The 57,671-nt window shown below is 67.5% G+C and carries 46 protein-coding genes (2 of these 46 running past the window's edge); 27 read left to right on the top strand and 19 right to left on the bottom strand.

Annotation, left to right across the window (positions count from 1 at the left end):
- Together cyoB and cyoA are read right to left on the bottom strand one after the other, a co-directional pair.
- Window positions 1-434 carry the start of a cytochrome o ubiquinol oxidase subunit I gene (cyoB, locus tag HNP52_RS15390; RefSeq protein WP_184168520.1) on the bottom strand. Its footprint begins 1,567 nt before the window's first position, so the window shows 434 of its 2,001 coding nt (coding positions 1-434); its start codon is at window positions 432-434; the stop codon falls past the left edge of the window.
- 15 nt (window positions 435-449) lie between these two features.
- Entirely contained in the window at window positions 450-1,439 is a 990-nt protein-coding gene (gene cyoA / locus HNP52_RS15385) for a ubiquinol oxidase subunit II (protein ID WP_409372651.1), read from the bottom strand.
- A 208-nt stretch (window positions 1,440-1,647) separates the two neighbouring features.
- On the opposite strand from cyoA, the gene HNP52_RS15380 reads away from it, so the two are divergent.
- The 3 genes from HNP52_RS15380 to HNP52_RS15370 all read left to right on the top strand — a co-directional run bounded on the left by HNP52_RS15380 (window position 1,648) and on the right by HNP52_RS15370 (window position 6,548).
- Window positions 1,648-2,973 (top strand): MFS transporter, encoded by a 1,326-nt coding sequence (locus tag HNP52_RS15380; protein ID WP_221416506.1) that lies wholly within the window; start codon window positions 1,648-1,650, stop codon window positions 2,971-2,973.
- A 384-nt stretch (window positions 2,974-3,357) separates the two neighbouring features.
- The gene (locus tag HNP52_RS15375; protein WP_260396176.1) at window positions 3,358-5,910 is read left to right on the top strand and encodes a TonB-dependent siderophore receptor; all 2,553 of its coding nucleotides are present in this window, start codon (window positions 3,358-3,360) and stop codon (window positions 5,908-5,910) included.
- Window positions 5,911-6,005: 95 nt separating this feature from the next.
- Window positions 6,006-6,548 carry a GNAT family N-acetyltransferase gene (locus HNP52_RS15370; RefSeq protein ID WP_184168517.1) on the top strand — a complete coding sequence of 181 codons (543 nt, stop codon included), beginning with the start codon at window positions 6,006-6,008 and terminating at the stop codon, window positions 6,546-6,548.
- A gap of 64 nt (window positions 6,549-6,612) precedes the next feature.
- On the opposite strand, the gene nusG is transcribed toward HNP52_RS15370, so the two are convergent.
- The 3 genes from nusG to HNP52_RS15355 all read right to left on the bottom strand — a co-directional run bounded on the left by nusG (window position 6,613) and on the right by HNP52_RS15355 (window position 8,135).
- Window positions 6,613-7,152 carry a transcription termination/antitermination protein NusG gene (nusG, locus tag HNP52_RS15365; RefSeq protein ID WP_184168516.1) on the bottom strand — a complete coding sequence of 180 codons (540 nt, stop codon included), beginning with the start codon at window positions 7,150-7,152 and terminating at the stop codon, window positions 6,613-6,615.
- Between the two features lie 35 nt (window positions 7,153-7,187).
- Complete coding sequence (gene secE, locus HNP52_RS15360) at window positions 7,188-7,385, bottom strand: preprotein translocase subunit SecE (RefSeq protein WP_184168515.1); 198 nt, start codon at window positions 7,383-7,385, stop codon at window positions 7,188-7,190.
- A 168-nt stretch (window positions 7,386-7,553) separates the two neighbouring features.
- Window positions 7,554-8,135 (bottom strand): YqaA family protein, encoded by a 582-nt coding sequence (locus HNP52_RS15355; protein ID WP_184168514.1) that lies wholly within the window; start codon window positions 8,133-8,135, stop codon window positions 7,554-7,556.
- A 668-nt stretch (window positions 8,136-8,803) separates the two neighbouring features.
- Between HNP52_RS15355 and HNP52_RS15350 the strand changes: the two genes are divergently transcribed.
- The 8 genes from HNP52_RS15350 to HNP52_RS15315 all read left to right on the top strand — a co-directional run bounded on the left by HNP52_RS15350 (window position 8,804) and on the right by HNP52_RS15315 (window position 16,230).
- Window positions 8,804-9,463 carry a hydrolase gene (locus HNP52_RS15350; protein ID WP_184168513.1) on the top strand — a complete coding sequence of 220 codons (660 nt, stop codon included), beginning with the start codon at window positions 8,804-8,806 and terminating at the stop codon, window positions 9,461-9,463.
- A gap of 83 nt (window positions 9,464-9,546) precedes the next feature.
- Window positions 9,547-10,383 carry an alpha/beta fold hydrolase gene (locus HNP52_RS15345; RefSeq protein ID WP_184168512.1) on the top strand — a complete coding sequence of 279 codons (837 nt, stop codon included), beginning with the start codon at window positions 9,547-9,549 and terminating at the stop codon, window positions 10,381-10,383.
- Between the two features lie 28 nt (window positions 10,384-10,411).
- Complete coding sequence (locus HNP52_RS15340) at window positions 10,412-10,660, top strand: DUF1427 family protein (protein ID WP_184168511.1); 249 nt, start codon at window positions 10,412-10,414, stop codon at window positions 10,658-10,660.
- Entirely contained in the window at window positions 10,657-12,585 is a 1,929-nt protein-coding gene (locus HNP52_RS15335) for an amidohydrolase (protein ID WP_184168510.1), read from the top strand. The genes HNP52_RS15340 and HNP52_RS15335 overlap by 4 nt, the downstream gene beginning before the upstream one ends.
- A gap of 110 nt (window positions 12,586-12,695) precedes the next feature.
- Complete coding sequence (locus tag HNP52_RS15330; RefSeq protein ID WP_184168509.1) at window positions 12,696-13,598, top strand: glyoxalase; 903 nt, start codon at window positions 12,696-12,698, stop codon at window positions 13,596-13,598.
- 3 nt (window positions 13,599-13,601) lie between these two features.
- On the top strand, window positions 13,602-14,024 hold the full coding sequence (locus HNP52_RS15325) for a DoxX family protein (RefSeq protein WP_184168508.1): 423 nt from the start codon (window positions 13,602-13,604) through the stop codon (window positions 14,022-14,024).
- A gap of 22 nt (window positions 14,025-14,046) precedes the next feature.
- Complete coding sequence (locus HNP52_RS15320; RefSeq protein ID WP_184169194.1) at window positions 14,047-15,390, top strand: alginate export family protein; 1,344 nt, start codon at window positions 14,047-14,049, stop codon at window positions 15,388-15,390.
- 141 nt (window positions 15,391-15,531) lie between these two features.
- Entirely contained in the window at window positions 15,532-16,230 is a 699-nt protein-coding gene (locus HNP52_RS15315; RefSeq protein ID WP_184168507.1) for a YoaK family protein, read from the top strand.
- 99 nt (window positions 16,231-16,329) lie between these two features.
- Here the strand turns inward: HNP52_RS15315 and HNP52_RS15310 are convergent, their stop codons facing one another.
- Window positions 16,330-17,259, bottom strand: a complete 930-nt coding sequence (locus tag HNP52_RS15310; RefSeq protein ID WP_184168506.1) for a LysR family transcriptional regulator — start codon at window positions 17,257-17,259, stop codon at window positions 16,330-16,332.
- Between the two features lie 114 nt (window positions 17,260-17,373).
- Between HNP52_RS15310 and HNP52_RS15305 the strand changes: the two genes are divergently transcribed.
- The gene (locus HNP52_RS15305; protein ID WP_184168505.1) at window positions 17,374-18,072 is read left to right on the top strand and encodes a pirin family protein; all 699 of its coding nucleotides are present in this window, start codon (window positions 17,374-17,376) and stop codon (window positions 18,070-18,072) included.
- Window positions 18,073-18,130: 58 nt separating this feature from the next.
- Here the strand turns inward: HNP52_RS15305 and HNP52_RS15300 are convergent, their stop codons facing one another.
- From HNP52_RS15300 to HNP52_RS15290, 3 genes are all read right to left on the bottom strand, one after another.
- On the bottom strand, window positions 18,131-19,762 hold the full coding sequence (locus tag HNP52_RS15300; protein WP_184168504.1) for a Na+/H+ antiporter: 1,632 nt from the start codon (window positions 19,760-19,762) through the stop codon (window positions 18,131-18,133).
- A gap of 81 nt (window positions 19,763-19,843) precedes the next feature.
- Entirely contained in the window at window positions 19,844-20,524 is a 681-nt protein-coding gene (locus tag HNP52_RS15295) for a response regulator transcription factor (RefSeq protein ID WP_184168503.1), read from the bottom strand.
- Window positions 20,521-22,023 (bottom strand): ATP-binding protein, encoded by a 1,503-nt coding sequence (locus HNP52_RS15290; RefSeq protein WP_184168502.1) that lies wholly within the window; start codon window positions 22,021-22,023, stop codon window positions 20,521-20,523. The genes HNP52_RS15295 and HNP52_RS15290 overlap by 4 nt, the downstream gene beginning before the upstream one ends.
- A gap of 253 nt (window positions 22,024-22,276) precedes the next feature.
- Between HNP52_RS15290 and pal the strand changes: the two genes are divergently transcribed.
- The 6 genes from pal (at window position 22,277) to HNP52_RS15260 (ending at window position 29,862) form a co-directional block, all read left to right on the top strand.
- Window positions 22,277-22,792 carry a peptidoglycan-associated lipoprotein Pal gene (gene pal, locus HNP52_RS15285; protein WP_184168501.1) on the top strand — a complete coding sequence of 172 codons (516 nt, stop codon included), beginning with the start codon at window positions 22,277-22,279 and terminating at the stop codon, window positions 22,790-22,792.
- A 49-nt stretch (window positions 22,793-22,841) separates the two neighbouring features.
- A complete protein-coding gene (locus tag HNP52_RS15280; protein ID WP_260396175.1) occupies window positions 22,842-24,116 on the top strand; it encodes a glycosyltransferase family 1 protein in 1,275 nt (424 codons plus the stop codon).
- A gap of 275 nt (window positions 24,117-24,391) precedes the next feature.
- Entirely contained in the window at window positions 24,392-26,857 is a 2,466-nt protein-coding gene (locus tag HNP52_RS15275) for a TonB-dependent siderophore receptor (protein WP_184168500.1), read from the top strand.
- Between the two features lie 13 nt (window positions 26,858-26,870).
- Window positions 26,871-27,365, top strand: a complete 495-nt coding sequence (locus HNP52_RS15270) for a nuclear transport factor 2 family protein (RefSeq protein ID WP_184168499.1) — start codon at window positions 26,871-26,873, stop codon at window positions 27,363-27,365.
- Between the two features lie 26 nt (window positions 27,366-27,391).
- Window positions 27,392-28,687, top strand: coding sequence for a dipeptidase (locus HNP52_RS15265; protein WP_184168498.1), 1,296 nt, complete (start codon window positions 27,392-27,394; stop codon window positions 28,685-28,687).
- Window positions 28,684-29,862, top strand: coding sequence for an FAD-binding oxidoreductase (locus tag HNP52_RS15260; RefSeq protein WP_311768484.1), 1,179 nt, complete (start codon window positions 28,684-28,686; stop codon window positions 29,860-29,862). The genes HNP52_RS15265 and HNP52_RS15260 overlap by 4 nt, the downstream gene beginning before the upstream one ends.
- Here the strand turns inward: HNP52_RS15260 and HNP52_RS15255 are convergent.
- The 4 genes from HNP52_RS15255 to HNP52_RS15240 are packed head-to-tail and all read right to left on the bottom strand — an operon-like array spanning window position 29,859 to window position 35,546.
- Window positions 29,859-30,512: a TetR/AcrR family transcriptional regulator gene (locus HNP52_RS15255; RefSeq protein ID WP_184168497.1), complete on the bottom strand. Its 654-nt coding sequence runs from the start codon at window positions 30,510-30,512 to the stop codon at window positions 29,859-29,861. The genes HNP52_RS15260 and HNP52_RS15255 overlap by 4 nt on opposite strands.
- Window positions 30,513-30,540: 28 nt before the next feature.
- Window positions 30,541-31,758 (bottom strand): MFS transporter, encoded by a 1,218-nt coding sequence (locus HNP52_RS15250; protein WP_184168496.1) that lies wholly within the window; start codon window positions 31,756-31,758, stop codon window positions 30,541-30,543.
- A gap of 1 nt (window position 31,759) precedes the next feature.
- Window positions 31,760-33,133: a GH1 family beta-glucosidase gene (locus tag HNP52_RS15245; RefSeq protein WP_184168495.1), complete on the bottom strand. Its 1,374-nt coding sequence runs from the start codon at window positions 33,131-33,133 to the stop codon at window positions 31,760-31,762.
- Window positions 33,120-35,546 carry a TonB-dependent receptor gene (locus tag HNP52_RS15240; protein WP_184168494.1) on the bottom strand — a complete coding sequence of 809 codons (2,427 nt, stop codon included), beginning with the start codon at window positions 35,544-35,546 and terminating at the stop codon, window positions 33,120-33,122. The genes HNP52_RS15245 and HNP52_RS15240 overlap by 14 nt, the downstream gene beginning before the upstream one ends.
- 330 nt (window positions 35,547-35,876) lie before the next feature.
- Between HNP52_RS15240 and HNP52_RS15235 the strand changes: the two genes are divergently transcribed.
- The 5 genes from HNP52_RS15235 to HNP52_RS15215 all read left to right on the top strand — a co-directional run bounded on the left by HNP52_RS15235 (window position 35,877) and on the right by HNP52_RS15215 (window position 40,398).
- Window positions 35,877-36,218 carry a cytochrome c5 family protein gene (locus HNP52_RS15235; RefSeq protein ID WP_221416452.1) on the top strand — a complete coding sequence of 114 codons (342 nt, stop codon included), beginning with the start codon at window positions 35,877-35,879 and terminating at the stop codon, window positions 36,216-36,218.
- 3 nt (window positions 36,219-36,221) lie between these two features.
- The gene (locus HNP52_RS15230) at window positions 36,222-37,637 is read left to right on the top strand and encodes a D-arabinono-1,4-lactone oxidase (protein ID WP_184168492.1); all 1,416 of its coding nucleotides are present in this window, start codon (window positions 36,222-36,224) and stop codon (window positions 37,635-37,637) included.
- Complete coding sequence (locus tag HNP52_RS15225) at window positions 37,630-38,916, top strand: alanine racemase (RefSeq protein ID WP_184168491.1); 1,287 nt, start codon at window positions 37,630-37,632, stop codon at window positions 38,914-38,916. Before HNP52_RS15230 ends, HNP52_RS15225 begins: the two co-directional genes overlap by 8 nt.
- Before the next feature lie 106 nt (window positions 38,917-39,022).
- Entirely contained in the window at window positions 39,023-39,940 is a 918-nt protein-coding gene (locus HNP52_RS15220; RefSeq protein WP_184168490.1) for an alpha/beta fold hydrolase, read from the top strand.
- Complete coding sequence (locus HNP52_RS15215; RefSeq protein WP_221416450.1) at window positions 39,937-40,398, top strand: cupin domain-containing protein; 462 nt, start codon at window positions 39,937-39,939, stop codon at window positions 40,396-40,398. The genes HNP52_RS15220 and HNP52_RS15215 overlap by 4 nt, the downstream gene beginning before the upstream one ends.
- A 126-nt stretch (window positions 40,399-40,524) precedes the next feature.
- Here the strand turns inward: HNP52_RS15215 and HNP52_RS15210 are convergent, their stop codons facing one another.
- The 4 genes from HNP52_RS15210 to HNP52_RS15195 all read right to left on the bottom strand — a co-directional run bounded on the left by HNP52_RS15210 (window position 40,525) and on the right by HNP52_RS15195 (window position 47,557).
- A complete protein-coding gene (locus HNP52_RS15210) occupies window positions 40,525-41,166 on the bottom strand; it encodes a response regulator transcription factor (RefSeq protein ID WP_184168489.1) in 642 nt (213 codons plus the stop codon).
- Window positions 41,163-44,192, bottom strand: coding sequence for a triple tyrosine motif-containing protein (locus HNP52_RS15205; protein ID WP_184168488.1), 3,030 nt, complete (start codon window positions 44,190-44,192; stop codon window positions 41,163-41,165). Before HNP52_RS15205 ends, HNP52_RS15210 begins: the two co-directional genes overlap by 4 nt.
- 79 nt (window positions 44,193-44,271) lie before the next feature.
- Window positions 44,272-47,262, bottom strand: a complete 2,991-nt coding sequence (locus tag HNP52_RS15200; RefSeq protein WP_184168487.1) for a glycosyl hydrolase family 28-related protein — start codon at window positions 47,260-47,262, stop codon at window positions 44,272-44,274.
- Window positions 47,263-47,326: 64 nt separating this feature from the next.
- Window positions 47,327-47,557, bottom strand: a complete 231-nt coding sequence (locus HNP52_RS15195; protein WP_184169189.1) for a helix-turn-helix transcriptional regulator — start codon at window positions 47,555-47,557, stop codon at window positions 47,327-47,329.
- A 318-nt stretch (window positions 47,558-47,875) separates the two neighbouring features.
- Here HNP52_RS15195 and HNP52_RS15190 point away from each other — a divergent pair, with 318 nt between their 5' ends.
- A complete protein-coding gene (locus tag HNP52_RS15190; RefSeq protein ID WP_184168486.1) occupies window positions 47,876-49,216 on the top strand; it encodes a GntP family permease in 1,341 nt (446 codons plus the stop codon).
- Between the two features lie 43 nt (window positions 49,217-49,259).
- Window positions 49,260-49,937, top strand: coding sequence for a FadR/GntR family transcriptional regulator (locus HNP52_RS15185; RefSeq protein WP_184168485.1), 678 nt, complete (start codon window positions 49,260-49,262; stop codon window positions 49,935-49,937).
- Window positions 49,938-50,066: 129 nt separating this feature from the next.
- Here HNP52_RS15185 and HNP52_RS15180 read toward each other — a convergent pair whose 3' ends face one another.
- Window positions 50,067-50,594: a gluconokinase gene (locus HNP52_RS15180; protein ID WP_260396174.1), complete on the bottom strand. Its 528-nt coding sequence runs from the start codon at window positions 50,592-50,594 to the stop codon at window positions 50,067-50,069.
- A 158-nt stretch (window positions 50,595-50,752) separates the two neighbouring features.
- Between HNP52_RS15180 and HNP52_RS15175 the strand changes: the two genes are divergently transcribed.
- Together HNP52_RS15175 and HNP52_RS15170 are read left to right on the top strand one after the other, a co-directional pair.
- Complete coding sequence (locus HNP52_RS15175; protein WP_184168484.1) at window positions 50,753-53,818, top strand: glycosyl hydrolase family 28-related protein; 3,066 nt, start codon at window positions 50,753-50,755, stop codon at window positions 53,816-53,818.
- 110 nt (window positions 53,819-53,928) lie between these two features.
- A complete protein-coding gene (locus HNP52_RS15170; protein WP_409372637.1) occupies window positions 53,929-56,904 on the top strand; it encodes a TonB-dependent receptor plug domain-containing protein in 2,976 nt (991 codons plus the stop codon).
- A 310-nt stretch (window positions 56,905-57,214) separates the two neighbouring features.
- Here HNP52_RS15170 and HNP52_RS15165 read toward each other — a convergent pair whose 3' ends face one another.
- A protein-coding gene (locus tag HNP52_RS15165; protein WP_184168482.1) for a DUF4336 domain-containing protein crosses the window boundary here: on the bottom strand, window positions 57,215-57,671 show its 3' portion. It continues 272 nt past the right edge of the window; the window shows 457 of its 729 coding nt (coding positions 273-729); its start codon lies off the right edge, out of view — the gene reads right to left on this strand; its stop codon occupies window positions 57,215-57,217.

Below are 57,671 nucleotides of genomic sequence, written 5' to 3'. Positions count from 1 at the left end.
ACGTCGCGCGCGCCGATCTGCAGCGGCATCACGAAGTTGACGATGCCCACCACCAGCGGGATCGCCACGAAGAAGATCATGATCGTCCCGTGCGCGGTGAAGATCTGGTCATAATGTTCGGGCGGCAGGTAGCCGGGGTTGCTCCCGAAGGCGATCGCCTGCTGGGCGCGCATCATCAGCGCATCGGAGAAGCCGCGCAGCAGCATCACGATGGCCAGGATGATGTACATGATGCCGATCTTCTTGTGATCGACGCTGGTGAACCACTCGTTCCAGAGATAGCCCCAGAGCTTGTACCTGGTCACCACGCCAAGCAGGCCGAGGCCCAGCAGCGCGACGACGATGAAGGTGCCGAGCAGGATCGGCTCGTGCAGGAAGGGCAGGGACTCAAGGGACAGGCGTCCGAACACCGTCTTTAGCAAATGGTCTGTCATGGCGGTTCCGTTGGCTCAGGCCTGGGCGACGCGCGCGGCGCCGGGCATGCGGAAGGGGGCGAGGGCGGACATGCCTGGATGCTTCGGCGCATCCGGGTGCGTGCCCGTCGGCGGGGTATGGGCGGCGGGTGCCTTGGCCGGGCCATGGTCCGGATCGTGCGGCTTGCCGGCGGCGCGCATCCTGTCGCTGCGCATCACATCGACCATGCAGGGCGTGCCGGGGGCGACGCACTGGTTGACGATCTTGTCGAACAGGCCCGGCATCGGTGCCGAGAAGCGCATCACCGGCACCTTGGCGCTTGGCTTGGCGAGGGTGAGGTAGGTTGCGGTGTCGAGCGCCTTGCCGCTGGCCCTGGCCTCGGCGACCCACTTCTCGAACCCGGCCTTGTCGACGCCGCGCAGCTTGAAGCGCATGTCCGAATAGCCCGCGCCGGTATAGTTGCCCGAATAGCCCCAGCTGTCGCCGGCCTTGTTGAGCACCGCGTGCAGCTCCGACTTCATCGTCGGCATCGCGTAGATCATGCCCGCCAGGGTGGGCGCGAAGAAGGTGTTGAACTGGTCGGTCGAGGTGATCGAGAAATGCACCGGCTGGTCCACCGGCAGCGCCAGCTCGTTGACCGTGGCGATCCCCAGCTCGGGATAGATGAACAGCCACTTCCAATCCATGCCGATCGCCTGGACCTCCAGCGGCCTGGTGCCGGCCGGCACCGGCTTGCCCGGCGCGATCCGTTCCAGCGGGCGGAAGGGATCGAGCAGGTGCGTGCTCGTCCAGGTCACCGCGCTCAGCGCGATGATGATGAGCAGCGGGCAGGTCCAGATCACCAGCTCGAGCGTGGTCGAGTGGTCGAAGTTCGGATCATAGGTCTTGTTCGGGTTGCTGCGGCGGTATTTCCAGGCGAACCAGATCGTCAGCGCCAGCACCGGCACGATGATCAGCAGCATGACGCCTGTCGAGAACAGGATCAGGTTGCGCTGCTGCACGGCGATGTCGCCGGTCGGGTTCATCACGACCATGTCCCCGCAACTGCCGAGCAGCAGGGGCAAGGTGAGTAGGGGCAGGCTGGCGAGAGCCCGGCGAGCTGGTCTGGATCCTGGTATCCGCATGCATCCCGGCTAACCGGACGTTGCGGGTCTGCCTTTGATCGGAGTCAAAGGGCTGCGAATGCCGCTCGGCTAGGGTGTCCCCGCACTCAGGAAGGACGAAATGGGGATGATGGCCACGCCGAGCATGACGAATTCGGGCACGCTCGAACGCGATGCCCGCCTTATCGATGCGCGCGACCATGCCGTGCGCCCCGCCGATATCGCGGTGGGCGTGATCATCGGCCGCGCTTCGGAGTTCTTCGATTTCTTCGTCTATGCGATCGCCTCGGTGCTCGTCTTCCCGGCGGTGATCTTCTCGTTCGCCGATGCGCTGACCGGCACGCTCTATTCCTTCGCGGTCTTCGCGCTCGCCTTCGTCGCACGGCCGTTCGGCGCGCTGCTCTTCATCTGGCTCGATCGGACGCATGGGCGCGGGGTGAAGCTGACCATCGCGATGTTTCTGCTCGGCGGATCGACCGCGGCGATGGCCTTCCTGCCCGGCTATGCCCAGGCGGGCGGCGTGGCGGTTGCGCTGCTCGCGCTGTTCCGCCTCGGCCAGGGTTTTGCCCAGGGCGGCACCTGGGACGGGCTGCCGGCCCTGCTTTCGCTCAACGCGCCGAAGGAGAAGCGCGGCTTCTACGCGATGATCCCGCAGCTCGGGGCGCCGATTGGCCTGTTCGTGGCCGCCGCCGTGTTCGCCTTCCTGCTCACCGCGCTGAGCCCGGCCGACTTCCTCGACTGGGGCTGGCGCTATCCCTTCTTCGTCGCCTTCGTGATCAACGTCGTCGCGCTCTTCGCCCGGCTGCGCCTGATCTCCACGCCGGAGTTCGAGCGGCTCTACGAGAGCCAGGAGCTGCAGCCGACCCCGGTGGGCGAGCTGTTCCGCGAGGAGGGGTGCACCGTGATCCTCGGTGCCTTCGCGCCGCTTGCCAGCTTCGCGCTGTTCCACCTCGTCACCGTTTTCCCGCTTTCCTGGGTGGTGCTGAAGGGCGAGCCTCCGGTGCACTTCCTGGTGATCGAGCTGGTCGGTGCCGTCTTCGGCATGCTCGCCATGGTGCTCTCGGGCTATGTCGCCGATCGGATCGGCCGCCGCACGCTGCTCGGCGTCTCGGCCGCCTTCATCGCCGCCTATAGTGGCTTCGCCCCGCAGCTGCTCGGCACCGGGTCGGCCGGCGAATGGACCTACATGATCCTCGGCTTCGTCCTGCTCGGCCTGTCGTTCGGCCAGTCCTCGGGGGCGGTGAACAGCAGCTTCTCCGCCAAGCGCCGCTATACCGGTGCCGGCACCACCGCCACCGCCTCCTGGTTTATCGGCGCCGGCTTCGCCCCGCTGGCGGCGCTGCTGCTCGCCAGCAATTTCGGGCTGCTCTCTGTCGGCGCCTACCTCCTGTCAGGTGCTGCCTGCACGCTGGCGGCGCTGGGGCTCAATCGCGAATGGGGCCGCAGGGAAGCCTGATCGCCCGCCTGTCCCGGGAGACCGAAAAGGCCGGGGCGGCATCGCTCCGGCCTTTTCGCGCGGGGCGGGAATCGCCCTGTGCTCCGCTTCGTGTCTGCCACGATATGGAGCGGGCAGGGATGTCTTCCCGCGGGTCGCCGCGGCGACTCCGCCGCGAACCTTCCGCTACGGAATTTCAAGAAAAACCGTCTGGAAGTCATTGTTACAGGCTTGTTTCATGACTGATTGACAATATTGCTGTTTCACGTAGCTTTTGTTTCAGGACGGGGTGCCTCGAAAGGCGATTCAACATCGCAATCGAGGGGGCATCCAATGGGCGTTACCTGTTCATCAGTTCGTCGGCGTATCCTGTTTGCGTCTTCCGCCATTGTAACATCGCTGCTGTTGACTGATGTCGCGGCGGCCCAGGAGTCGACAACTACGTCCGAGCCGACCGGCGAGATCGTCGTCATCGGCACGCGACGTACCGATCGCACGCTCACAACCTCTGCGTCTCCGGTAGACGTGATCAGTGCCGCCGAGCTTACCGCGCAGCCCGCTGCGAACATGATCGATGCGGTGAAGAACGTCGTGCCGTCCTTCTATGCCGGCCAGAACTCGATTTCGGACGCGTCCACCTTCGTGCGCTCGCCGTCGCTGCGCGGCCTGCCGGGCGATCAGGTGCTCGTGATGCTCAATGGCAAGCGCTACAATCGCTCGGCGCTGGTCCAGGTCTATGCCGGCAGCGATACCGGCCTCGGGCGAGGCTCGCAGGGGCCGGACATCTCCGCCATCCCGTCGCTGGCGATCAGCAACCTCCAGGTGCTGCGCGAGGGTGCGACGGCGCAATATGGTTCGGACGCGATTGCCGGCGTGCTCAACTATGGCCTGAAGGAGGGAAGCGGCTTCGAGGTCGTGGCGCGGGCCGGCCAATATTATGCAGGCGATGGAGAGAGTTACCAGATCGCCGGCAATATCGGCCTTGCCGGCGCAATCGGTTTCATCAACCTGACCGGCGAATATGACGACGACGCGCAGACCAGCCGCGGCGTCACCCGGCCATCCGCTGCAAACTTTGCGATGAACTTCCCTGCACTGGCGTCGCAATTGCCCAACTATCCGCTGCCCGCGCAGATCTGGGGCACCTCGCCGTCCCACGGGTACAAGCTCTTGCTCAATTCGGCGCTGAACGTAACCGATGAGAGCAAGCTCTACTTCTTCGCCAACTTTGCAAAGATCCACGCAAACCAGAGTTTCAACTACCGCCCCTCGGTCACCAGCACCGCCGTCGATTCCGCCGGCGTGGTCCGTACCCAGGGTGCCAACGCGCTGTTCAATAACACTTTCTACCTGACGCCGTGCCCCACCGGCAACGCGACCTGCCCGGCGGGCAGCTTCGTGGTAGACAGCAATGTCTTCCGGTTCAGCCAGCTCTACCCGGCCGGCTTCACCCCGCGCTTCGTCGGCGAGACCGAGGAGATCTACGGCACGCTGGGCTACAAGGGCGAGACCGAGAGCGGCTTCCGCTACGACCTGTCCGGCTCCTGGGCCCGCAACACGCTGACCCTGTCGATGTACAGCTCGCTCAACGCCTCCTACGGCCCCAGGACCCAGACCAGCTTCGCCTTCGGCAAGCTGATCCAGGAAGAGGCCAATCTCAACGCGGACTTCAGCTATCCGGTGGATATCGGCCTGGCGAGCCCGCTGACCTTCTCCGCCGGCGGCGAATTCCGCAAGGAGACCTATGAGCAGACCGCCGGCGACGTGCAGTCCTATGGTGCCGGCCCCTATGCGGTGGCGCAGCGGCTCTACACCCAGACCGCACCCGGCGTTTATACCTTCACCGGCACCAGCAACGCCCAGGGCGTCGGCGCAAGCGGCTATGCCGGCACGAGCCCGGCGGCGGCCGGACGGTTCAGCCAGAAAAGCTATGGCGCCTATATCGATCTCGAGACCGACATCACTGACGCACTGAGCGTCGGCGCTGCCGGTCGCTACGAGCATTACGACACGTTCGGCGATGCCTGGGTGTGGAAGATCAACGGCATCTACAAGTTCGCCGATGCCTTCTCGGTCCGCGGCAGCATCGGCACCGGCTTCCACGCGCCGTCGCCGGGCCAGTCGAACGACGCGATCATCACCACCTCGTTCGTCGCGGGTACCGCGGTGCAGGTCGGTACCTATCCGGTGAATACCGCGATCGCCCAATATTATGGCGCGACGACGCTCGATCCGGAGAAGTCGACCAATTACGGCCTGGGCTTCATCCTGACACCGGACAAGGACCTGTCGTTCACCGTCGATGCCTATCAGATCGACGTGAAGAACCGGATCGGCATCACCCAGAACTACACCGTCACCGCCGCCGACGTGACGGCGCAGCCCTCGCTGATCGCGGTGGGCGTGGGCGGCCAGGTCAACTTCTTCACCAACGGCTTCGATACCCGTACCCGCGGCATCGACGTGGTCGGCACCTGGAAGACCGTGCTCAGCGAGGCGGAGCTCAATTTCTCGCTCGCCTATAATTACAACAAGAGCGAGATCACCAAGTACAATCCCAAGGTGATCGGGCCGAACCAGATCATCGACGCCGAGCATCTCGCGCCCAACCACCGCGTGGTGTTCGTCGCCAGCTGGTCGCTCGACGGGCTGAGCTTCAACGTTCGCGAGAATTATTACGGCAGCTGGAAGAGTGCCCAGGACTATGGCCCCGGCCAGACCTTCGGCGACAAGTTCGTCACCGATCTCGACGTCAGCTACACCTTCGCCGAGCACTACACGATCACCATCGGCGCGCAGAACTTCACCGACGAGCGCCCGGACCGGCTGACTGCGGCATCGGTGCCGATCTACCCGATCACCGGCGGCACGTCCGACGGCCAGGTCTATCCGCGCAATGGCGGCCCCTTCGGCTTCAACGGCGGCTTCTACTATGCCCGGCTGCGCATCAAATACTGACGCATGATACCCTCTGACTTCCCCGGGGGCATCCGCCTCCGGGGTCCTTTTCGTAGTGCTTGAACCCGGTACGCGCAGGCCGCTATCGCCGTCTCATGGCTGAATTGACGCATCGCATCGCCCGCATCGATGACCTGCCCGCATTGCATGCGCTGATGGGCCGCGCGATCGAGGCGCTGCAGCAGGATTTCCTCACTCCCGAGCAGGTCCGTGCCAGTCACAAGGTGATGGGCCTCGACAGCCAGCTCGTTCGCGACGGCACCTATTTCCTGGTCGAGCGTGACGGACAGATTGCCGGCTGTGGCGGCTGGAGCTGGCGGGCGACGCTGTTCGGCGGCGATGACAGCGTGATCGAGCGCGAGCCGGCCCCGCTCGACCCGGCGACGGACGCCGCGCGGATTCGCGCGATGTACACCGATCCCGGCTTCGTGCGGCAGGGGGTAGGGCGGATGATCCTCGCGCTGTGCGAGCGGGCCGCCGCCGATCACGGCTTCCGCCGCGCCGAGATGATGGCGACGCTCTCCGGCGTGCCGCTCTACCGCGCCTGCGGTTATGAACCGATCGAGCAGGTCTCGGCCGGCCCGATCGAAGGCGTGATGGTGCCGCTGGTGCGGATGGGCAAGGTGCTGGCCGCCTAGCCCCGAACGGAAAAGGCCGGAGCGTTTCCGCCCCGGCCCTTCGGATCGGCTTGTCGTGCGCGTCTTACTTGATGCGCTCGACGTCCTCGAAGCCCAGCTCCAGCGGCGTCGCGCGACCGAAGATCGAGATCGAGACCTTCACGCGGCTCTTGTCGTAGTCGAGCTCCTCGACCACGCCCGAGAAGGTCGCGAAGTTGCCGCTGATGACCTTGACGGTGTCGCCGATGTCGTAGTCGACCTTGACCTTCGCCTTGGGCGCGGCGGTGGCCGCCTCGTCCTTGGTGTTGAGGATGCGCGCGGCCTCGGCCTCGCTGATCGGCTGGGGCTTGCCCGACGAGCCGAGGAAGCCGGTCACCTTCGGCGTGTTCTTCACGAGGTGATAGACGTCGTCGTTCATCTCGAGCTTGGCGAGGACATAGCCCGGGAAGAACTTCCGTTCGGACTGGATCTTCTTGCCGCGGCGGACCTCGGTGACGGTCTCGGTCGGAACCTCGACGGCCTCGACCAGCTGCTCGAGGCCCATGCGGGTCGCGTCGGCCAGGATCTGGTCGCGAACCTTGCCCTCGAAGCCCGAATAGGCGTGGATGATGTACCAGCGCGCCATGCGTTCGTTTTCCCTTTGGTGTTCTGCGGTGCGGCTTACTGCGCGAGGCGCAGCAGCGAATTGACGATGAAATCGAAGATCGAGTCGACGCCCAGGAAGAACACGCCGAGCAGCGTGGTCATGATCATCACCATCACGCCGGTCATGATCGTTTCGCGGCTCGACGGCCACACGATCTTGCGCGCCTCGGTCTGCACCTGCTTCACGAATTCGGTCGGACTGGTCTTCGCCACTGGGGCATCCTCGCTTCAAAGTTCGCCGGCTGCGGGGCACGGGTCCGCTGCCCGGTCCTCTCTGGAGGAACCGGTGCTACCCACCACGCTGTCGGATTGGGGGCTGTATCTAGCGAGTCGCGAGCGCAGGTGCAAGCTGGCGCGGTTGCGAAAAGAGACCAGCCCCGATCAGAGCACCGCGACCGCGACGAAACCCAGCACGATCAGGCCGAGAAAGGCCCAGGCGAACAGGTCCAGCCGCTTCTCGATGAACTGCTGCACCGGGGCGCCGTAGCGCTTGAGCAGCAAGGCGACGAGGAAGAAGCGGGCGCCACGGGTGATGCAGCAGAGCAGCACGAACAGCGGGAAGTTGAAGCTGGCCGCGCCGCTCGCGATCGTCACCAGCTTGAACGGGATCGGGGTCAGGCCCTTGAGCAGGATGATCCAGGTGCCATATTCGCTCTGATAGGCGTGGATCGCCTCGGCGAGCTTGGCCTCCAGATGATAGGTGTGGACGATCCATTCGCCCACCGTCTGCATCAGGCCATAGCCGATATAATAGCCGAGCATGCCGCCGAGCACCGAGGCGATGGTGCAGACCAGCGCGATGCGGAACGCCTGCTCGCGGCGGGCGATCACCATCGGGATCAGCATCGCGTCGGGCGGGATCGGGAAGAAGCTGCTCTCCGCGAAGGAAACCAGGCCGAGGAGCCAGATCGCATGGCGGTGGTGCGCCATGCGCAGCACCCAGTCATACAGGGGTCGGAACATCGGTGCCGGGCAACTTTCCAAGCGGGGAAGGGAGGGCCTGTCCTTTATGGGCGGCGCCCGCGCTTGTCCATGGCGACGAGGGGCCGTTCGGGCCCTCTGCCCGGGCGACCGGCTTGTTCTGCGGGCGATATGTCGCGAGCCATGGCAGGCTGCGCCAAGCAAAGAACCCGCGCAGTTCCCCGCGCGGGCTCTCGGCCTCCCCCAAAAAGAGGCCGCAGCAATGTCCGGTAAGAAGCGGGTCGGCCCTTCAAACCGTGGCTTCGCTGGTTCTCGGTATTGCGCCAGGGCAATTGTCGGCCTTCCCCTAGGGCAGGTGCGGCGATTCCGTGTTGAACCACGGTGTCACGCACTTGAACCGGTGTTGCGCGGAAAGCGCGGTCAGGGTCGTTCGAGTTGGTCGCGCTCGGCCTTGCCGAACACGCGGCCGCGGCAGGGCACCGGCAAAGCCCGGGGCGAGTCAGCGCAAGCAGGTCCCCGAACCTGCGGAATTAGGCATTTCTCACTCGCATGGGGGCGGCGGCTCACTCCCCCGGGTGTGGGCAGCTTTTCGATTTAGTGGAACAATTGGAACGATCTTATCCGGCTGCATCGCAGTTCTTCGGCCGCCTACACCCTGTGCATCCGGAAACGATCCGGGCCGCCGACACCTACCAAAGAGGGAAACCACCATGACCGTCACCGCCACCCCGACCCCCGGCAAGACCCTGCTGAACCCGACCGATCACGCGCTCGTGCTGATCGACTTCCAGTCGCAGATGGCCTTCGCCACCAAGTCGATCGCCCCGGAGCTGCTGCGCAACAACGCCGCGCTGGTCGCCAATGCCGCCGCCGGCTTCAACGTCCCCACCATCCTCACCACCGTCGCCGAGAAGAGCTTCTCGGGCCCGATGTTCAGCGAAGTGACTGATCCGTTCCCGGGCCAGAAGCTGCTCGACCGCACGTCGATGAACACCTGGGAAGACGCCGCCGTGATCGACGAGGTCAACCGCATCGGCAAGCAGCGCCTGGTGTTCGCGGGTCTCTGGACCTCGGTCTGCATCGTCGGGCCGGTGCTCTCGGCGATCGACCAGGGCTTCGAGGCTTATGTGATCACCGACGCCAGCGGCGACATTTCGGAGGAAGCGCATGAGCGCGCCGTTGCCCGGATGATCCAGGCCGGTGCCCGCCCGATCACGTCGCTCCAGTATCTGCTCGAGCTGCAGCGCGACTGGGCGCGGACCGAGACCTACGACATGACCACCGGCATCGCCCGCAAGCTGGGCGGCGCCTATGGCATCGGCATCACCTACGCCAAGACCATGTTCGGCGCCTCCGAAGGCGGCCACTGATCCCCGCGCGGCCGGGCCGTGCCCCCTTTGGCCCGGCCGCACCTCAGCCTTTCCCAATCGACCGAAATCCCAAGGAAATTCCCATGAGCACCATCACCACCCAGGACGGCACCGAGATCTTCTTCAAGGACTGGGGCCCCAAGGACGCCCAGCCGATCATGTTCCATCACGGCTGGCCGCTGTCGTCGGACGACTGGGACGCGCAGATGCTGTTCTTCCTGTCCAAGGGCTACCGCGTCGTTGCGCATGACCGTCGTGGCCATGGCCGCTCGGCCCAGGTCCCGACCGGCCACGACATGGCGCACTATGCCGCCGACGCCGCAGCGGTTGCCGAGCATCTCGACCTGCGCAACGCGATCCATATCGGCCACTCGACCGGCGGCGGCGAAGTCGCGGCCTATGTCGCCCGCCATGGCCAGCCTGCTGGTCGCGTCGCCAAGGCCGTGCTGGTAAGCGCGGTGCCGCCGATCATGCTCAAGACCGAGGCCTATCCGAACGGCCTGCCGATCGAGGTGTTCGACGGCCTGCGCAGCGCGCTGGCGGCGAACCGCGCCCAGTTCTTCCGCGACCTGCCCGCCGGCCCGTTCTACGGCTTCAACCGCCCCGGGATGGAGACGATCGAAGGCACGGTCGACAATTGGTGGCGCCAGGGCATGATGGGCAGCGCGCTCGCCCATTATGAAGGCATCAAGGCCTTCTCCGAGACCGACCAGACCGGTGACCTGAAGGCGATCACCGTGCCGACGCTCGTGCTGCACGGCGAGGACGACCAGATCGTGCCCTACAAGAATGCCGGCGTGCTCCAGGCCGAGATCCTGCCGAACGCGACGCTGAAGACCTATCCGGGCTTCTCGCACGGCATGCTGACGGTCAACGCCGACGTGCTGAACGCCGACATCCTCGCCTTCATCCAGGCCTGATCCCCCACAAGTCGGAAGGACGAACCCCATGAAAGCCTATTTTCTCTCGCTGGGTGCCGGTCTGCTGGTCGGCGTCGTGTACAGCCTGCTTGGGGTTCGTTCTCCCGCCCCGCCGGTGATCGCCTTGCTCGGCCTGGCGGGGATCCTGCTCGGCGAGCAGCTGGTGCCGATCGCCAAGCGCATCTTCGACCGCAAGGAAGTGGTCGCCTTCGTCACCAGCGACTGCGCCGATCATGTCCTTGGCCGGTTGCCCGCCAACCGGAAGGACGAGGCGTGATTTCCCGCCGTCAGGCGCTTGCCGGCGCCGCCGCCTCCACCGCCCTGCTGCCCATTTCCGAGAGTTTCGCCATGACCCCGCCCCAAGACCTGATCCTCGTCAACGCCAAGGTGACTACGCTCGATCGCGAGAACCCGGTCGCCGACGCCGTCGCCATCCGCGACGGCAAGTTCCTCGCGGTCGGCACCGAGGGCGAGGTCCGCGCCGCCGCCGCGCCGAATGCCCAGGTGATCGACGCCAAGGGGCGCCGCCTGATCCCCGGGCTGATCGACAGCCACATCCACGTGATCCGCGGCGGGCTGAACTATAATATGGAGCTGCGCTGGGAAGGCGTGCCGACGCTGGCCGATGCGATGGCGATGCTCAAGAAGCAGGCCGAGAACACCCCGCCGCCGCAATGGGTGCGGGTGGTCGGCGGCTTTACCGAGCACCAGTTCGCCGAGAAGCGCCTGCCGACGCTCGACGAGATCAACGCTGCCGCGCCGGAGACCCCGGTCTTCATCCTTCACCTCTATGATCGCGCGCTGCTCAACGCCGCGGCGCTGCGGGCGGTGGGCTATGACAGGAACACGCCGAACCCGCCGGGCGGCGAGATCCTGCGCGATGCGCAGGGCAACCCGACCGGCCTGCTGCTCGCCCAGCCCAATGCCACGATCCTCTATGCGACGCTCGCCAAGGGGCCGAAGCTGCCGCCGGAATATCAGCTCAACAGCACCAAGCATTTCATGCGCGAACTCAATTCGCTCGGCGTGACCAGCGTGATCGATGCCGGCGGCGGGTCGCAGAACTATCCGGACGATTACGAGATCGTCGAGAAGCTCCACAAGGATGGCGAGCTGACGCTGCGCATCGCGTACAATTTGTTCACCCAGAAGCCGAAGGAAGAGCTGAAGGACTTCGCGACCTGGTCGACGCAGATCAGGCCGGGCGATGGCGATGACAGCTATCGCCACAATGGCGCGGGCGAGATGCTGGTCTATTCGGCGGCGGACTTCGAGGATTTCCGCGTCGCCCGGCCGGACATGCCGCCCGAGATGGAAGGCGATCTCGAGCCGGTGATCCGCCTGCTTGCCGAGCGGCGCTGGCCGTGGCGGATGCATGCCACCTATGACCAGACGATCAGCCGCGCCCTCGACGTGTTCGAGAAGGTCAATCGCGACATTCCGCTCAAGGGCCTCAACTGGTTCTTCGACCATGCCGAGACGATCAGCGAGCGCAACATCGATCGCATCGCGGCACTCGGCGGCGGCATCGCCGTGCAGCACCGCATGGCCTTCCAGGGCGAGTATTTCGTCGAGCGCTACGGCGCCAAGGCTGCCGAGGCGACCCCGCCGATCCGCCGGATGCTCGATGCGGGCGTGCCGGTGGGGGCGGGGACGGATGCTACGCGTGTCGCCAGCTACAATCCCTGGGTGTCGCTGAGCTGGCTGGTCACGTCGAAGACGGTCGGCGGCATGGCGCTCTATCCGGTGCGCAACCGGCTCGACCGCGAGACCGCACTGCGGCTGTGGACCGAGCGGAACACCTGGTTCTCGAACGAGGTGGGCAAGAAGGGGCAGATCAAGGCGGGCCAGCTTGCCGACCTCGCCTTGCTCTCGGACGACTATTTTCATGTTGCCGAGGATGAGATCGCGCATCTTCGCTCGGTGCTGACCGTGCTCGGTGGCAAGGTGGTCTATGGCGAGGGCGATTTCGCGCCGCTCGGCCCCAAGGCGCCCAGGGCTATGCCCGACTGGTCGCCGGTCGCGACCTTTGGTGGCCATTATCGTCGCGACGACGCGAAGAAGCTTGCCGCTGCCTGTGCCTGCCACTCGGCCTGCGGGGTGCATGGCCATGACCACGCCGCCGCGCTCGGTGCCAAGGTGCCGGCCGCCGATGTCCAGAGCTTCTGGGGCGCGCTCGGCTGCGGCTGCTGGGCAGTCTGACCCTTCCAGAAAGTCGAACGGTTCCGATGATTTTATTCGGATCGTTCGACTTTCGGGCGGCGCCTAAACCCGTCCGCAGAGGCAGTGCACATCCCATCGGAGTAGCTGAAATGATCCGCCACACCTTCCTGCTCGCGACCGCTTTGGTCGTGCTTTCCCCCGCCGCTTCCTTTGCCCAGCAGGCGCCCAAGGCCAGCGCCGATCATGCGATCGGGCCGGAATATGATTCCACCCATGTCTATGTCGCGCCCGAGGATTTCGATCGCTTCGTCACCAGCGTGACCGCCACCTTCGGCGGCAGTGCGACCAAGAAGGGCGTGTTCCAGGTCACGCCGACCGCCAGCCAGACCAATTCGCAGCTGGTGCTGACGCCGGTGGGCATCCTCTCGGTGTTCGGTTTCGTGACGCCGGTGCCCTATCCGTTCGGGGCGGAGCGGACCGGCTATCTGGTCGATGATATCGATGCGGCGGTGACGTCCGCCCTCGGCCATGGCGCGAGCCGGCTGATTACCAGCTTTCCCGATCCGATCGGTCGCGATGTGGTGGTGCAGTGGCCGGGTGGGGTGAACATGCAGCTCTACTGGCACACCGCCAAGCCGCACTACGCGCCGCTGGCGACGGTGCCGGAGAACCGCGTCTACCTGACCGCGGACTCGGCCAATGCCTTTATCAAGAGCTGGACCGGCTATGCCCATGCGAGGGTCGTGTCGGACGACAAGGCCGCGCCGGGCGTCGAGATCGGCCAGCCGGGCAAGACCTATCGCCGCGTCCGCCTGACCTCGGGCTATGGCAAGATGACGGTGCTGGTCTCGGACGGCCAGCTGCCCTGGCCCTATGGCCGCGAGCTGACCGGCTATGAGGTGTCGAGCCTGACCGTGACGCTCGACAAGGCCAAGGCGGCGGGCGTCGAGACCTTGGTGCCGGCGCACCGCGAGGGGGACCGCGACGCCGCGATCGTCCGCTTCCCCGGCGGCTATATCGCCGAGATCCACGCACCTGTCGTGAAGAACTGAGCGATGGACACGCCCCGCTTCGTGGATGCCGTGCTCGACTGGCGTCCGACCTGGTTCCTGGCCCGGCTGGCGCTCAGCGGCGCCTATCTGCTGGGCGGGGTGGTCAAGCTGGCCGACTGGCACGGCGCCGTCGCCGAGCAGGCGCATTTCGGCATGCAGCCGGCGGCGCTCTGGGCGGCGCTGACCATCGCGGTCGAGCTGATCGGCCCGGCATTGATCCTGAGCGGCCGGCTGGTCTGGCTGGGTGCGGGGATGCTGGGCGTGTTCACCTTCTTCGCCGCGATCACCGCCAATGCCTTCTGGACGATGGCGCCGGGCAGCGCGGAGCGGTTCGGCGCGACCAACGCGTTCTTCGAGCATCTCGGGCTGATCGGCGGGTTCGTGCTGGTGGCGCTGGTCGCCGAGCGGGAGCGGCGGCGTGGGTAGGCTTGGAGGAGCAGCATCGCTCCTGCTGCCAGCCCTTTTCCTCAACACCACCACCCCAGCCGCCGCCCAGGATCACGAACCCTGGCAAGCGCCGACGCTCAGCATCACCCGCTATGACGAGGACTGGTCCGACCTCAAGGACGCCGAGAAGCGCGCGCATCACTGGACCGGGCCGTTCAAATACATCCCGCTCGGCGACGACGCCTGGCTATCGACCGGCATCGAGCTGCGTGCCCGCAACGAGAATTACCGCGACAATCTCTGGGGCGGAGCCGATGCGCCGGACGACGGCTATCTGTGGCTGCGCGCCATGCCCTATGCCGACCTCCATGTCGGGCGGGTGCGCGCCTTCGTCCAGCCGATCGCCGCCTATGCGGCGGGGGTGGCGCCGGCAGCGGGGCCGGTCGACCAGACCCGCGCGGACCTGCTCCAGGGGTTCGGCGAAGTCGATCTCGGCCCGGTGACCCTGCGCGCCGGGCGCCAGATGCTGTCGCTCGGCACCGAGCGGCTCATCGGCACCCGCTATGGCCCCAATGTCCCGCTCGCGTTCGACGGCGCGCGGGCGGATGTGACGCTCGGCAAGGCGAAGGTGAGCCTGCTCGCGGTCCGTCCGGTGCAGCCGCGGCCGGGGACGTTCGACGACCGGACCTCGGACAGCAAGTCGCTCTGGGGCGCGTACGGCGTGCTGCCGGGGCTCGACCTCTATTATCTCGGCTATCGCAACGATCTCGCGCGCTTCGGCGGGGTGAGCGGGCGCGAGGAGCGACACAGCTTCGGGCTGCGCTCGCACGGCACGCGGGGCGACTGGCACTGGAATGTCGAGGGTGTCGCCCAGTTCGGCCGCTTCGGGCGCGAACGGATCGCCGCCTGGACGCTGGGCACCGAAGTCGGCCGCAGCTTTCCCGCCGCGCCGCTGGCGCCCGATGCGACACTGCGCTTCAACCTGGTCAGCGGCGACGGCAAGCCCGGCAACGGCACGCTCGGCACCTTCAACGCGCTGTTTCCCAAGGGGAAGTATTTCGGCGAGCTGTCGCCGGTGGGGCCGACCAACATCGTCAGCCTCAATCCCCGGGTCAGCGCCACACTGGCCAGGGACATCTCCGCCAGCCTCGCCGCCATGGCCTATTGGCGATACAGCCGCACCGACGGCGTCTATGACATTCCCGGCAATCTGATCCGCGCGGCGGGGGGCAGTCGCGCCCGCTTCATCGGCAAGGAAGCCGAGGCGACGGTCGCCTGGCAGGCGACTGCCGAGCTCGAGCTGTCGGCATCGCTCTCCGCCTTCGTGCCCGGCGCCTTCATCCGCGAGACGGGACCGGCGAAGACGATCGCCATGCTGGGGCTGGAGGCCAATTTCCGGTTCTGACCTTTCGATAATATCGAATGATAGGGCTGATTTTATTCGGATGTTTGCGAAATCGGGCGCGCCCTAGACCCCAATCGTTCCCCGGCGAAAGCCGGGGAACAGCCAGATCAAACAGCCAGATCAAAAAAGGGAGTTCCCATCATGTCCGCCGCCAAATCCTCGACTCCGCTCCCCTGGCTGTTGCTGCTGCTCTCGGTCACCACCGGCCTGGTCGACGCGATCAGCGTGCTCGGGCTGGGCAAGGTGTTCACGGCCAACATGACCGGCAACATCGTCTTTCTCGGTTTCGCCGCCGCCGGTACGCCGGGCTTCCGGGTGGCGCCGTTCGTCGCCGCGATCGCGGCCTTCCTGATCGGCGCGCTGATCGCGGGGCGGATCGGCAAGCATCATGCGGGACGACCGCTGCACCATTGGCTGATCGTCGCGGCGCTGGTGGAGGCAGCCTTGCTGTGGATCGCGGCGGGCGTCTCGATCGGCTTCGACATTCCCAGCCAGTCGCCCACCGCCAGCGTGTTCGCGATCATCGGGCTCACGGGCGTAGCGATGGGCTTCCGCAACGCGACGATCCGCCAGCTCAAGGTGCCCGACCTGACGACGACGGTGCTGACGCTGACGCTCACCGGCCTGGCGGCGGACTCGCACTTCGCGGGCGGCAGCAACCCCAACTGGGCGCGGCGGATCGGCGGCGTCCTGGCGATCTTCCTCGGCGCGGCGCTGGGGGCGGTGCTGGTCAACCGCTACGGGCTCACCCCGCCGCTGATCCTTGCCGGCGCGATGGTGCTGGTCGGCACCGCCGCCTGCGCGCTGCATCCCGCGGCGCGGGAGCCGCTGGCAAAGTAACGCCTTACTTGTTCCCCGGCGAACGCCGGGGCCCAGGGTAACAGAGCGATACAGCAGAGAAACCCTGGGCCCCGGCGTTCGCCGGGGAGCAGCTATATTCTAAACGTCCGTCATCCCCGCCAGCTCCGCATCATGCGCGCCGAGCTGGACGAACTGGTCGAGCAGCCACGCCGCCGCCGGCCCCGGCGGGGTGTCGCGGCGCCAGATGCCCGAGAAGCGATAGGTGCCGCCGACATGGTCGGGCATCCCCAGCCGGATCAGCGTGCCGGCCACCAGGTCCGCCTCGATCATCGGCAGCGGCATGTTGCCCCAGCCGATCCCCTCGCGCAGCAGCGCGTGCTTCGCGCCCAGATCGGCCAGTCGCCAGGTCTTGGGGCTGGTGACCGAGAAGTCCTGCCCCTCGGTGAAGCGCGAACGGTCGGTCAGCACGAGCTGGGTATAGTCGCGCCCGGCGCCCGGCGGGATCACTTCCATCCGCCCGAGCGGGTGATCGGGCGCAGCCACCGGCACCATCGGCACCGATCCCGCCACCATGCTCTCGATCCCCTCGACGCCGGACGAGAGCGGCCCCGAAATGCCGATCACCGCTTCGTGATCGAGCACCATCGCCGTGATCGCGCCCAGCGCCTCGACATGCAGGCGCAGCTGCACCGTGGGATATTCGCGGGCAAAGGCGCGCAGCACTTTGCCGAGCCGCTCGGCCGGCAGCATCACGTCCACCGCCAGGCTGACTTCGGCCTCCAGCCCGTCGAGCAGCCCCTTCACCTTGGCGCGCAGCCCGTCCATGCCGTGCGCGATGCTGCGCGCCTCGGCGAGCAGGGCGCGGCCGGCGACGGTGAGCTGCGGCTTGCGGGTGCCCTCGCGCTCGAAGAGCAGGATGCCGAGCTGCGCTTCGAGATTGGCGATGCCGTAGCTGATGACCGAAACCGCCCGGTTGAGCTTGCGCCCGGCGCCCGCGAAGCTGCCGGTATCGACGATCGTCAGGAAGATGCGCAGCTGGTCGTAGGTCGGCGTGCCCGGCGTATTCACTATTCAACTTCCTCGAACGTTTCGAAGGATTTTATCCCTCTGATCAATAAAGCGGGCAAGCCCTAAATCCAGTCTCACAAGGGGCGGCCAGCGCTACCCCACAGGAGATGCAAGATGATCGAACTTCGCCCTTACGACAGCCTCGGCGGCGCCAATCACGGCTGGCTCGACGCCAAGCACCACTTCTCGTTCGCCGGCTATCATGATCCCGCCCGCATGCACTGGGGCAACCTGCGCGTGTGGAACGACGACACGATCGCGCCGCAGACCGGCTTCCCGCCGCATCCGCACCGCGACATGGAGATCATCACCTATGTCCGCGAGGGCGCGATCACCCACCAGGACAATCTGGGCAACAAGGGCCGTACCGAGGCTGGCGACGTCCAGGTGATGAGCGCCGGCACCGGCATCCGTCACTCGGAATACAATCTGGAGGACGTGACCACCCGGATCTTCCAGATCTGGATCGTGCCGACCCGCGACGGCGAAGCGCCGAGCTGGGGCGCCAAGCCCTTCCCCAAGGGCGATCGCTCGGGCCATTTCGTCACGCTCGCCTCGGGCTATGAGAACGACAATGACGCACTGCCGATCCGCACCGATGCGCGGGTGATCGGCGCCACGCTCAAGGCCGGCGAGACCGCCGAATATGCGCTGGGCGCGGACCGCAAGGCCTATCTCGTGCCCGCTACCGGCGCGATCGAGATCGACGGCGTCCGGGTCAACGCCCGGGACGGCGCTGCGATCAGCGACCTTGCCGTGCTCAAGGTCACCGCGATCGAGGACAGCGAGATCGTGATGGTCGACGCTGCCTGAACGATCAGCTGAACGAAGGGCGCGCGGTGTTCCGGCACCGCGCGCCTTTTCGCGTGCGTCACCCGCGGTGGCGGGCCTCGGCAAGGTCGAGTTCGCGGGTTAGCTTGCGGGCGATCTCGCTGCCGATCGCGCGGGCCCTGGCAAGCTCCAGCAGCTGGGCGCGCTCGGCCTGGATGCCGACCAGGCGCAATTCGCTGGCCAGCCGTTCCTGCAGGCGCAGCTCGTCGGCGCCGCCGTCGCTCAGCCCGTCGATCCGCTCCTGGTAGAAGTCCATCACCCGGCCGCCGGCCGCCGCATAAAGGCCGGGATCGTCATGCGCTTCGCCCTGTTCATGCTGGTGCCGCTCGACCGCGCGGATCGCCGCCTCCGCCGTGGCGACGCGCGCGGAATCCTCTTCCGCCTGGCGGGAGGGCTCGGGCGGCAGCTTCAGGTCCTTGAGCAGGATCGGCAGCCCGACGCTGGCGAGGACCAGCGACACGATGATGACGCCGGCGGCCAGGAAGATCGCCAGGTCGCGCGCAGGGAAGGGCGTGCCGTCGCGCAGCGCCAGCGGCAGGGTGAGCACACCGGCCAGGGTGATCGCGCCGCGCACGCCGGCGAAAGAAGTCGCCGCTACCAGCCGCCAGTTCGGGCTCTGCATCTCGGCGGTGCCCTCGCGCTTGCGCAGGATGGTGAGGCGCAGCGACGTCCACACCCAGGCGAAGCGCAGCGCGGCGAGGCCCGCGACGATCGCCACGACATAGATGCCCAGCCACCAGGGCGAATGATGGCCGGTCAGCAGCACCGTCTCCTTCGCACCGGCGACGATGCCCGGCAGCTGTTCGCCGAGCAGCACGAAGATCACGCCGTTCAGGGTGAATTGCAGCGTGTCCCAAACCGAGTTGCGGCGCATGCGGGTGACCGCCATCGCCTGGCGGGAGATCTCGGCGAAGGTCATCGTCACGCCCGCAGCCACCGCGGCGAGGATGCCCGACGCGTGGAAATGCTCGGCCAGCAGGTACGAGCCGAACGGGATCAGCAGGCTGACCAGGATCTGCGAGCCGGTATCCTCGCCCCAGCGGCGGGTGACCCAGGTCTTGGCACCCGACACCGCCAGGGTGACGAGCACGCCGATCGCCAGGCCGCCGCCGGCGACCCAGAGGAAGGTGAGCGCCGCTTCGCCTGCCGAGAAGCTGCCGGTCAGCGCGGCGGCTACGGCGAAGCGCAGGCAGACCAGGCCTGAAGCGTCGTTGAGCAGCGATTCCCCTTCGAGGATGTGCATCATGCGCTTCGGGATCGGCACGCGCGCGGCGATCGCCGAAACCGCGATCGGATCGGTCGGCGAGACGACCGCGGCAAGTGCGAAGGCAACGGCGAGCGGCATCGCCGGGATCATCCAGTTGATCAGCAGCCCCATGCCGATCACGGTGAGCAGCACCAGCCCGAGCGCGAGCTCGACCACGGTCGACAGATCCTTGAACAGCTCGTCCTTGGGGATGCGCCAGCCGTCGAGGAACAGGAGCGGCGGCAGGAACAGGAAGAGGAACAGTTCGGGATCCAGCACGACCCGGTGCGAGGTGGACAGCCCGATCACCGCGCCGAGCAGGATCTGCACCAGCGGCACCGGCACGCCGAACGGCAGCATCCGGGCGAATGCGCCGCTGACCACCACGGCAAGCAGCAGGAACAGGATGATCGATACGGTTTCCAAGGCTCTGTCCTGTTTCTGGCGCCGCCGGATCGCGGCTGCCCTGTTGAATGTCCGGACCCCGCTGCTGGGTTCCGTCGTGGATCAGTTGGCGCTGGCGAGGCGGTAGCCGACGCCCGGCTCGGTCACCAGCAGGCGGGGATCGCTCGGGTCTTCCTCGATCTTCTGGCGGAGCAGGCCGATATAGACCCGAAGATACTGGCTGTCGGCGCCGTCGCTGCCCCAGCCGACGGCGAGCAGCCTTTTGTGGGTAACCACCTGGCCTGCACTCAGCGCCAGCGTGCGCAGCAGGTCATATTCCTTGGGGGAGAGCTTCACCGTGTCACCGGCCAGCGACACCCGCCGCGTCTGGAAATCGATTTCCAGCGGGCCGCTGCGATAGGTGCTGGGGGCGTTCTCCAGGCTGGAGCTGCGCCGGATCGCCGCGCGGATGCGGGCCATCAGCTCGCCGATCTCGAAGGGCTTGTTCACATAGTCGTCGGCGCCATTGTCGAGCGCGGCGATCTTCTCGCCTTCCTGGTGGCGGGCGGAGATGACGATGATCGGCACGGCGCTGGTTGCGCGGAGCGCGCGGATCACGTCCTTGCCGTCGATATCGGGCAGGCCGAGGTCGAGCAGCACGACTTCGGGCTTGATGTCCTCCGCCATGCGCAGCGCCGCCGCGCCGCCGGAGGCGGTGGCGACGCTATAGCCTTCGGCACCGAGCACCGGTTTCAGCACCGCGATCAGCGCGGGTTCGTCATCGACGAGGAGGATGTTGGTCATGCTTGTGCTGCCTCGGCGAGCGGAAGACGAATGGTGATGCGGGTGCCGCGGCCGTCCAGGCCGGGAAGCGTGGCTTCGATCGTGCCGCCCAGCGCTTCGACGAAGCCCTTGGCGATGGCGAGCCCCAGGCCGTTGCCGCGCCCCGCCGCCTCGCTGCGGCCCGCACGATAGAAACGCTCGAACACGCGGCGCAGTGCCGCCTCGGGAATGCCCTGGCCGCTGTCGGCGATGTCGATCCGGCAGGCGCCCTGCTCGGCGGTGATGGCGATCTCCACCCGGGCATCGTCGTCGCTGTAGAGGATCGCATTGTCGAGGATGTTGATCAGCACCAGCTCGAACAGGGCGGCATTGGCGGCGACGAGCAGATCGGGAGCGGGGGCCTGGAGCGACATCTGCCGCCCGCCGGCGCGCGGGCGGACCCGGTGGAGCGCGGCGGCGGCCATCTCGGCAGCGCCCAGGATCTGCAGCGGCTGCGCGATACCGCCCGCTTCCAGCCGGCTCATCTCGAGCAGGTTGGCGGTATAGCGATTTAGCCGCTCGCATTCCTCGACAATCCCCCGCAACAGCCCCGCCGAGGTCTCGGGATCGAATCTCTCCCCATAAGCAATCAGGCTCGACGCTGAAGCGCTGATCGCGGTGAGCGGGGTGCGGAAATCATGGCTCACCGAAGCGAGCAGCGCGGTCTTGAGCTGCTCGGCGCGCGCGACCGCCTGGCGCTCGGTGATCTGCTCAGACAGGGCGGCGCGTTCGAGCGCGAGCGTGACCAGATTGGCGACCGCATCGATGAAGGCCGGCGTGATCTTTCCCGGGCGCAGCGGCTCGATCACCAGCACGGCATCGGGAGCGTTGGCGGGCTTGAGCAGCCTGCCCAATAACGTGCCTTCGCCCTGGGGCACGGCCTTGGCCGCGATCCGTTCTGCGAATGCACGCCAATCCGCTTCCGCCAATGCCGGGGCAAGGCTGCGCAGTTCCCCGCCCTCGAAGCGGAACAGGGCTGCACCCGCGCCAAGAATGTCATGGACGGCGCGCTCCACCGTGGCGACGACGTCGGGCAGGCGGATCGCGGACTGGAGCTGACGGCTCAGCGCCAGCAGGCTGTGGAGCTGCAGGTTGCTCGATCGCGCCGCCTGGGCATGATCCTTGAGCTGGCCGGCCAGCACGCCGGAGACCAAGGCGCACAGGTTGAAGACGATCAGCGGCGCAAGATCGCCCCCGGTCGCGATCCGGAAGGTGAGGGCGGGCTCGGTCAGGTAGAAATTGTAGATCAGGAAGGCGGCGAGCGCGGCGATGAGCGCCGATGCCAGGCCGCTCAACGCGCCGGCGACGGTGATGCCGAGCACGAACACCAGCGCCGAGGCGACTTCGCCCAGTGGGTAGACGGCAAAGGCAATGACGGCCGAAAGCGCGAGCACGACCGCGGTGCGCAGCATGTCGTCGCGATCCAGATGCAGGCGCGCGAGGAGCAGGCGGGCGATCGCGTTCGGGCGTCGGGACGTCATCAAGCTCGTTGCGTTGCCTCTGGCTGGTCCGGGCGGCGGGCTTGGCCGGGGACGACCTTGCTGCCCGCCGCCGCGGTGGGAACACGCGCCTCTTTTGGGGGGAGGCCTGCGAGAGGGGAATGCAGAAAAGCGCGCTCTCGACGAAAAGGGCTATGGCGCCTGCGCATGCGGGTCCATGCATAAAAAACCTATAGTAACGCCCTCCATCAAAGCCTCTCTAGGGATGTTTCCGAAACATTTCCTGGGAGAGGGTATGCGTAAGGAACTGATGCTGGCGGTGATGATCGGTGCGGCGGCGCTTGGCGGCTGCACCAAGCGGCAGGCGCCGGGCAATGCTTCCGACGTCACCGGCGCTGGCACGGGCGGCGAGGGCCATGCCGAGAATGGCGAGGATCCGGCTCTGGCTCGATTGCAGGCCGATCTCGCGGCGACGGCGGGTGACCGCGTGTTCTTCACCTTCGATGCCTATACGCTCTCGCCCGAAGCGCGCGCCACGCTGACTCGCCAGGCGCAGTGGCTGCGCCAGCATCCGCGCGTCGCTTTCCTGGTCGAGGGACATGCCGACGAGCGCGGTACGCGCGAATATAACCTCGCGCTGGGCGATCGCCGCGCGCGCGCCGCGGCCGAGTTCCTGGCCATGCAGGACATTGCGCCGGCGCGGATCACGACCATCTCCTATGGCAAGGAGCGGCCCGAGGCGCTGGGATCGGACGAGGCCTCGCATGCGCAGAACCGGCGTGCCGTGTCAGTCGTCATTCAGCTTCCGTAACGAATAATGCGTGCGAGGTGGCGTCGCCTCGCGCATGATCTGCATCACCATGAAGATTTCGCCCGCCGACTTTCCCCGTGCCGACGTTTCCGCCCGCAGGCCGGGGCCGTCGGTACAGGTTCGCCCGATCGGGACGGCCGATCCGGCAGTGCCCGCGCGTCGCGAGCGTCCCGCCAATGACGGCACACCGGCGACGCGGATGCGGGTCGCGCTGTTCTCGGGCAACTATAACTGCGTACGGGATGGAGCCAATCGGGCGCTCAATCGCCTGGTCGACCACCTGCTTGATCGCGGGGCGGAAGTGCGGGTCTATTCCCCGACCATCGCCGAACCCGCCTTCGCGCCTGCCGGGGACCTGGTGTCGGTGCCGTCGGTGCCGATACCGGGCCGCAGTGAGTTCCGCGTCGCGCTGGGCCTGCCGCGATCGGTACGCGCCGATATCGAGCGCTTCGCGCCCAACATCATCCATGTCTCCGCGCCGGACCTGCTCGGCAGGGGCGCCCAGAAGCTGGCGCGCCAGCTTGATGTGCCGGTGGTGGCGAGCCTGCACACCCGATTCGAGACCTATTTCGACTATTACGGGCTGGGTGCTCTGCGGGGGCTCGGCGAATGGCACCTGCGGCGCTTCTACCAGGCGAGCGATCGGGTACTGGCACCCAATGCCGCCTCGGCCGACAGCCTGGTGGCAATGGGCGTGGCGCGCGAGGATATCGCGATCTGGGGGCGGGGCATCGACCCCGCCGCATTCTCGCCTGTTCTGCGCGACCTGGGTTGGCGCCGCGCGCTGGGCTACCGCGATGACGAGATCGTCCCGCTGTTCTTCGGCCGGCTGGTGATCGAGAAGGGCATCGCGGTATTCGCGGACACGGTCCGGCTGCTGCGCGAGCGCGGCTATCCGCTGCGCCCGCTGATCGTCGGTACCGGACCGGCCGAGGCACGGTTCCGCACGCTGCTGCCTGACGCAGTCTTCACGGGGCATCTCGACGGCAGGGCGCTGGGCTGCGCGGTGGCGAGCGCCGATGTCCTGATCAACCCGAGCACGACCGAGGCCTTCGGCAACGTCAATCTCGAGGCGATGGCCTCCGGTCTCGCGGTGGTCAGCGCCGATGTCGGGAGCGCCCAGGCACTGATCGCGCCGGGACGATCCGGCATGCTCACTCCGGCCTCGGCGCCGGAACTGGCCGAAGCGGTAGGGCAACTGATCGAGCGGCCTGACCTGCGCTTCTCGCTCGCCCGCGAGGCGCATGTCGCGGCGAGTGGGTATCGCTGGCCGGGCATATTGGACCAGGTCCTACAGTCCTATTCCGGGCTGATCGCGCGCTGACGAAGGCAGCCAAGTCTTGGGTTTGCTTGCGAAATTTAATTACCGATAGCTCCCCTAGGTAGACATAAAGGGTAACTATCTCGCCAATTCCCACCATTTCGGTAGGTTTTTAGCTGTAAGCAAAAACAAAGGTGGGTTGCGCGTTTCTGCAATGATTCCCGGAAGGGATGATAATTCCGTGCGGTGAAGCTTTCCAAGTGGCTTCGCGAACGAGAAGTTGTGCTGAAATAATGTGGGTCAACCCGCCTGATGTCCATCAGGGGGATAGCATAGTCATGCGTTATAAGAACTATGATGCTCGAGCGGCGTGCGCTGGTATCGGCAGAATTGGTCTTCGGTTATTCGGTGGCGTTGCCGTCGCTGCGATAGCGGCACCTCTCGCGCTGATCTCGCCCGCCCAGGCGCAATCCGGCGCGACCGGAGACGAGCAGGATGCCATCGTCGTGGTCGGCTCGCGCAGCGGCAACAAGGCGCTGGAAAGCTCCGCCCCGGTCCAGCTCGTTAGCGGCGAGGATTTGCAGGCAACCGGCGCGCGCACCCTGTCCGAGGCGCTGCAGCGCCTCGTGCCTTCCTTCAACTTCCCCACCTCGGTACCCTCGTCGAACGCGGCCAGCTTTGTGAAAGGCGTGTCGCTGCGTGGCCTGGCGGCGGACGAGACGCTAGTGCTGATCAACGGCAAACGCCGCCACGCGACCGCCCAGCTCAACGCCGGCAGCGGCGTCGCCAAGGGCGCGCAGACGGTCGACCTCAACAGCATCCCGCTGAGCGCGATCGAGCGCGTCGAAGTGCTGCTCGACGGTGCTTCCGCCCAATATGGCTCGGACGCGATCGCCGGCGTGGTCAACATCGTGCTCAAGAAGCAGGCCGGGCACGGTAACCTCGCGGTCCAATACGGCGTCAACGACCAGGGTGATGGCGAGACCAAGAGCATCGAGGGCTCGATCGGCGCCAAGCTGCCGGGTGAGGGCTCGGTCACGCTGGCCTTTGACGTGTGGGACATCGGCCGCACCCGGCTTTCGGGGCGCGACAACCGCACGATGTACTTCGCCGGCGATCCGCGCGAGGCGAGCTTTCCCAACCGCAACTGGTTCTATGGCAGCGGCGCCACCAAGCGCGAGAACCTGCTGCTCAACGCCGAAAGCACCGTAGGCGGCGTGACGCTGTACCTCACCGGAAGCTATGGGTGGCGGAAGGATGAGGGATTCGGGAACCTGAGGCAGCCCAATGCGGATCAGACGGTTCGCGTGCTGTTTCCGGACGGTTTCCAGCCTTTCCTGCGCGTCCATTCCCGCGACGCCTCGATCGGCGGCGGCGCGCGCTGGTCGGGCAAGGCCGGCGACTTCGACCTGGGTGCGAACTATGGCCGCAACCGGGTGGAGAGCCTGGTCTACAACACCAACAATGCCAGCCTGGGTACCGCCAGCCCGACATCGTTCAACACCGGCGACCTGCTCAACGAGCAGGCCAATGTCACCTTCGACTGGAAGCGTCCGTTCGAGACCGGCTTGCTGCGCGGACCCCTCAATGTCGCGGCGGGCCTGGCCTATCGCCACGAAGCCTATCAGGTGTTCGAGGGCGACTACGGCTCCTGGGCCAATGGCGGCGTGCCGATCCTCGACGGACCCAATGCCGGTAAGGTGGCGACGCCGGCCTCGCAGGGCTTTGGCGGCTTCTCGCCCGATGACGCGGGACGCAGCACCCGCGACGTGGTCGGCGGCTATCTCGAGCTCGAGACCGAACTGGCCAAGGGCCTGCGCGTCACCGCGTCCGGCCGCGTCGAGCATTATTCGGACTTCGGCACCACCGCCAACGCGCGCCTGGCGCTGCGCTATGAAGTGACGCCCAAGCTCGCCTGGCGCGGCAGCGCCGGCACCGGCTACCGCGCGCCATCGCTCGGCCAGTCGGCCTATTCGCGGACCATCCCGAACATCACCAACGGCGTGCTGGCCACCAACAAGCTGGCACGGGTGGACAGCGCGGTCGCCCGTGCGCTCGGCGCGACGGCGCTCAAGCCGGAAAAGGCGACCAACCTCTCGACCGGCCTGGTCTGGACGCCGAGCAGTGACCTGTCGGTGACGGTGGATTTCTACCAGACGACGATCGACGACCGCATCGCCTTGTCCGAGACGCTTACGGGCACGCTGGTCCGGCAGGTGCTGACCAGCGCCGGCTTCCCGACCTATTCGGGCGCGCAATATTTCACCAACGCCGTCGACACCCGGACCCGCGGCATCGATGCGACGGCGCGCTATCGCTGGCGGCTGGGCGAGGACCAGCGGCTCGACCTGAGTGCCGGCTTCAACCTGAGCGACACCAAGATCACCCATATCAAGGCGACCCCGGCGGTGCTGGCGGGTAGCGGCCTGTCGCTGATCGGGCATGAGGCACGCGGCCTGATCGAGGAGTGGAACCCCGACACGTTCGTGCGCCTGGCGGCCGACTACACCAATGGTGGGTTCGACGCCCATCTCTCCAGCACGCGCTATGGCATCTATTGGGCGCGCAACGCCGTGGTCGCCTATGACCAGCGCTTCGGGCCGCAGGAAGTGGTGAACTTCTCGGCCGGCTATCGCCTGTTCGCCAATGCCCGCGTCTCGGCCGGCATCAACAACCTGCTCGACAGCCATCCCGACCAGGTCCTGCCCGCCGCCCGCAATCCCGTGGTCGCGCTCTACTCGGGCCTGTCGCCCGAGGGTGGCGCCGGCCGCACCTATTTTGCCCGCCTCGACCTGTCCTTCTAAGGAGCCAGTTCCCATGAAATCCCGATATCTCAGCGCGTTGCTGATCGCTGCTGCCGGCCTGTCCGGTGCCGCCAGCCTGTCGTCCATTCCGGTTTTCGCGCAGGAGCATGCGGCGGTCGAGGAGCGTGGCTCCGCCGCGACCCGCTCCGCGGTGATCGCTGCGATCGATGCTTATCGTACAGCCGTGGTGAAGGCCGATCGGGCCGGGCTGGACACCGCCTTCCACCCGGACCTTTCCTACGGCCATACCGATGGCGCGGTGCTCTCCAAGGTCGAGCAGATCGACCGGACCCTGGCGCCCGGCAAGCGCTTCACCGCGGTCGACATCGCCGATGCCAAGGTCCGCAGCTACGGCAATGTCGCCTATGTCACCGCCAGCTGGACGTTCCACCTGAGCAAGGACGACGGCACCACCAGCACCGCACGGCTTTCGGGCCTCGACGTGTGGACCAAGGGGCCGCGCGGCTGGCAGCTCATCGCCCGCCAGCTGACCCGCCCCGCGCAATAATCCCCCTTTTCCAAGCGAGACATCCCATGGCCCGATTTGTCCTCCGTTCGAAACTGCTCCTGCTGCTGGCAGGGGCGGCGCTGCCCCTTGCCGGCGCGCATGCCCAGAGCTTCACGCCGGAACAGCTCCAGGCGGCGACCGCGCTCCAGGAGCGCATCCCCAATCTCGACAACCATCTCGACATCCCGTTCGACTTCGGCACCGGCGCGCATGACCCCGGCCAGGACGGGCCCGACCAGTTCGACTTCGTCAAGGCGAAGCGCGGCCGGCTGAAGGGCGCGGTGCTTGCGATCTTCGTGCCGCAGAATGCGCGCACCCCTGCCGGCTATGCCGAAGCCGCGGCCAAGGGGCAGCAGAAGCTGGATGCGATCCAGGCCGTGGTCCGGCGTTATCCGCAGCAGACCGAGATTGCGCGTTCGCCCGAGGAGCTGCAGGCGATCGAGGGTTCGGGGCGCGTCGCGATCATCCTGTCGATCCTCAACGGCAATCTGATCGGCAAGGACCTGAGCCAGCTCGACGCCTGGCATGCCAAGGGTGTGTCGATCTTCGGCTTCACCCATGCCGGCAACAACGACCTGGCGGACTCGGCCCGGCCCAACCTGCTGCGCGGCGACAAGCTCAATGAACATGGCGGGCTGTCGCCGCTGGGGCGCCAGGCGGTCGCGCGGCTCAACGATCTCGGCGTGGTGATCGACGTATCGCAGATCACCGCCCAGGGCGTTCGTCAGGTGCTGGAGCTGAGCCGTGCCCCGGTGATCGCCTCGCATTCGAATGCGCGCGCGGTGATCGACCATCCGCGCAACCTGGACGACGCGACGCTGCAGGCGATCGCGGCCAAGGGCGGCGTGGTCGCGATCAACGCGTACAGCTCCTGGGTGAAGGCCTTCCCGCCGGAAGCGCTGGCCAAGCTCAACGAGATCCGCCGCCGCTACGGCATTCCCGAGGACAAGACGCCGGCGGGCATCCAGCCGCTGTCGGACAAGGGCGTGAAGGTGCTCCCGCCCGCGGTCTTCGCGAAGTACAGCGAGGAATTCCACGAGATCACCGGCAGCCCGGACTATCGCGCATCGCTCAAGGACTATGTCGATCAGATCGACTATGTCGTGAAGAAGATCGGCATCAACCATGTCGGCATCTCGTCCGACTTCAACCATGGCGGCGGCGTGATCGGCTGGAACGATGTCGGCGAGTCCGTCAACATCACCGCCGAGCTGCAGCGCCGAGGCTATAGCGAGGGCGATATCGCCAAGCTGTGGGGCGGCAACTTCCTGCGCGTCTGGGGCCAGGTGCAGGCGCTCGCCAAGCCGAAGGCCGGCCAGTGAGGATCGACCGCCGCGCCACGCTGGGGCTGCTGGCAGCCGCCCCGCTGCTCCCCGCGGCCGTATGCGCCCGTCCGGCTGCACCGGGGACCCGCACCGCGATCGTGATCGGCGCCGGGATCGTCGGCGCCGCGATCGCCTATGAACTTGCCAAGCGCGGCGTGGCGGTCACCATCCTCGAGAAGTCCAGGCCGGCGGCGGGGGCGACGGGCGATTCCTTCGCCTATCTCAACGCTTCGACCAAGACCGGCTCGCGGCCCTATTTCCAGCTGAACTGGCTGGGCATGGCAGGCTGGCGGATCTGGCAGCAGGAGGCCGGCCCGGCGCTTCCCCTGCAATGGGGCGGAGCAACCTATTGGCGCGACAGCGAGGCCGAGGCGGCCAGGCTGGGTGCGAGCCTGAGAATCGCGCAATCCTGGGGCTATGCCGGGCGTAGTGTGGATGCGGGAGCGCTCAAGACCCTGCTGCCGGGGCTCGACATCGGCCCGGTCTCGGCGGCGGCCTTCTTCCCGGAGGAAGGGGCGGTGGATCCCGTCGGCGCGGTGGCCGCATTGCTCGAGCGTGCGCGGAAACTCGGTGCGAAATTGCGGGCGCCGGTCGAAGTGCGCTCGCTGCTCGTCCGCGACGGCAAGGTTGCCGGCGTGCAGACGGCGGATGGGGTGATCGAAGCCGATACCGTGGTGCTCGCGGCGGGCCTGGGCAGCGAGGCGCTGGCCGGGCAGGCGGGCATAGGACTGCCGCTCACCGCTTCGCCGGGCGTGCTGCTCCACACCCGTCCACAAAGGCCGGTGCTCGATCGGGTGGTCTTCGCGCCGCGCAGTACCTTCAAGCAGATGCCGGACGGCCGCTTCGTCGCCAGCATCAGCGGGCATGAGGGCGGCGCACCGGAAGGGGCGGGGGGGGAAGCCTTCGGACAGGCAATCCAGCACGCGGCGGCCACCTATCTGCCGGGCATCGCAAATGCCGGGATCGAGCGCGTCAGCGTCGGCCAGCGCGTGGTGCCGGCGGATTCCTTCCCCGTCGTCGGGTTCGCGCCGAAGCTGGGCGGGCTCTACGTCGCCGTCACCCATAGCGGCGTCACGCTCGCGCCCGCATTGGGGCGGCTGGCGGCGCAGGAGATCGTGGATGGCATAACCGCCGAACCGCTGGACGCCTTCCGGCCGGATCGTTTCGCCTAGCCGGCGCTCCCCGCGGCGCTGCCCCAGCTGGTGAAGGCCGACCGGAGCATCTCCGCCGTCTCCGCGAGCAGCAGCTCCTCGGGCACGTCCTGCTCGCTGTGCAGCAGCTCGCCGGTGACATAGCCGAACTCGACCGCGATCCGCATCCGCCGCCAGATCGCCTCGCGCGGGATCGCCGGCAGCAGCGGCGCGAAGGCGTCGGCGAGCTTGTCCGCGACGAAACGGTGGGACTCGATGCGGATATGCTCGAGGCGTGGCGTCGCGTGGAGCGCGCGTTCGACCCAGACCCCGCCGGGCTCGTTCTGGGTCACCAGCGCGGTTTCGCGCAGCAGATCCCCGGCATGCGCGGCCGCTACCTCGATCCCGCGATGGGCATAGCGCTCGATCCAGTCCGCGAGCACGGCGTTCTGGCGTTCCATCAGCCGCATGCCCAGTGCTTCCACCACGGCGAACTTGTCGTCGAAATAGCGGTAGAAGGTCGGCGGGGTCATGCCCGCGCGCTGGGCGATCATGTTGGTCGAGATGCGCTCGATGCCCACTTCGGCGAGCAGTTCGGCGGTCACTTCCAGCAGCGTCTCGCGCGTCTGCAGCGCCCGGGCCTGCTTCGGCTCGACGGTGGAGGAGGGCCGGGAGATATTCAGCTTCGCCATCGGGGGCGCTCTACGCGATCGGGCGGCGTCATCCAACCGCCCGTATCCGCAGTACGGTGACGGCCGCGACCAGCGCCAGCAGCGCGCCCGCGCCATAGAGCGCGCCATAGCCGGCAAAGGCGATCAGCGCGGCGGCCAGCGCCGGGGCGGCGACCTGGGGCAGGGCATTGGCGATGTTGAAGATGCCGAGATCGCGAGCCGATTCCTCTGCCTCGGGGATCACTTCGGTGACGATGGCGACGTCGACCGCCGAATAGAGGCCGAAGCCGATCCCCGCGAAGGCAACCCCGGTGATGACCAGCCCCCAGGCCGGCTGCACCGCGAGCAGGGTCATGCCGATTGCCATCGAAGCCGATGCCGCGAGCACGAACGGCTTGCGCCGTGCGATCCTGTCCGAGGCTAGGCCCGCCGGCACCAGCACGATCACCATGGCGGCGATGTGGAGCGCAGTAAGCAGCAGCACGTCGCCATCGGGCGCGGGGCGATGGATCGCGTCGCCGAGATAGTAGAGCAGATAGAGCAGGGCGAGGGCGGAGATCAGGTTGAAGCAGAAGCGGGTCAGCCAGGCCCAGACCATGTCGGCGGTGCCGGCGGGCGGGCGCGCCGTCGCTGTCGGTGGAGCGGGCAGGGGTGTCGGGCCTGGATCCTCGATCAGCAGGAAGGGCAGGGCGCAGACCAGCAGCAGCGCCGCGCAGCTGCGATAGCCGGCGGCAAGGTCCGGCGCGGTGGCATGGGCAAGCGCCACGCCGCCGACGATCCCCAGCGCCTGGGCAAAGGCGAACCAGGCACCCGCCGCACCCCGCTCCGCCACCGGTACCCGGTCGGCGATGGTCGCGACCAAGGCGGTCATCATCGCGTTGAGCGATGCCTGGACCAGGCACCAGCCAAGCGCCAGCATCGCCACGCTCTGCGCGCCGGACAGGAGCAACAGACTCCCCGCGCCGGCCAGTGCGCCGAATGCGACCCAGGGGCGGCGGCGGCCGAAGCGCGAGCGGGTGCGGTCCGACAGCGCGCCGAATATCGGGTTGGTCAGCATCGCCGTCGCGCCTCCGGCCGCGCTGACCATGCCGAGCACCGCGACCTTGCCGTCGGGGGCCAGCAGGCTCGAATGCTGGGCGAGCAGCAGCTCGATCGGGCCGAACAGCGCAGCCCAGAGCCCGGCATTGGCCAGCGCCAGCGCCGCAAGCCCGGCAGCGGAAAGGCGATCGCTCCGCGGCGCCGGCGAGGCGGAGGCGATCCCGGTCATCTCAGGCTCGTTGGGCCCGGATGAAGTCGCGGTACCAGGCGAAGCTCGCCTTGGGCGTGCGCTTCAGCGTCTCGTAATCGACATGCACCAGCCCGAAGCGCTGCGACAGGCCGACCGCCCATTCGAAATTGTCGAGGATCGACCAGATGAAATAGCCGCGCACGTCCGCGCCGCCCGCGATCGCGGCGGCGAGCACCTCGAGATGCGCGGCGTGATAGTCGATCCGCCTGCCGTCCCATACCGCGCCGTCCGGTCCCGGCTCGTCGCTATAGGCCGCGCCATTCTCGGTGATATGGATCGGGGGCAGCGCCGGGCCATAGCGGGCGCGCAGCGCGGCCAGTATCTCGCCCAGCCCCTCCGGGGTGACCGGCCAGCCGAAATCGGTGGTCGCGCGGCCCTCGATCGGCACCAGGTCGAAGGGCAGGTCGGACGGCATTGCATGCCCATCGACCACCCGCACGGTCTCGCTCGGCGCGCCGACCTTCTCGGCATTGTAGTAGTTGAGCCCGTACCAGTCGATCGGCGCGGAGATCTCGGCGAGGTCGGCTTCGACCGGCCCGGGCATCACCGCGCCGATCGCCTCGGGATAGCGACCGAGCAGCACCGGGTCGGAGTAGAGCCAGCAGGTGAGGGTGCGGTAGAGATTGGCGGCCGCCACGTCGGCCGGATCGTCGCTGGCCGGCCATACCGGCATCTGGTTGTTGACGATCCCGATGCCCGACGCCCCGGTGGCGCGCAGCGCCGCGACCGCGCGGCCATGGCCGAGAAGCTGGTGATGCGCCACCGGCAGCGCGCCGAGCCCGAGCGTCCTGCCGGGCGCATGGCCGCCGACCGCATAGCCCATGTTGGTCAGCACCATCGGCTCGTTGAGCGTCGCCCAGCGCGCCACGCGGTCGGCAAGCCGCGCGGCGACGATCCCCGCATAATCGGCGAACCAGCCGGCCATGTCGCGATTGGTCCAGCCGCCCTGATCTTCCAGCGCCTGGGGCGTGTCCCAATGGTAGAGCGTCACCATCGGCGCGATGCCGGCCTCGCCCAGCGCGTCGACCAGCCGTTCGTAGAAGTCGAGCCCGGGCTGGTTCACCGTGCCGCGACCCTCGGGCAGGATGCGCGGCCAGGCGATCGACAGGCGATAGTCGGTCACCCCCAGGTCGCGCATCAGCGCGATATCCTCGGCGAAGCGATGATAGTGATCGGCGGCGATTGCGCCGCTGTTGCCGTCGGTGATCCGCCCGGGCTCGGCGCAGAACCGGTCCCAGGTGGAAGGGCCGCGGCCGCCCTCGGCGACCGCGCCCTCGATCTGATAGGCGGAGGCCGACACGCCCCAGCGGAAGCCGGGCGGGAAGGCCGGGCGGCCCGGCTCAGAACCGCCCATTCAGCTCCACTCCCCAGAAGCGCGGCCGGTCCATGCGGACATAGGGCGTGCCCAGCGTCTGCGCGCTGATCGGGTTGAGCGTGCGCGGGGTGCGCACGTCGAACAGGTTCTCGGCGAAGACCGACAGCGAAAAGGCGTTGCCCGGCAGCCGCCAGCCGATCCGCGCGTTGACGATCTCGCGGCTCCCGCGCAGGCGCTTGAGCTTCGAGAAATCGACCATGTCGCCATAGATCGGGCTGTTCTCCAGCGCGGCGTCGGAGGCGCGGATGGCGTCGTTGAGCCGCCGCTTCGAGGTGTAGCTGTAGCTGGCATCGGCGAAGATGCCGCCGGCGCCGCCGCCAAGATCGCGGTCGAGATGGGCGTTCAGCACGCCGCGGAAGCTGGGCTCGCCGGTCGGCTGGCCGTCGATGTCCACGCCCTGCTCGGTGCGGCTGACCCAGACCGAGTCGATATAGCCCGCCACCGCGCCGATCGAGATACCGGGCGCAATCGCGAAACGGGTGTCGAGGTCGATGCCCCATGCCCTGGAGTCGCCGCTCAGCGTCACATATTGTGGCACGCCCGATCCGCTGATCGATTCCAGGCTGAGCTGCTGCCGGTCGCGATAGACATAGTGATAGGCGGACAGGTTGAACTGCAGCCGGCGCTCGAACAGGTTCGACTTGAGGCCGCCTTCGAAGTTCCACACCGTCTCGGGCTTGAAGAAGGAATTGAGCTCGACGCTGTTGTATCCGCCTGCCTTGTAGCCGCGCGCGGCCGAGGCATAGGCCATCACGTCCGGGGTGAAGTGATAGTCGATCACGAAACGCGGGCTGACGTCGGAGAAGCTTTCCTTGCGGGTGAAGCGGGTGCCGTTCAGTGCGCCCGCCTCGAAGATGATGTTGGTGCCGACCACCGCATTGTAGAAATCGGCGACGCTGATCGTTGCGGCGTCCGGGAAGACGCTGGCGCCCAGGATCGCGTTGTAGAGCGCGCCCGGCGCGCCGACCTGCGTCAGCCCCGGCGCGCTGTACGGATTGACCTGCCAGGAGAATTTCTTCTCGTCCCGCGTGTAGCGCAGGCCGACGGTGAGGTTCAGCTTCGGCGTGGCCGACCAGGTCAGGTCGCCGAACGCCGCGTAGGAATCATTGTCGGCATGGTTGTCGATCGATTCCACCCAGGGGATGCCGAATACCGGCAGGCCGACGCTGTCGAGCACGGTGAACAGCGGCAGGCCGGCGACATTGGCGAGCACCGTGTCGATCGAATCGGTCAGCGCGATCGTCCGCGTTTTCTGCATCGCGCTTTCGTGGAAATAGCTGGCGCCGAGCACCCAGGTCAGCCTGCTGGTCGACTGGGCGAGGCGCAGTTCCTGGTAATAGCTCCGGTTACGCTCGTTATTCTCGGTGTCGAGATGATGCGCGGCCAGGTTGGTGCCGTCCTCGTCCTCGCGGTTGAGCGTCTTGAACCAGCGATAGGAAGACAGGCTGGTCAGCTTGAGCTTGTCGCCCAGGTCCTGGTCGATCGTCAGCGTGAAGGCGTCGAGCAGCCGGGATTCGCGCGATCCGCCGAGCGTGTCGTTGGCGAAGGGCCCCTCGGGGTCCTGGCTGAGCGCGAGCGGGCCGATGCCGATCGCGGCTGGACCGTCCTTGTGGGTATTGTCATGGTCGTAGGCGAGCAGGATGTCGGTGCCCGCACCGGGGCGGAAGCGCAGCGCGGCGCGGCCCGACCAATTGTCCTCGCGCTCATAATCGCGCCCGGTCACGGCATCGGTCAGATAGCCGTTGCGCTTGTTGTAGACGCCGTTCACCCGCAGTGCGAGCGTGTCGCCCAGCGGCACGTTGAGCATGCCCTCGGCGCGGCGGCGCTCATAGTTGCCGATGCGCAGCTGGGCATTGCCCTCGAACGCATCGACCGGCTTCTTGGTGATGATCGAGATCGCGCCCGCCGAGGTGTTGCGCCCGAACAGGGTGCCCTGCGGGCCTTTCAGCACTTCGACGCGGTCGACATCGTTGAAGAAGATCAGCGCCGAGCCCGAGCGCCCGGTATAGACACCGTCGATGAACACGCCGACCGCGGGCTCGGTGCCGATGCCGAAATCGTCCGACGAGACGCCGCGGATCGCATAATGGGGCTGGGTGACCGAGGTGTCGTCGATCGTCAGGCCCGGCGTGAAGGTGTCGATGTCGCCGGCGCTCTGCGCGCCCAGCGCGTCGAGCGTCGCGGCGCTGAACACGTTGACGCTGATCGGCACGTCCTGGAGCGATTGCTCGCGCCGTTGCGCGGTGACGACGATTTCCTCGACCCCCGCTGCCTGGCCGTTCCCGCCACCGGCGCCGGTCTCCGCCGAAGTCGTCGTCGATTGCGCCCATGCCTGGCCGCTCCACAGCAATGCCGCTGCGCAGATTGCCGTCCCCCTTTGCACGTCCCTCATGTCGCCTCCCTCTGGCGTGTGCCGTTCTGCTTTTTGCTAGAAGTCCTTTCGGCCCGTTGCCGGGCAGCGCGGTTCCCGCGCGATGGCGCGCCGGGTCGGATCGAAATGCAGGTGGGGCAGGGCGCCGCGCGGCGCCCTTCGGGTCTCGGACAATGCTTGGTTCGCTTGGTCGGCCACCCAGTCCCCCTCGCGTACGGCTCTTGACCGGATTAGCGATGACTATTAGTTAGCCATGACTAATTTATGGTGTCAATGGGGGTGCGCATGGCCTTGCCGCGGGGGGAATTGCGTGGGGCTTCTGGCTGGAGGGCAGGGGCGCGAAGCCTGGCCGTGGCGAGCCTGGTTGCGCTGTCCGCCTGTAGCGGTTCCACCGGAACGCCCGCCGCCCGCCCGTCGCCGATCACCGAGGCGCAGAGCGCGGCGATGCAGCCCCGCGATACGCACCTCGCCCAGCTCTACGAGACCTCCTGCAAGGCCTGTCACACGGTGCGCGACACCGGCGCGCCGCTGACCGGCGACCGCAATGCCTGGGATCCGCGCTGGGCCAAGGGCGAGCAGGAACTCACCCGCAACGCCGTTGCCGGGCTGAACGGCATGCCGCCGGGCGGGCAATGCTTCGCCTGCAAGCCCGAGGATTATGCCGCGCTGATCCGCTTCATGGCGGGGCGCTGAGCGATGGCCCGGATCTCGCGCCGTGCGCTGCTGGTTGGTGGAGGTGTGGTCGGTGCGGGGGCGCTGACCGCAGGGGGGCTTGCCGGTCGCCGGCTCTGGCTCGATCGCGAGCCCCCCGAACCGCCGCTCGCCGACAAGGCGGGCAATCTCCTGTGGCGCAACTGGGCGGGCACCGCGCAATCCTATCCCGCCAGACGCGCCGCGCCGGCCAGCGAGGACGAGCTGGCCACGCTGCTCAAGTCCGGCCCGGCGCCGGTGCGCCCGGTCGGCTCGGGCCATTCCTTCTCGCAGCTGGTGCCGACCGAAGGCACCTTGCTCACGCTCGACGGGCTCACCGGCCTGGTAAGCCATGATGCGGCGAAGCGTCAGGCCACGGTCTGGGCGGGCACGAGACTGCGCGAGCTGGGCAGCGCGCTCGCCGCGATCGGGCAGGAGATGCCCAACCTGCCGGACATCAACAAGCAGTCGCTCGCCGGCGCGCTGGCGACCGGCACGCACGGCACCGGCAAGGGGCTGAAGGCGCTGCACGGCGAGGTCATCGCAATGCGGCTCGCCACGCCCTCGGGCGAGATCCTCGATTGCGACGCCAATCGCAACGCCGACATCTTCAATGCCGCCCGCGTCAATCTCGGCGCGTTCGGCGTGGTGACGCAGGTCACGCTGCAGAACCGGCCGCTCACCCGGGTGCGCAAGCGCGTCGAGATCCGGCCTACCCGCGAGGTGCTGGAGGACTGGCCCGCCCTGCGCGCCCGGCACCGCAATGCCGAGTTCCTCGTGCTGCCGTTCACCAATCGCTGCGCGGTCATCACCCATGACGTGACCAGCGATCCGGTCCAGCCGCGCGGCCCCGATGCGGACGCCGAGACGCTGATGAGCCTCAAGACGCTGCGCGACGTGTTCGAGTTCGCGCCCGGCATGCGCCGCACCATCGCCGCGCGCGAGCTCGACCGCATCGCGCCCGAGATCGCGGTCGACGAAGGCTGGAAGCTGCTCTCCAACGAGCGCCCGGTGCGCTTCAAGGAGATCGAATATCATGTGCCGATCGAGGCGCATGTCGCCGCGCTGCGCGACGTGATCGATGCGGTCGAGACGCATCGCCGCGACGTGTTCTTCCCGTTCGAGGCGCGGATCGTCGCGGCGGACGATGCCTGGCTCTCGCCCTTCTACCAGCGCGAGAGCGGATCGGTCGCGGTCCATGCCTATTACAAGGAGGACCACGACTTCTTCTTCGCCCTGATCGAGCCGATCCTGCGCCGCCATGGCGGGCGTCCGCACTGGGGCAAGATGAACTCGCTCGGCGCGCAGGACTTCGCCGCGCTCTATCCGCGCTGGCGCGACGCGATGGAGATCCGCCGCGCGCTCGATCCGCAGGGGCGGATGCTCAACCCCTATCTGAAGGGTATCCTGGGACATGGCTGACGCCCCTGCAAAGCCGCGCCGCTTCGGCCGCCGGGCAATGATCGTCGGCGGCGCGGCGGTGGTCGCCGGCGGCATCGGCGTGGCGGCGTTGCGCAAGGGCGATCAGGGCGGCGCGCACGACGCCTATTTCCTCCGGCTGAGCAAGGCGCTGCGCGACGCCGGCATCGCGCATCCGGTGCTGGTGGTCGACCGCACGCGGCTGGATCACAACATCGCCGCCGCCAGGAAGGTGCTGGCGCCATCGCGCCTGCCGCTGCGCGTGGTGGTCAAGTCGCTGCCTGCGCCGCAGCTGATCGGCCATGTCATGGCCGGCATGGGCACCAACCGGCTGATGGTGTTCAACGGCGCGATGCTGGCCGACATGGCGCGGCTGCATCCCGATGCCGACCTGCTGCTCGGCAAGCCGCTGCCCGCGCTGGAAGCCGCTGCGTTCCTGCGCAACCAAAGCGCCGAGGCCGGCGCCAAAGTACAATGGCTGATCGATACCCCCGAGCGGCTGGCCCAATATGCCGAGATCGCGCGCGGTATCGCTCGCCCGGTCCGTGTCGCGCTCGAGATCGATGTCGGCCTCCATCGCGGCGGCTTCCCCGATCCCGAGAGCCTGGCAAAGGCCGTGGCGCAGGCACGCGCCAACCCGCTGCTCAGCCTGTCCGGGCTGATGGGCTATGACCCGCATGTCATGAAGATGCCCAATCCCGACGCCGCCTATGCCGAGGCGCAGGATCGCTATCGCAAATCAATAGCATCGCTAAGATCCGCCGGAACCGACCCCGCCGGGCTCACCCTCAACGGCGCGGGCAGCCCTACCTATGCGCTCCATGCGGGCAAGGGGACGGTGGCGAACGAAGTCTCGGTCGGCTCCGCCTTCGTCAAGCCGGTGGACTTCGACGTGTCCACCCTCGAGCCGCATCTGCCCGCCGCCTTCATCGCCACCCCGGTGATCAAGGCGCAGCAGCGCTTCCGCCTGCCGGGCTATGAATGGCTGTCCGGCCCGATCAACTTCTTCGATCCGAACACCGAGAAGGGCTTCTTCGTCTATGGCGGCCACTGGCTCGCCACGCCGGTCTCGCCGCCGGGGCTCGAATATAATGGCTTGTTCGGCCGGTCGAGCAACCAGGAGCTGCTCACCGGATCGGCAAGGGTCGCGCTGCACCCCGACGACTATGTCTTCCTGCGCCCGAACCAGAGCGAGGCGCTGTTCCTCCAGTTCGGCGACATCGCGCTGTTCGATGGCCAGCGCATCGTCGATCGCTGGCCGACGCTGCCGGTCTCGGCCTGACTTTACCCGTCCGGGTATCGCCTGGCGCCCGCGCTGGCATTGAGACGGGAAGGCGGGCCGGACACTCTCCTCGCGAAACCGGATCCCCAGGCTCGAGGAAGTCCCAATGCTCAAATCCCTTCTCATGGCGACGGCACTATGCGTCGCCGCGCCCGCCGTCGCGCAGGTCGCGCCGTTCCCGGCCGCCTTCAAGACGCAGGAAATCGCCACCAACGGCACCACCATCCATGTCCGCGTCGGCGGGCATGGCCCCGCCGTGCTGCTGCTCCATGGCTATGGCGAGACCGGCGACATGTGGGCGCCGCTCGCCGCCGCGCTCGACGACGATCACACCGTGATCGTGCCCGATCTGCGCGGCATGGGCCTGTCCGCCCATCCCGCCGGCGGGTTCGACAAGATGAACCAGGGACGCGACATGCAGGGCGTGCTCGCCGCGCTCGGCATCCAGAAGTTCGATCTGGTCACGCACGATATCGGCAACATGGTCGGCTTCGCGCTGGCCACCCAGCAGCCCGACCGCGTCGGCCGCTTCGTGCTGATCGATGCGCCGGTGCCGGGCGTCGGTCCCTGGGAGGAGATCCTCAAGAACCCGCTGCTCTGGCATTTCCGCTTCGGCGGACCGGACATGGAGCGCCTCGTCGCCGGGCGCGAGCGGATCTATCTTGATCGCTTCTGGAACGAGTTCTCCGCGAACCCGGCGCGGTTCGACGAGAAGTCGCGCCAGCACTATGCCGCGCTCTACGCACGTCCCGGTGGCATGCATTCCGGCTTCGCCCAGTTCGCGGCCTTCGATCAGGACGCGATCGACAACCGCGCCTGGCTCGCCACCGGTGCGAAGCTGAACATGCCGATCCTCGCTCTCGGCGGCGAGAAGTCGTTCGGGCTGACCATGGCCGTGGTGATGCGCGCCGGTGCCACCAACGTGACCGAAGGGGTCGTCCCCGATTCCGGCCACTGGATCATGGAGGAAAACCCCGCCGCCACGGTCAAGCTGGTGAAGGCCTTCCTGGAGTCCGGCCGATGAGGATGCACCTGCTCGCTGCCGGCATCGCGCCGTTCGCGCTGTTGACCAGCCTCTCCGCCCAGGCCCAGCAGGTGCGCCTCACGCCGGTGGAGATCGAGGCGCTGGCCAAGGGCGGAGCAGGGCCGGGCACCTCCGGTGTCGCCGGCATCCGCACCACCGTGCTGCTCGGCGATCCCACCAGGGCCGGCCCCTACACGATCGAGATCCGGGTGCCCGCGCATACCCGGATCCAGGCGCACACCCACCGCGACGAACGCAGCGCGGTCGTCGTCAGCGGTACCTGGTATTTCGGCTATGGCACCACTGCCGACGAAGCGAAGGTGAAGGCCTTGCCGCCGGGCAGCTTCTATACCGAAGGCGCCGACGATGCCCATTTCGCCCTGACGCGGGAAGAACCGGCAATCGTCTATATCAGCGGCTGGGGCCCGACCGACACGGTCTACACTGCCAAGCCCTGAGCCATCGAGGGTGCGGTTGCTGTTTTAACAGCTCCCCGGCGAAAGCCGGGGCCCAGGGTAACGAAGCGAGACGGCAGAGAAACCCTGGGCCCCGGCGAAAGCCGGGGAACGGGAAGTCGATACGCCCTAGCGATCGATATAGCCCCGCCGCGTCGCCACCGTCACGGCGTGGGTGCGGTCATGGACGCCCAGCTTCTCGAAGATGGTCTTGAGCTGCGCCTTGATGGTGTCGACCGACAGGGTCAGCCGCCAGGCGATCTGCTTGTTGGGATGGCCCTCGGCAACGAGGCGCAGGATCGCCGCTTCCCGTTCCGTCAGCGGCTCGTCCAGCGCGTGCTCGGCCAGCGCATGCGCGATGTCGGAACAGACCACCCGGCGCCCGGCATGCACCGAACGGATCGCGTCGATCAGCTCGGTCCGGACGCAGTTCTTCAGCAGATAGCCGGATGCCCCCGCCCGGATCGCGCGGATCGCGTTCGCGTCGCCGGGATAGGTGGTGAGCACCAGGATGCGCGCGTCGCCGGACAGCGCCCGGATCTTCTCGATCGCCTCGATGCCGCTCATGCCCTGCATCTGGACGTCCATCAGCGTGACGTCCGGCGCAAGGTCGCGGAACTTCGCGATCGCGTCCGGGCCGTCGCATGCCTCGCCGATGGCCTCCATATCGTCCTGCCGCGCCAGCAGCCCGGTCACGCCTTCGCGCACCACGGGGTGATCGTCCACCACCAGGACGCGGATCGGCGAGGCACCAGGCGAGGCAACGGTCATCCACGGCTCCACAGGCGTGCTAGCAGGCTGCGCTCTTCGGCCTTGTACGCGATTCCGCCAGGCACCGTGAGCAGCAGTTCGGTACCCTGATCCGCCGAGGGGCGGATGACAAGGCTTCCGCGCAGCCTCCGCGCCCGTTCGCGCATGCCCGCCAGCCCGTAATGCCCCGTCCGGCCTCGCGCCGCGAGCTCGGGGTCGATGCCCACGCCGTCGTCGGCGATGCGCAGCGCGAAGCTCGCGTCATGGTCGATCTCCACCTCGACGCGCCGGGCGCAGGCGTGCCGCCAGATGTTGAACAGCGCTTCGCCCGCGATGCGGCCGGTCTCCTCCAGCGCCAGCGCGTCCAGCGCGCGGGGCGTGCCGTTGATGGCGACGCATATCTCGACGTCGGGACTGAAGCCCTGTCGGGCGATCAGCTCCCGGATGACCTGCTCGATATCCGCCGCCTGGCGGGAGCGGAGGTCGAGCACCCGGTCGCGCCCCTCGGCGATCACTCGGTCGGCGGTGTCGATTGCCTGCAGCAGCGCCGGGCGCCCGGGCTGCTTCGCCGGCAGGTCGTCGACCGCGAGCTGGAAGCGCAGGGTCAGCGACTGGATCGCCTGCAGCAGCGTGTCGTGCAGCTCGCGGGCGATCCGCTCGCGCTCCTCGAAACGCTCCGCCATGCGCAGCCGGATGCGGCTCGCGACCACGCGCATCCGCATCGAGTAAGCGAGCCAGAGCAGCGCGATCAATGCGGCCGCGCAGAGCAGCCGGAACGGCCAACTCTGCACGAAGGTGGGGCGGATTTCGAATCCGACCTCGGCACCGCTCCGGTTCCACACCCCGTCATTGTTCGCGGCCATCACCTGGAAGCGGTAGTGGCCGGGGCCGAGATTGGCATAGGAGGCGACGCGCCGCGCGCCGGCATCCACCCAGCCGTCGTCCACGCCGTCGAGCCGGTAGCGGAAGTGCACCCGCTGCGGCACCGCAAGGCTGAGCCCCGCATAGGCGATGTCGAGCGCGCGCGTGCCGGGCGGCAGGATCAGGCTGCCCGGATCGCGCCAGCTGTGTCCGCCGCTGGTCAGCGAACGGATGGTGACGGGCGGGGGAAGGGCATTGCCCTTGAGTGTCGCCGGATCGAAATAGCCCGCGCCCTGGCGGTTGAGGAACCAGACGCGTCCATCGCCGGCGACCGTGCTCTGCAGGCCCGCAAAGCCCGCATGCTGGGCCGCGCTGACCAGCCCGTCCTGCGAGTTGAACAGCGTGCGGGGCAATGGCGCATGCGGGTCCTGGAACGCGCGGTCGAGATCGGCGGTGGCCACCCGGGAGATGCCGGTGCGGGCGACCAGCCAGGTCTCGCCGCGTTCGGTCTGCACCAGGCTTCGCAGCCAGATCAGCCAGGGAAAGCGGCTCTGGTCGAGGCGCGCCAGCTTGCCGTCGCGCAGGCGCACCAGGCCCTTGTCGTCGCTCAGGAAGATGTCGCGGGTCCCGGCGGCGATCATCGTGGCGGTGCCGAACCCTTGTCGCAGGGTCAGGCGATTGCCCTCGAGCGTGGTCAGGTTGGGGCGACCGGTAAAGGCGATGCCACCCGAAGGTGTGGCGATCATGTCCCACACGCGCTGCTGCGCGAGCACTCCGGCGGCATGGTGCCAGCCCCGCGCGTCGCGCCAGACCAGCGGCTCGCCGAAGATGGCGACCCACAGCCGGCCCTGGCCATCCTCGGCGCAATGGGTCGATGTGCCCTGGCTAGGAAAGCCCGGTGCGGTCTCGATACGGTCGCCCACAACATGGAGTGTGCGGGCGTTCTGGGCGATCCAGATGCCGCCGGCACGGGCGCGGCACATCGACAGGTTGCTGCCATCCAGCTTCAGGATCGGCCGGGGCGCTCCTCCCGGGGCGATCCGGAACAGCGTGTCGTTCGATTCGATATAGACGCTGCCGTCGCTGGCCCCGGCGAGCGCCAGGCCGTGGACCGGGTCGGCGGGAATCGCCAGTTCCTGCGTCGCGCTGGCGCGGCGGAACTGGTCGATGCCGGTCTCGGTGGCGATCCAGACGCTGCCCTCGCGATCGACGAACAAGTCATAGCTGAAGTCCGAGGTCAGCCCGTTCGCCGCGTCGAACGGGTAGGCGGTCGCCGTCGCGCCGGCGGCCGACGGAATGTACGAGATGCCGATGGACGCGGTCGTGCGCCACAGCCCGCCCTGCCGGTCGAAGCTCAGCGTGGCGGAGCGGACGTTGGGAGCGGAGGGGAACTGGATGGCGCGCGCGGGCACCCGGCCGTGCCCGTCGCGCACCATGCGCGTGCCCGTCCCGTCGGAGACCCACAGCGCGCCGGACGGATCCAGCGCGATCCTCGGCCTGCCCGAGACGCGGTCGGGCAGCAGCTGGAAGCGGGTCTTGCCCGGCGCTAGATAGGCGAGGGCGCCGCTGTTCCCGCCCTGGTGTGTGAGCGCGATCCACACGCCGCCATCCGGCGCGATCACCAGCCCCATGACCGCGCCCTCGGGCCGCCCCAGCTTTTCCCCGACCGACTCCCATTTCCCGCCGCGCAGCCGCCGGAGCTGCGTGTCGAACCGCCCGGAGGCGACCCAGATCGACCCGTCGGGCGCCTGTGCCATCGGGCCGATCGAGGCGGGCGGGGTCGGCATATGCGTATCGAGGAGCTGCCCGCCGCGGTACATCGCCACGCCGCCATTGCCGCCGAGGCCCACCCACAGCGCGCCGTCGCGGCTGGCCAGCAGCCCGGTCGGCTCCACGCGTCTCCGCGCCGCGCCAGCAGGCCAGTCGATCCGCTCGAAGCTGATTCCGTCGAACCGGTAGAGCGCGTCGCCCGCCAGCCAGATATAGCCGTCGCGGGTCTGGGTGATCTTGAAGACCCCGTTCGGCGCGCCTTCGTCGGGGCCCCAGCGGACATGCTTCAGCCCGCCGAACCCGGGTGGGGCAATCTGTGCAACCAGGGGCGTCGGGAAGAGCAGGCAGGCCGCAAGCAGCGCCCGGGCGCTAGTTGCCGAACGCCCCAGCTCGCCGACGATCCCCCGCCAATCCATCCTGCCCCGCGCCGATTTTGCCCCGATATGGTAGCGATAGCAAAGGCGTGGGCGGTTCTCCAGCCCGCGGCGGTGCGGGTCAGAGGCTCACGGCGTAGAGCGCATGATGCGCGAGGATGAACAAGGTGCGCCCGTCCGCCCCGCCGATCACCAGCTGCAGCGGTCGCTCGGGCACGTCGATCCGGCGCACCGGCTTGCCCGCCGCGTCGTAGACGAACACCTGCCCGTTCGCGACATAGAGCGTGCCGTCCGCGCCGCGCGCCACGCTCTCGCCGCCGCGATCGGCGACGATGCGCAGGTCGGTGACCGTGCCGGTCGCGCCGACCAGCCCGCTATAGGTGCGGTTCTCCGAGCCGTTGGTCAGCGTCACCCGCTCGCCCGGCCGCGCCGCGACCAGGCCATGTGCGTCCAGCGTGTCCGACCAGCGCCAGCCATTGTGATCGTCCGGTCCCTGGTTCCACACCCGGAACGCCGGCAGCACCAGCGATCCGTCGGGCGAGACATATTCGCGCAGCTTGGGCGTGCCCATCGCCCGGGTGAAGAAGTCGGCGATCGGCGGGAACTGGTAGGTCTCCGGATCGATCCGGTCGGCGAACTCGCCATTCGCCCACATGTTGACCGGCAGCAGCGTCGCCGCGCCGTCCCGCGCCTTGGCGGCGGTCGGATCGATCACCCGCACCTCGCCGGGCTTGGCCGGATCGATGCTGTAGACCGTCGCGTCATGCCCGGCCGAGGACAGCACCAGCAGGTGCCCCGATCGATCGACCGCCAGGTTCACCGGATCGAGCGGCGCATCCGCGACGATGGTCAGCCCTTCCTTCTCCGACCAGCCATGGATCCGCTGGAACTGCCGGTCGATGAAATAGAGCTTGCCCTTGGCATCCGTCGCCGCCCCGGCGATCGAATAGAAGCCGTCGGCCAGCTTGCGCACCTCGGGCGACACCGGCACCGGCGTCCTGCCCATAGCGACCGCGCCGACATCGAGCCGGGCGAACTCGCGCTCGCGCACTTCCTGCCCGCCGGTCACGTCCTTGATCGCATTCTCGAACGGATATTTGCTCGCCCGCAAATAGGTGCCGCAGCCCTTGTCGTCGCAGCTGGCGAAGGCGCTCTCGGCATTCACATGCACGTTGCGGAAGCGGATGTCGCTCGAGTTGGTGAGCTTCACCGCCGCGTCCATCGGCTTGATCGAGCGGGTGACCCGGTAGCCGTGATAATTGGCGAACAGGATGTTGCGCGAATTGCGGAACTCCGTCGAAATCGCATTCACCCCGTCGCGCACTTCCTGCTCGGTCTGCGGCGCGTGGAACTCCCAGTTCTCGACATGGTCGAGCACAATCTCGGCTCGGTAATGATGCTCGGCCGACAGCTCATAGACATAGCCCGGCGTCTTCGTATCGGAGACGTAGAAGCCCGCCGAAGCCAGCGTGTTGGGCGACCAGACCGCCGCGAAGGTGCCGCCGCCGCCATCGGTTACCCAGATGCTCGGATGCTGGCCGTCGAAGCGTGCCTTGGGGTCGCCGAAACCGATCGGGCTGCCCTTGGTGAGCACGGTGCCGCCGCCGCCCTGGATCTTGACGTCGTTGACCATCGAGGCTGCACCCGCCTTCCACAGCAATGCGGTGGCGCGCGGATTGACCCCGCCGGTCCACAGCCCGATGCCCGAGACGATCGCGTCGCCGCCCTTGGCACTTGCCAGCAGGGCCTTGGCGCTGCCCACCCCGGCATAGGCCGGCGTCTCGTCGGGCAGATAGAGATGCGTCAGGCTCGGATGCAGCGAGATCAGCACGCTGTCCGGCCGCAGCCTGAGCGTGTCGGTCACGCGGTAGCGGCCCATCGGCAGATAGACCACGCGGTGCGTGTCGATCGCCCGCTGCAGCGCCGCGGTATCGTCGGTCTCGTCATCGCCCTTGACGCCAAGGTCGCGGGCATTGGCCCATTCGCTGACCGGGGGCAGGGCGCGGATCGCCGGCGCGGGGCGCTTCGGCATCTTCGCCAGCGGCGCCATCGACACATCGGTGGCGAAGGCGCCCATCGCGCCCAGCCCGGGCAGCTTGAGCCCATAGGAGAAGTCGCTGACCCGGTAGGCGCGGCCCTGGCCCGCCACCGTCCGGCCGCTGTCGCGGAAACGTGCGAAGACCGGCGTGTCCTGCGCCACCGCGTTCATGAAGCCCACCTGGGTGAACACGCTGTCCTCGTTCGAGATCAGCACGCCGGCCTGGGCGACATTCTCGAAGCGCACGTCCTTGCCCCACAGCGAATCCGAATAGCCGCGGTCGATCTCGATCCCCACCGGTGTGTTGCGGATCGCGACATTGACCAGGGTCAGGTCGACCTCATGCTCGCGGATCGCCGCATCGCGCTGCCCCTCGAACTCCGAATCGATCAGCGTGAACTGCCAGGCGGGCGAGGTCTTCTCGGTCAGGATGCCGTAGCGCCCGCCATAGAAGCGCAGATTCTCGCACTCGTTGCCGGCCTGGTAGATGCCGGCCAGCCCCGATCCGAGATGGAAGTCGACATGGCGCAGGAAGCCGTGCTGCGCGACGCGAAAACGCACCGCGACCGCGCCTCCATTGCCCTTGCCGATCTCGAAATCGACATTGGACAGCGCCGAATAGAAGGTGCTCGAGGTTGCGTCATAGATGTCCGGATTGGCCGGCACGCTGGTGGGCGGCGGCACCGGCACCTTGCCGACGCGGTACTGGTCCTCGCCGGTGAAGCTGACCATCGCCGCCACGCCCTTGCCATAGCCCGGCGTATCGTCGCCCAGCACGAGCACCGGCCTTGTGGCGCCGACGCCGAACACGCGCACCGCCGAGCGCACGAAGATCGTCCGGCTGATCCGGTAGCGGCCCGAGGGCAGGAAGACGACGCCGCCCTTGCCCCCGGTAGCCGCCGCGTCGATCGCCTGCTGGAGCGCGGCGCTGTCGTCGGCGCGGCCGTCGCCGACGCCCTTCACGGTGATCGCGCGCGGATCGTTCGGCTGGGTCCGGTAGACCGAGGTCGATTGGGCAAGCGCGGGAAGCGGGCACAGCAACAGGGCCGCGCAAAGCAGGCGGAAGGCCTTCATGAACCTCTCCCGGAATGGGCTGATGGAAAGACAACAGGGCGCGGGCAGGGCCGCGCCCGGGAAATCAGGCCTGGCCGAGCGCCAGGCTCTGCGCGGCGATCGCCACCTGGGTGCGGTTGCGCACGTTGAGCTTGCGCATCAGCGCGGTCATGTGCGCCTTCACCGTCGCCTCGGCGATGCCGAGTTCATAGGCGATCTGCTTGTTGAGCTGCCCGGAATGCACGCCCCGCATCACCTTGAGCTGGGTAGGCGTGAGATGCACGGGCCGGCCCGCGCCATCAATCAGATGGGGCATCGCGGCCGAAACTGCCGCCTTCTGGCTCGCTTCCTGAACGGTCACCTTCATCGATCCTCTCCCCGAGGCGCATGGCTTCATGCTCGCGGATCGGCGGTTCTGCACGATCCCTGTCCATGTTCCGTTTTGTGGAATCGGTTGGACAGGTTTTAGTATGTTCCCCAATTGGTAACGGTAGCAAGCCTTTTTCGTTGCCGATTTGCAAAAACTTGTCATACAACTCCGTATGTCCAATGAGCTTGCGATAAAAAGCCGAGGACTTCCGGGGAGGACAACGATGTCAGGATTCGCGTTCGATTGCGCCCAGGGGATCGCCGAATGAACGGCGAGGATATCCGGCTGGTAATCGCTGCGGTCGCCGGCATCGTCCTTGCGATCCTGCTGATCGTCCGCTGGCGCCTCCATCCCTTTATCGGCCTGCTCGTCGGCGCCTTCGCCGTCGGCCTGTTCGCCGGCCTGCCGCTCGCGGACACCGCCAAGGCGGTGCAGAAGGGCGTGGGCGATATCGTCGGCGGCACCGGCCTCGTCGTGGCGCTCGGCCTGTCGCTCGGCGCGATGCTCCACCTTTCCGGCGCCGCGGCCTCACTCGCCACCGGCGCGCTGCGCCTGACCGGGCCCAAGGCCGCGCCCTGGGCGACGCTCGGCATCGCGATCGTCATCGGCCTGCCGTTGTTCTTCGAGACCGGCCTCGTGCTGCTGCTGCCGATCGTCGTCGCCGCCGCCAAGGCGATGCCCGACAATGGCGATCCCGACGGCACCAAGCTGCGCCTCATCATGCCCGCGCTTGCCGGCCTCGGCGTGGTCCACGCCCTGGTGCCGCCGCATCCAGGGCCGCTGCTCGCGGTCGAGGCACTCAAGGCCAGCCTGGGCCTCACCATGCTCTACGGCGTCATCATCGCCATTCCGATCGCGATCCTCGCCGGGCCGGTGCTCGCCAGGTTCGTCACGCCCGGGGTCAAGCTGACCGAGCCGGTGCTGAGCGATCCGGTGCACGACCTGCAGCCGCCGCACCGCGCCGTCTCGCTGTTCATCGTGCTGCTGCCGATCGTGCTGATCGCCACCGGTGAGCTCGCCAAGCTGGTGCCGGCGCTGGCCAATTCGCCCTTGCTCGCCGCCGCCGCCAATCCGGTGCTCGCGCTGCTCATCACCAACCTGCTCGCGCTGCCGCTGCTGTTCGGCCGGCGGCTGGGCGAGGAGAGCATCCAGGATGCGATCTGGTTCGAGACGATGGGCGCGGCGGGCGCGATCCTGCTGGCGATCGGCGCGGGCGGCGCGCTCAAGCAGGTGCTGGTCACCGCCGGCCTGTCGGACCTGCTGGCGCGGCTGGTGATGATGTACTCGATCTCGCCGCTGCTGCTCGGCTGGCTGGTCGCGGTCGGCATCCGTCTTGCCGCCGGATCGGCGACGGTGGCGACGATCACCGCGGTCGGCATCATGCCCGGCGTGGTCGCCGCCTCGGGCGCCTCGCCCGAGCTGGTCGTGCTGGCGATCGGCGCGGGATCGGTGTTCTTCAGCCACGTCAACGATCCCGGCTTCTGGCTGGTAAAGGGCTATATGGGCACGACCACGGCGGACACCTTCCGTACCTGGTCCCTGCTCGAGACGGTGATCTCGGTCGCCGGTCTGGTCATGGTGGTGGGGCTCAGCTACCTTGTCTGAGACGCGCCCTGGGGAAAATCGAGGCGCGAAGAAGAGAGGCGCCGTGCAGGAGGGCAGGCTCGCCGATCGCGCCTATACGGCGATCGTCGGGATCATCAACGAAGACGATCTGGCGGTCGGCGATCGGCTGCCGTCCGAGGCGCGGCTGGCCGAGCTGTTCGGCATGTCGCGTACGATCGTGCGCGAGGCGTTGGTCCGCCTCGCCGCCGACGGCATCACCGAGGCGCGGCGCGGCGCCGGCTCCTATGTGAAGCGCCGCCCCTCCGCGCGGCTCGGCTCGCACGTGCCGATGGACGGGCTGGCGGCGACGCTCGGCACCTATGAGGTGCGCTTCGTGCTCGAGGCGGAGGCGGCACGGCTCGCGGCCCAGCGCCGCTCGCAGGAGCAGATGGAAGAGATCGACGCGGCGCTCGAGGCGCTGCGCACAGCCTTGCTTTCCAGCGCCCCGGCGCATGACGAGGACTGGCGGCTCCACCGCGCGATCGCCGAGGCGACGGGCAACAGCGCCTTCATCTCCACCTTCGATCATCTCCAGCACGACGTGATGGGCATTCTTCGCGCCGGCGTCGACATCTCGCGCTCGCGCCCGCCCGAGGTGATCGGATCGATGATGGAGGAGCATGACGCGGTGGTCGACGCGATCCGCGCCCAGGACGGCGACGGCGCCGCGCTGGCGATGCGCTGGCACCTGTCCCAGGGCCGCAAGCGGCTGATGCCCTGACGCCCCGACCGTCGTCCAATACCCCCAAACCGTCATGCTGAACTCGTTTCAGCATCCAACGCACAACAAAGGATGTCTTCGCGGGGGGAGGGTTGGGCCCTGAAACGGGTTCAGGGTGACGATGTGTCCCTACGACCCAAGCTCCGTCCGCAGCCACGCGAACACTTCGCCGCAAAGCGCATCGACCGGCCGATAGCAGTGCAGTGCCAGCGCGCGCTCGTCGCCGTCCGGGCGCTCCAGCGTTGCGAACTGGCTGTCGAGCAGGCTCGGTGCCATGTAATGCCCGGCGCGCGCGGCCAGTCGCGGCGCGATCTCCGCTGGCTCGCCGTCGAGCAGGATGAAGGCGATCGGCACGCCCGCCGCACGTTCCAGCCGTTCCCGATAGCTGCGCTTGAGCGCAGAGCAGGCGGCGACCGCGATGCCGCGCTCGCGCACCGCGCCGCCGATCGCCGCGCCCAGCCGGTCGAGCCAGGGCCAGCGGTCGGCATCGTCGAGCGGCTGGCCGCCGCGCATCTTGGCGACGCTTTCGCTCGAATGGAAATCGTCGCCCTCGAATGCCGGGGCGGCGAGATAGGTGGCGAGATGGCTGGCCAGCGTTGATTTGCCGCAGCCGCTCACGCCCATCACGACGACCGCGCAGGGGAGCAATCCGGTCATTTTTTGCTGCGCTTTCACGTCGTTCCCCGGCTTCGGACAGGACGCTAGATGTTCGCATGCGGGCGCTTTGACCATTGCGACCTTTGTCGCGGTCGTCCGGGTCTGGGCGCGCGCGTATCCGCGTGTCAGGATTGGCCATAACAAAAGAGGGGACCGGCATGATCGGCGGGATTCGATGGGGCGCCGCGGCGTCGGTGATCGCAGTGGCGGTGTCCGCGATGCCCGCCCAGGCGCAGCGGGTCCGGTCGGTCTCGGTCTATGCGACGGCGCCGAACGATCCTGCCGCGGTCCTGGTCAAGGCGAAGGGCGATGGCGTCGCCGACGACAGCGCCGCGATCCAGTCCGCGATCGATGTGGCGGCGGCGAAGCCCGGCGGCGGCATCGTCTTCCTGCCCTCGGGCCGGCACCGCATTACCCGCACCATCTATATCTGGCCGGGCGTCCGCCTGTTCGGGGTGGGCAGGACGCGGCCGGTCTTCGTGCTGGCACCGAATACGCCGGGCTTCCAGCAGGGCGTCGGCAGCATGGTCTTCTTCACCGGCAACCAGCCGAACGGCGCGGCGCCGGGGGCAGGCGGGGTGCCGCTGCGCGGCAAGGTCCCAGTGCCGCCGCCGACCAGCGTGCCGTTCAATCCCGACATTGCCGACGCCAATTCGGGCACCTTCTATTCCGCGCTGGCCAATGTCGATTTCGAGATCGGCGCGGGCAATCCGGCGGCGACGGCGGTGCGCCAGCATACCGCGCAGCACAGCTATCTCGCGCATATCGACTTCCATCTCGGCTCGGGCCTCGCCGGCATCTACCAGGTCGGCAATCTCGGCATGAACCTGCGCTTCCATGGCGGGCGCTACGGCATCCTCGCGGAGAAGACCTCGCCCGCCTGGCAGTACACGCTGCTCGATTCCAGCTTCGACGGGCAGCGCGATGCGGCGATCCGCGAGCATGAGGCGGGGCTGACCCTGGTCAACACCGTCATCCGCAACACGCCCGTCGGCATCGATATCGACCGCGGCTATGGCGACTGGCTGTGGGGCAAGGACGTCCGCTTCGAGAATGTCTCCAGGGCCGGCGTCGTCATCAGCAACGAAGGCAATGCCTATACTCAGATCGGCTTCGACAATGCGCTGGCCAGCGGTACCCCGGTTTTCGCAAGCTTCCGCGACAGCGGCAAGACGGTGGCGGGCTCGGGGCCGAACTACCGGGTCAAGGAATTCACCTATGGCCTGACGCTTGCCGGCCTGAACCAGCCGGGCCGTTACGAAACCCGCATCGCCGCAGCAGCGCTGCCCAAGCTACCAGCCCGCCGCGACCCCGCCATCCGCGCCTTCCCGGCAGTCACCAGCTGGACCAGTGTCCGCGACCTCGGCGTGAAGGGCGACAACGCCACCGACGACACCGCCGCCCTTCAGAAGGCGATCGATACCCACCGAGTCCTCTACTTTCCGGCAGGCTTCTACCGCGTCACCGACACGCTGAAGCTGCGTGCCGACAGCGTGCTGATCGGCCTCCACCCCAGCCTCACCCAGATCGTCCTCGCCGAGGACAGCCCTGCCTATCGCGGCGTGGGCCCGGCCAGGGCGCTGATCGAGAGCGCGAAGGGCGGCGACGCGCTCGTCTCCGGCCTCGGCTTGTTCACCGGTGGGCAGAACCCGCGCGCCACCGCGCTGCTCTGGCGCGCCGGCGCGAAGTCGCTGGTCGACGACGTCAAGTTCCAGGGCGGCCACGGCACCAACCTCGCCGACGGCAGCCGCTTCGATCCGTACAACGCCAACCACACGGCGGACGCCGACCCGAAGAAGCGCTGGGACGGCCAATATTCCAGCCTCTGGGTCACAGATGGCGGCGGCGGCACCTTCAACGGGCTGTGGACGCCGAACACCTATGCCCATGCCGGCCTCTACGTCTCCGACACCGACACGCCCGGCTTCGTCTACGAGATGTCCGCCGAGCACCATGTTCGCGCCGAGATCGTGCTCGACCGCGTCCGCAACTGGGAGTTCCTCGCCCCCCAGACCGAGGAGGAAGCCGGTGAGAGCCGCAACACCGTCGCGCTCGAGGTCCGCAACTCGCGCGACATCCTGTTCGCCAATTTCCACGGCTACCGCGTCACCCGCTCGCTCCAGCCGGCGCCGGCGGCGGTCAAGCTCACCAACTCGACCAACATCCGCTTCCGCAACGTCCATGTGAACGCCGAGAGCGGCTTCTCGACCTGCGACGCCAATGGCTGCGGCACCTATCTGCGCGCCAGCAAATATCCCTATTCGAACGCGATCGTCGACGTCACCCGCGGCGGCGAGGTGCGCGAGCGCGAGTTCGCCGTGCTCGACATCACCGACGCACCTGCGCCCGCCGCCACGCCCTCGCTCGCCCCGGTGACCCGCCTGGCCGACGGCTTCGGCGCGCTCGGCGGCGGCGCGGTGGACGGCAGCGGCAAGCTCTACTTCATCGATCGCTCGTTCCAGCGCATCCATGGCTGGTCCGAGAAGGAGGGGCTGACCATCGCCGCCGACGCGCCGCTCGACGCGGTCAACCTCGCGGTCGATCGCTCGGGCCACCTGCTCGTCCTTTCCTCGATGGGCCCGGCCGCCACCGTCTACAGCATCGATCCGGCAAAGCCCGCCGAGGTCCACCTGATCGAGCCGACCGAAGCCAGGGAAGGGCAGGGCGCCCAGGTCGCGCTCCCCGGCAGCTTCTGGAACAATGGCGAATTCCGCGACCAGTATGACGCGAAGACCGACCATTTCACCACGCTCGCCGAGATGTTCGCGCGCGACATGGCCGTGGCCAAGCCACGCGAATATGTCTCGCCCGACGGCAGCCTGCGCCTGCCCGCCTTCCGCGTCTGGCAGCAGGGGCCGTCCGATCATCTCGGCTGGCGCTTCTCCGATACGCTCGACACCTATGGCTGGGTCACCGGCAAGACCGGCGAGCGCATCCATCTCGCCAATGGCTCGGAGAACCGCACCTATACCGGCCTGCTCGGCGCGGGCGGCGCGGTGACCGCTCTCAAGCCCTTCGCCCCGCGCGGCGGCGAGAGCGTCGCGGTGGGTCCGGACGGGCGCGTCTACATCGCGAACGGCGATGTGTTCGTCTACGCGGCGGACGGCACCGAGCTTGGCCGCATCACCGTGCCCGAGCGCCCGCTGCAGCTCGTCTTCGGCGGTACCGACGGCAAGACGCTGCTCATCCTCGCGCATCACGGCCTCTATTCGGCCCGTCCCTGAACCGGCCCGGCGGCGTCTGCGACCATGGTCGTAGATGCCGCGCCCACCCCGATCAGATAAGGTTCGGACACAATGGCACAGACCATGTGACGATAACGATCAGGGGATGGATGATGGGGAATAGCTTCACCCGCGGTGCGTTGCTCCGTGATAGCGCTACCAGCCTTGCCGCGCTCGCCGCGGCGCTGTGCTGCACGCCGGCCTTCGCGCAGACCGCACCGGCACCGGCGCCGCAAAGCCAGGAGGCGCCCGCCACCGCGCCGCAGGACGATGGCGCGGACAGCGACAATGGCCAGATCATCGTCACCGGCACCCGCATCATGGCGAGCGGCTTCAACGCGCCCACGCCGACCACGGTGATCGGCGAGGAGCAGATCGCCAGCAACGCCCAGCCCAACATCTTCAACACGATCGCCCAGCTGCCCTCGCTCCAGGGCTCGACCGGCGCCTCCACCGGCACGTTCAGCACCTCGAGCGGCCAGCAGGGCCTCAGCTCCTTCTCGCTGCGCGGCCTGCAGGCGATCCGCACGCTGACCCTGCTCGACGGCCAGCGCGTCGTCGGCGCCAACGTCACCGGCGTGCCCGACATCAGCATGTTCCCGCAGCTGCTGGTCAAGCGCGTCGACGTGGTCAATGGCGGCGCCTCGGCCTCCTATGGCTCGGACGCGGTCGGCGGCGTGGTCAACTTCATCACCGACACGCACTTCACCGGGTTCAAGGCCAATATCCTCGGCAGCATCACCCGCTACAATGACGACAAGACCGGGCTGGCCCAGGCCGCCTTCGGCACCTCGCTGTTCGATGATCGCGTGCACCTCGTGGTCAGCGGCGAATATGACAATGAAGGCGGTGTCGGGCCGGGCAATTTCGGCACCGACCTTGCCGGCGACCGCGACTGGTTCCGCGCCTCGACCTTGCTCGACAGCCGGGTCACCACCGGCGGCGCGCCGCAATATACCTATAGCGACTACGCCCAGTCCTATCAGTATGCGAAATACGGCCTGATCACCAACGGGCCGCTCCAGGGCGTCGCGTTCGATCGCAACGGCGTCCCCTACAACTTCAACTATGGCTCGAACGGCGTGCCCCAGGGCAACGGCACCGTGTCGAACTGCTATCCGGGCAACAGCTTCTGCGTCGGCGGCGATCTTTCGGGCGGCGTCGGCTCGGGCGCCTCGCTCAAGTCCTCGCTCGAGCGCATCAACGGCTATGGCCGGATCGGCTTCGATTTCGCCGAGGGCCAGGAATTCTACATCACCGCCAATGTCGCGCAGGTGTTGACCAGCAACCAGCCGAGCCCCGGCTATAACCGCGTCAACCTCACCATCTCCTGCGCCAACGCCTTCCTGCCCCAGTCGATCAAGGATCGTTGCGGCACCGCCAACATCACCTCTTTCGCCTTCGGATCGAGCAACGGCTCCTTCCCCAGCCCGAAGGTCAGCACCGACCGGCGGCAATATCGCTTCGTCGCCGGCGTGAAGGGCTCGCTCGGCGCCAAGTGGCACTATGATGCCTATTATGAGCGCGGCACCACCAAGTCGTACATCGATGTCGACCATATCGTGCTGCAGAACCGCTATGCCGCGGCGGTCGACGCGGTCATGCTCAACGGCGCGGTCGTCTGCGCCAACGCCCAGGCGCGCGCGCTCGGCTGCCAGCCGATCAACGTCTTCGGCGGCGCGGCACCGTCCGCGGCGGCGCTCGCCTATGTCCAGCCGGAGAACGGGCCGTTCCAGCACACCACGCTGACCCAGGATGTCGCCAGCGTGAACTTCTCGGGCGAGGCGTTCGACCTTTGGGCGGGGCCGCTCACGGTCGCGTTCGGCGGCGAATATCGCCACGAATATTACCGGGTGAACGCCGATCCCTATGGCGCCGGCGTCTCCGCGATCAGCCCGAACTCCGCCGCCTATCCCGCCGATCCGCTGCTCAATTCGGCGCAGGGCAGCAACTACGCCGCGGGCAACTACAAGAACGGCACCGGCGCCTACAGCGTCTATGAAGGCTTCCTCGAGCTCAACCTGCCGCTGTTCGACGGGCCGATGGGCAAGGCGAACCTCAACCCCGCCGCCCGCATGACCCATTACAGCACCTCGGGAACCGTCTGGGCGTGGAAGATCGGCGGCACCTGGGATACGCCGCTCGACGGCCTGCGCTTCCGCGCGGTGACTTCGCGTGACGTCCGCGCGCCGAACCTTTCCGAACTCTATGCCGCGCCCACCGTCACCACGGTGCCGAGCTTCGCCAATCCCTATGGCCCGACGGTGCAGATCTTCCAGAACACGGTCGGCAACCCCGACCTGAAGCCGGAAATCGCCCGCAACACCGAACTGGGCGTGGTCTATTCGAACCCGTCCTGGCTGCCGGGGCTCAGCCTCTCGTTCGACTATTACAGCATCAAGCTGAAGGGCGTGATCTCGACGCTGTCGGCGGCGCAGATCGTCCAGTTCTGCCATGACGGCCTCACCCAGTTCTGCGGCGGCTTCGTGCTCAACAGCCCGACCCAGGGCGGCAATTTCGTCAACGTCCAGCCGTTCAACCTCGCTTCGTGGAAGACCAGCGGGTTCGATATCGAAGCGAGCTACCAGTGGAAGCGTCCGCTGGGCCTGCCGGGCTCCTTCACGGTGCGCGCGCTCGGCACGCATGTCCGCGAGTTCCTGGTCGATGCCGGCGTCAAGGGCGTGGACGTTGTCGATCAGGCGGGTGCCAACACCGGCAACACCCCGCACTGGAAGTGGCTCGCCGTCCAGTCCTATGACGGCCCCGGCTTCACGCTGATGGCGCAGCAGCGCTGGTTCTCCGACGGCGTGTACGGCAACCAATATGTCGTCTGCCAGTCGGGCTGCCCGGTCTCGACCACCAACCACCCGACGATCAATACCAACACGATGAAGGGCGCCTTCTACTTCGACGTCGGCGGCTCGGTGAACCTGACGGGCAACATCACCTCCTATTTCAAGGTCGACAATCTCTTCGATCACGATCCCGCACCGTCGCCGCAGACCAACACCGGCCTCGACGTGAACCCGGCGCTCTACGACACGCTCGGCCGCACCTACCGCGTGGGTGTCCGCCTGAAGTTCTGATCGCTTTCCGAACTCCCCTCTGGCTTGGCGCAGGGCCGGTCCCTCCGCCAAGCCTGCTCTGTTTGGGGAAGGGGAGGGCGCTGCGGGACAGCGGCAAATTCCCCTCCCTGGAAGGGAGGGGCTAGGGGTGGGTGGAGGCCTGGCGATATGTCAGGGCAAGCCCGGCGTCACCATATCGACATCCAGCCCTTCCAGTTCCCCGGCGAAGGCCGGGGCCCAGGGTTTCTCTGCCGGATCGCTCCGTTACCTTGGGCCCCGGCTTTCGCCGGGGAACTGTCAGGTCGCGAACGCATAAACGACCGCTTTTTGATCACCGTGCGTCTGATGCCGACGCCACGGCGTCTGTTGGTGGCAACCTGGCCATGCGGCTCCACGCGGCTGCAAACAACGCCCCTGCTCGGGGGTCTGAAAGTATCCGGCCATGGCTCATCACTATGCGCTCGACCTGCCAGGAATTTACCCGCCGGACCAGCTCGGCCACCGACGCTTTATCCTTAACCGAGAAGCGGTGGTAAAATGCGATTTTCGGGCCGTAGCAGCCGATCATTCTGAAAAATGCGCGTTCGGCGGGAAACTGGTCAGCCGTGTAGTTATAAAGTAAATCAGCGGTGATTAGCGTCCGTGAGCGCGGGTGATATAATATAGTCTCCTGAAGCGCGTGACCTGTGAAGGTAAAATGCTCAAGTTCGCCCTGGGCTGAAAACGAGCTCTCATTGTCAATCACATGGGCGCCGGCAACTGGACCAATTTTATCCGTTAAGCCTTGC

The sequence above is a fragment of the Sphingomonas kyeonggiensis genome, from assembly GCF_014204495.1.
In the GTDB taxonomy this organism is placed as follows: Bacteria; Pseudomonadota; Alphaproteobacteria; order Sphingomonadales; family Sphingomonadaceae; genus Sphingomonas; species Sphingomonas kyeonggiensis_A.
Note: the sequence above shows the minus strand (reverse complement) of the source record. Positions and strands in the feature narration are given on the sequence as shown.

Bases quoted from the DNA above. Each gene is read 5' to 3' on its own strand.
- HNP52_RS15175 (WP_184168484.1), top strand. From the start codon at position 50,753: ATGATCGGCGGGATTCGATGGGGCGCCGCGGCGTCGGTGATCGCAGTG.
- HNP52_RS15265 (WP_184168498.1), top strand. From the start codon at position 27,392: ATGGCCCGATTTGTCCTCCGTTCGAAACTGCTCCTGCTGCTGGCAGGG.
- pal (WP_184168501.1), top strand. From the start codon at position 22,277: ATGCGTAAGGAACTGATGCTGGCGGTGATGATCGGTGCGGCGGCGCTT.
- HNP52_RS15330 (WP_184168509.1), top strand. From the start codon at position 12,696: ATGATCCGCCACACCTTCCTGCTCGCGACCGCTTTGGTCGTGCTTTCC.
- HNP52_RS15315 (WP_184168507.1), top strand. From the start codon at position 15,532: ATGTCCGCCGCCAAATCCTCGACTCCGCTCCCCTGGCTGTTGCTGCTG.
- HNP52_RS15255 (WP_184168497.1), bottom strand. From the start codon at position 30,512: ATGGCGAAGCTGAATATCTCCCGGCCCTCCTCCACCGTCGAGCCGAAG.
- HNP52_RS15305 (WP_184168505.1), top strand. From the start codon at position 17,374: ATGATCGAACTTCGCCCTTACGACAGCCTCGGCGGCGCCAATCACGGC.
- HNP52_RS15220 (WP_184168490.1), top strand. From the start codon at position 39,023: ATGCTCAAATCCCTTCTCATGGCGACGGCACTATGCGTCGCCGCGCCC.
- nusG (WP_184168516.1), bottom strand. From the start codon at position 7,152: ATGGCGCGCTGGTACATCATCCACGCCTATTCGGGCTTCGAGGGCAAG.
- HNP52_RS15225 (WP_184168491.1), top strand. From the start codon at position 37,630: ATGGCTGACGCCCCTGCAAAGCCGCGCCGCTTCGGCCGCCGGGCAATG.
- HNP52_RS15270 (WP_184168499.1), top strand. From the start codon at position 26,871: ATGAAATCCCGATATCTCAGCGCGTTGCTGATCGCTGCTGCCGGCCTG.
- HNP52_RS15325 (WP_184168508.1), top strand. From the start codon at position 13,602: ATGGACACGCCCCGCTTCGTGGATGCCGTGCTCGACTGGCGTCCGACC.
- HNP52_RS15290 (WP_184168502.1), bottom strand. From the start codon at position 22,023: ATGACGTCCCGACGCCCGAACGCGATCGCCCGCCTGCTCCTCGCGCGC.
- HNP52_RS15195 (WP_184169189.1), bottom strand. From the start codon at position 47,557: ATGCCCCATCTGATTGATGGCGCGGGCCGGCCCGTGCATCTCACGCCT.
- HNP52_RS15180 (WP_260396174.1), bottom strand. From the start codon at position 50,594: ATGACCGGATTGCTCCCCTGCGCGGTCGTCGTGATGGGCGTGAGCGGC.
- HNP52_RS15280 (WP_260396175.1), top strand. From the start codon at position 22,842: ATGAAGATTTCGCCCGCCGACTTTCCCCGTGCCGACGTTTCCGCCCGC.
- HNP52_RS15210 (WP_184168489.1), bottom strand. From the start codon at position 41,166: ATGACCGTTGCCTCGCCTGGTGCCTCGCCGATCCGCGTCCTGGTGGTG.
- HNP52_RS15355 (WP_184168514.1), bottom strand. From the start codon at position 8,135: ATGTTCCGACCCCTGTATGACTGGGTGCTGCGCATGGCGCACCACCGC.
- HNP52_RS15240 (WP_184168494.1), bottom strand. From the start codon at position 35,546: ATGAGGGACGTGCAAAGGGGGACGGCAATCTGCGCAGCGGCATTGCTG.
- HNP52_RS15350 (WP_184168513.1), top strand. From the start codon at position 8,804: ATGACCGTCACCGCCACCCCGACCCCCGGCAAGACCCTGCTGAACCCG.
- HNP52_RS15215 (WP_221416450.1), top strand. From the start codon at position 39,937: ATGAGGATGCACCTGCTCGCTGCCGGCATCGCGCCGTTCGCGCTGTTG.
- HNP52_RS15190 (WP_184168486.1), top strand. From the start codon at position 47,876: ATGAACGGCGAGGATATCCGGCTGGTAATCGCTGCGGTCGCCGGCATC.
- HNP52_RS15340 (WP_184168511.1), top strand. From the start codon at position 10,412: ATGAAAGCCTATTTTCTCTCGCTGGGTGCCGGTCTGCTGGTCGGCGTC.
- HNP52_RS15245 (WP_184168495.1), bottom strand. From the start codon at position 33,133: ATGGGCGGTTCTGAGCCGGGCCGCCCGGCCTTCCCGCCCGGCTTCCGC.
- HNP52_RS15380 (WP_221416506.1), top strand. From the start codon at position 1,648: ATGGCCACGCCGAGCATGACGAATTCGGGCACGCTCGAACGCGATGCC.
- HNP52_RS15250 (WP_184168496.1), bottom strand. From the start codon at position 31,758: ATGACCGGGATCGCCTCCGCCTCGCCGGCGCCGCGGAGCGATCGCCTT.
- HNP52_RS15295 (WP_184168503.1), bottom strand. From the start codon at position 20,524: ATGACCAACATCCTCCTCGTCGATGACGAACCCGCGCTGATCGCGGTG.
- HNP52_RS15170 (WP_409372637.1), top strand. From the start codon at position 53,929: ATGATGGGGAATAGCTTCACCCGCGGTGCGTTGCTCCGTGATAGCGCT.
- HNP52_RS15200 (WP_184168487.1), bottom strand. From the start codon at position 47,262: ATGAAGGCCTTCCGCCTGCTTTGCGCGGCCCTGTTGCTGTGCCCGCTT.
- HNP52_RS15205 (WP_184168488.1), bottom strand. From the start codon at position 44,192: ATGGATTGGCGGGGGATCGTCGGCGAGCTGGGGCGTTCGGCAACTAGC.
- HNP52_RS15230 (WP_184168492.1), top strand. From the start codon at position 36,222: ATGGCCCGGATCTCGCGCCGTGCGCTGCTGGTTGGTGGAGGTGTGGTC.
- HNP52_RS15345 (WP_184168512.1), top strand. From the start codon at position 9,547: ATGAGCACCATCACCACCCAGGACGGCACCGAGATCTTCTTCAAGGAC.
- HNP52_RS15370 (WP_184168517.1), top strand. From the start codon at position 6,006: ATGGCTGAATTGACGCATCGCATCGCCCGCATCGATGACCTGCCCGCA.
- cyoA (WP_409372651.1), bottom strand. From the start codon at position 1,439: ATGAACCCGACCGGCGACATCGCCGTGCAGCAGCGCAACCTGATCCTG.
- HNP52_RS15275 (WP_184168500.1), top strand. From the start codon at position 24,392: ATGCGTTATAAGAACTATGATGCTCGAGCGGCGTGCGCTGGTATCGGC.